We start from the raw sequence: 55,653 nt of genomic DNA, 5'->3' as shown, positions 1-55,653 counted from the left end.
GTTTTCGGCGACATCGGGACCAGTCCCATCTACACCCTGCAGACCGTTTTCGACCCGAACGACCCGCACCCCGTCCCGGTCTCCGCCGACAACGTCTACGGGGTGGTCTCGCTGGTGTTCTGGTCGGTAGTGATCATCGTCCTGGTCACCTACGTCCTGCTGGCCATGCGTGCCGACAACGACGGTGAGGGCGGGATCATGGCGCTGATCACCCTGTTGCGACGGTCCGCCTCCTCCCGCGGGCGGCGGACCACCGCCGTCCTCGCGGCGCTGGGCATCTTCGGCGCGTCGCTCTTCTTCGGCGACAGCATGATCACTCCGGCGATCTCGGTGCTGTCCGCGATGGAGGGGCTCAAGGTCGTCCAACCGTCACTGGCGAGCGTCGTCGTGCCCGGCACCGCGGCCATCATCGTGGTGCTCTTCCTGGTGCAGCGGCGCGGCTCCGGGGCGGTGGGCCGGCTGTTCGGCCCTGTGATGATCGCCTGGTTCACCGTCATCGGCGCCTGCGGCGTGAACGGGATCGTCGACCACCCGCAGATCCTGCGCGCGCTGTCGCCGAGCTACGCCCTGGGTTTCCTGGTCGGCCACTTCGGCACCGCGTTCTTCGCCCTGGCCGCGGTCGTGCTCGCGGTCACCGGGGCCGAGGCGCTCTACGCCGACATGGGTCACTTCGGCCGCCGGTCCATCACGCGTGCCTGGCTCATTCTCGTCTTCCCCGCCTGCGTGCTGAGCTATCTCGGCCAGGGCGCTCTGATCCTCGCCGACCCGCGCAACATCAGCAGCCCGTTCTTCCTGCTCGCCCCGGGCTGGGGCCGACTGCCGCTGGTGATCCTTGCAACCGCGGCCACCGTGATCGCCTCCCAGGCGGTGATCACCGGCGCCTACTCGGTCGCCTCCCAGGCGGCCCAGCTCGGCTATCTGCCCAGGCTCCGCATCGAGCACACCTCAGAGTCCACCGTGGGCCAGATCTACGTTCCCTGGATCAACTGGCTGCTGATGGTCTCCGTGCTCACCCTGGTCTTCGCCTTCCGCAGCTCCGCCGCGCTGGCCTTCGCCTTCGGCATGGCCGTCACCGGAACCATCACCATCACCACCCTGCTGTTCTTCTACATCGCCCGCTCGCGCTGGCACACGCCGGTCTGGCTGGTCGCCGTCGGCGCGACCCTGCTGCTCACGGTGGACCTGCTGTTCGTGGCGGCCAACGTCACCAAGCTGGTCCACGGCGCCTGGCTGCCGCTGCTGATCGGCTTCACCGCGTTCACCGTCATGACGACCTGGCAGCACGGACGCCAGATCGTCACCGCCGAGCGGGAACGGCACGAGGGCCCGCTGCGCGAGTTCGTCGACCAGCTGCACTTCCGGGAGCTCCCGGCGGCCCGGGTGCCCGGCACCGCCGTCTTCCTGAACCGTGGCGCACAGACCACACCGCTGGCCATGCGGGCCAATGTCGAGCACAACCATGTGCGCCACGAGCAGGTGGTGATCCTCTCCATCGAGACCGAGACGGTGCCCCGCGTCCCGGACGAACAGCGGGTCACCGTCGACAACCTCGGCTACGGCGAGGACGGCATCATCCACGTGACGGCCCGCTTCGGCTACATGGAGACCCCGAACGTGGCCGCCGCCCTGGCCCTGCTCGACCCCGCCGACACCGAAGGACAGCTGCAACTCGACCAGGCGTCCTACTTCCTGTCGAAGATCGAGCTCCGCTGCGGGAAGGCCTCGACCATGGCCCTCTGGCGCAAGCGCCTGTTCATCGCGACCTCCTACATCACCGCCGACGCCGCCGAGTACTTCGGTCTCCCCCGCGACCGCACCGTCATCATGGGGTCGCACATCGAGGTCTAGTAGCTGTGCAGGAAAGCTGCAGCCCCAGAGTCTTGACGACTCATCATCACGGAACGAGACCGCCCGCCCCCTCTCCGTCCCGCTCTCCTTCCTCGGGAGCGGAAACTACACCGCGACGATCTACGCCGACGGAACGCCGGGAGCGAGCCCGTACGCAACCCTGGTCGTCGTCCGCTCGCAGACCGTCACCTCGACGACCGCCCTCAGCATGGCGCTGGCCGGCGCGGGCGGCCAAGCGGTCGTCCTCGAGCCGACGAGCTGAAGGGGTCGACCTCACCCGCTCTTGAGGGGGCTTCCGGGACGCAGTCGACCGGCGTCGTCGAGCTGGTCGAGCACCGGGGGCAGGCCGATGGTGAGCATCCTGGTGCGCACCCGGCCCAGAAGCATGGACATGAACAGGCCGCCGATCCCGGTGAAGCCGGTGTGGTCGTAGGTGAAGCGCGTTCCGTCGGCGTACGGCTCGATGCGGTACACGACCTCGGTGGTCTCCCCGCCGCCGTTGTCGGTCCAGGAGTAGCGCAGCAGACGTGGGGCGTCGACTTCCAGCACGACGCAGTCCACGATTCCGTTCCAGCCCGGCTTGGGCTTGGCGATGAGCTGGAATTTCGTGCCCACGGTGAGGTCGAAGCCCTCCGGCCTGCCTCCGGCGCCGGTCGCGGTCCACAGCGGGACCAGCCCCGGGTCTGTCACTGCCTGCCAAACGCGCTCGGGGGGATGCGGGTAGTCGCGGATGATGTGGATGGCGCTCATGATGGCTCCGTCCGTTACTGGACCGTCACTATTTACAGTGCCTAAAAACTTACTGTAGCAGAAAATATAGGGCGGCTGGACTATGCTGGTCGCATGAGTCAGCGCACAGTGGATTGGACGGCGTTGCGCCGCCGCGAGAGCGAGCCCGCCCCCGAGGGCCTGCGGGAGCGCAAGAAGCGGCAGCTGCGCCAGCAACTGTCCGACACGGCCACCGAGATGTTCATGGAACGGGGCTTCGACGCAGTGCGTGTCGCGGAGATCGCCGACGCGTGCGGGGTGTCGGAGAAGACGGTGTTCAACTACTTCCCGACCAAGGAGTCGCTCGTCCTGGACCTGGGCGAGACCACGCTGGACTCGCTGCGCACCACCCTGACCGATGCGGGACTGTCGCCGGTCCAGGCGGTGCTGGAGATCCTGTCCGACGAGTTGGCGGCCATCACGTCCTGGCTGGCCGCGCAGGACGACCTGACCCAGGCCAAGGCGCTTTTTCTGCGGTTCGGCATGCTGACCTGGTCCACCCCGTCCCTGCGGGCCTACCAGCGCGACATGGCCGACCGACAGGTCGCCGTAGCCGCCGAGGTCCTGGCCGGGCGCACCGGGAGGAGCCCGGAGGAGCCAGAAACGCAGATCGCAGCCACCGCGCTGATCGGATTGTGGCCCATCCAGTTCCAGGCGCTACGCCGACACCTGAACCGCACCCGGACCCCTGAGCAACTGCACGACGCGGTCAGCGTCGACGTACAACGCGCAGCCCGGCTCATCGACGCCGGACTGAACACGTTCGCGCCCAGCACGTAGCCGACCCCGACGCCCGGACTCGGACCAACCTACTTGTTGACCGTCAGACGTGTGGTGGGGTCCGGGCACCGGTCCAGCACCCAGGAACAGTTGGGCCGTCCGCTGCCGAACGAGCTCGCCTCGCTCCTGTGGGAGAGCGACGGCATCCACTGAAGCCCGAGTGATGCGCGTGCGCTCCTGAGCTCGCGCGTTGGCGTCAGGAACGAAGGGGGCGCAGGCCGGTGCGGATTTCGCTGACCAGGATCCCGGGCTGTTCCAATGCTGCGAAGTGCCCGCCCTTGTCGGCCTCGCCGTAGTGGATCAGATTGCTGTAGGTGTCTTCTATCCAGCTTCGTGGCAGGCGCGGGATGTCCCTCGGGAAGACGGTCACCGCGACCGGAAGCGTCAGCTTCGGGCCGGCAAGGGTGGCCGATCTGTTCTCCCAGTAGATACGGCCGGACGACGCTGCGCTGTTGGTGAACCAGTACAGGGATATTGCGTCGAGCATGTCGTCCATGCTGAGGGCGTCCTCGGCGAGCCCGTGGTTGTCGGTCTTGGACTGGAATTTCTCGTAGATCCAGGCTGCCTGACCAGCGGGAGAGTCCGCCAGGGCGAATCCGACAGTCTCCGGCTTCGTGCCCTGAAGATGGTTCGACCCACCGAGATCGCCGGTGTAGAGGGCGAGGGTCTCCACGGCGTGGCGCTGTTCGGGTGACAAGGTGTCAGGTATCTGAGCGGGAAAGGCATACTGGGTGTTCAGATGAATTCCGAGCAGCCCCTCAGGTTGCATGGCCCCGAGGGCGGTGGTGACGACGGCACCCCAGTCGCCGCCCTGCGCGGCCCATCGCGTATAGCCGAGACGCTTCATCAGCTCCGCCCACGCGCTTGCGATGCGCGACACAGTCCACCCGGTCTCGGTGGGCTTCTGGGAGAACCCGAACCCGGGCAGCGACGGGACGACGACGTCGAATGAATCGGCGGCGTCCCCTCCGAACGAAACCGGATCCGTCAGCGGGCCGATCAGCTTCAGGAACTCGACGATCGAGCCCGGCCATCCGTGCGTGAGTATCAGCGGCATCGCATGGGGATTCTTGGACCTGACGTGGATGAAGTGGATGTCCAGCCCATCGATCCCGGTCAGGAATTGGGGGAAGCGGTTGAGCTCGGACTCGAAGCGCCGCCAGTCGTAGCCGCGCTCCCAGTAGTCGACCAGAGCTCTGGCGTTCTCCACGCGGACCCCTTGCGACCAGTCGCCCACCGTTTCCGGATCCGGCCATCGAGTTCTGGCCAGTCGCTGCTTCACGTCGTCGATCTCCGCATCCGGGATCGAGACGGTGAACGGGCGGACGAGGGTCGAGGTCGGCGGCGTCGGTGCGGTCATTGCCCTCTCCTGAGCTTCGAAGCACAGCGCAACTCTCCGTTGCACACTGGTGTGCAATCTACTTCACTGCACACCGGTGTGCAACAATGGTGTCGTGCCCACCCAGTCCTCCCGCGTGCGCTCGACGAACGAGACACGCGACCGCATCCTCGACGTCGCCCTCGCTTTGCTGGCAGAGAACCCCGACGCCGGAATGGGCGACATCGCCGCCGCTGCCGGCGTCGTCCGTCGCACGGTCTACGGCCATTTCCCCTCGCGCCTCGACCTGGTTCGGACCCTCACGCAACGGGCCGTCACCGAGATGACAGCCGTGCTCACCGAAGTCAACGCCTCCGACGCAGAAGCGGACGCGAAGTGGGTCGAATTCATCGCCCGCCTCTGGCCGGTGGCGCACCGGTACCGAGTGCTGCTGGCACTGCGCCGTGGCGAGTACGGCGAGACGATCCACGGCCTGCTCGGGCCGGTCGACGAGCTCCTCGCCGACCTCGTGAAACAGGGCCAGGACAGCGACGTGTTCGCACAGCACCTGCCCGCAGGCATTCTGAGCCAGGTCGCCTACGGCATCGTGTTCGCCATCGCGGACAACGACCCGTCGAACGGGACCCTCGGCGCCCGAGCAGCGACGATCACGAGCCTGCTGATGCTGGGAGTTCCCCAGACCCGCGCAATCGCTCTCGTGGGCGACCAGCCCTGACCCGCAGCACTCGAACGGAGCCGCGGATCGTCCTGCTCCGGACACGACACCGTCACCGCACCCCGCCCGAGGCCGTCCGAATGTTGTCCAGCCCTGTCCGGGTATACGAGAACGTCCTACATGGCCTTACCTCCCACGGATCGTCAGCCTGTGGCTGACCAGTACGATCACGACATGATCAAAGGAGTGATGTTCGACTTCTCCGGCACTCTGCTGCGCATCGAGTCGACCGAGGAGTGGCTCGGCGCCGTCCTGACGGCGGCCGGCATCCGTCTGGCCGACGAGGAATTCACCTACCGGGTGCAGCGGCTGACGCAGTACGGAGCACTGCCAGGCGGACCGGCGCCACTGCACGTGCCCACACACCTCGAAGCACTCTGGCGCGAGCGGGACCTGAGCGCCGATCAACACCATGCCGCCTACACCGCCTTGGCCCGGGAGGCCGGCCTGCCGGAGTTGGCGCAGGCGCTTTACGACCGCCACATGACGTCCACCGCCTGGCGGCCCTACCCGGACACCGAACCGACACTGCGTGAACTGCGTCGGCGAGGGCTTCCGGTGGCCGTGGTGAGCAACATCGGATGGGACCTTCGGCCGATCTTCCGCGCGCACGGACTGGACGACCTGGTCGACGCCTACCTGCTCTCCTTCGAGCTGGGCACGCAGAAGCCCGACCCGGCGATCTTCAGGGCCGCCTGCGACCGGCTCGGCCTTGCACCCGCCGATGTGCTCATGGTCGGCGACGACCGCATCGCGGACGGCGGCGCGCAGGCCCTTGGGTGCCCGGTGCACTTCGTCGACCACCTGCCGGTCGATCAGCGCCCGGGCGGACTGGCATCGGCCCTGGGCCTGCTCGGGTCCCTGTAGCCGACGGACTTCGGAGAGATCGACGATCCAGGACCGTGGCATTTTGCCGTTCACCGGACAGCGGTACGGCCTTGGCGTGATCACGTGCGTTGCGAAGCACCCATGATCATCAACCAAGAGCGAGTGTGTGTGTCCGAGGGGGGACTTGAACCCCCACGCCCCGAAGGGCACTAGCACCTCAAGCTAGCGCGTCTGCCATTCCGCCACCCGGACCGGGTGGTCATCGCGCCGTTGCCGTCGCGGTGACGAGGGAAACAATACCAAGAAAACAGGGTGCTTCTGACCGCCGCGCTGCCTGGTCGCGGGCGGGGCCAGGACGAGGCCAAGCCGGGTCCGGGGCGGGCAACGGAGGGGGCGGGCGGTGTCGGGATGTGACGTGAAGCGACCGTGATTCGGTCGGAGCCAATCATGTTGCGGCGACAAAACGACAATTTTCGTGCAGAGCGCGACCCGGTCCGCTCCGACGTTGTCTCATATCGGATGAGTCGATCGGCGCGGCCGGAGGCGCCGACGCGCGGCACAGTGCAGAGGATGGCGGCACAGAGATGCATGTCCGAGGAGACGTCCCTCCCGATCCCGGCATCAGCGGTGCAGGCTCCAGCTCCAGCTCCGGCTCGGCTCCCGAGATCCTCGGGGTCGAGGGTGTCTGGCGGTTCGCCGCACCCGCCGTGGACGCCTCCGTCCCGCAGGCCAGGCACGCGATCCGGGATCTGCTGATGGCGCAGGGGCTCGGGGACGCGCGGCACGACGAGCTGCTGCAGGGGATGCTGCTGATCATCTCCGAGCTGGTCACCAATGCCGTCAAGCACGCCGCGCTGCTCTCCCCGCAGATCGTGGTGGAGGTCGTCATCGGCTCCGGCTGGGTGCGGCTGTCGGTTGAGGACAGCCACCCCTACCGGCCGAAGGCGCTGCAGAACGACTTCGCCCGCACCGGCGGTCGCGGGCTGCTGCTGGTGAAGGCGATCACCATGGAGGCCGGCGGGGTGTGCGACGTGGAGCGCACCGCGGACGGCGGCAAGGTGGTCTGGGCCTCCCTGCCGCTGCCGAGGACGGGGTAGGCCCCCGGCGGTAAACTCCCGGCGCCCTGCTACGCCACCGCCCGCCACCAGTGGTCCAGCTTGGGCGCCCGCGCCGCCTCGACCCGCTCGCCGGGCCTCGGCACCGCCACCCGCACCCCGCGCTCGTCGGCGTCCGCGCAGAGCCGTTCGACCGGCTCCGACCAGGCGTGCAGTCCGAGTACGAAGGTACCCCAGTGCACCGGCACCAGCAGCCCCGACCCGGGGTCACCACTCCCGCGGTTGACGTCCAGGTGGGTGCTCACGCCCTCCTCCGGCGTCATGTGGACCGAGCGCCAGTGGTCGCTGTAGGCGCCGATCTGAACGAGCGACAGGTCGAACGGGCCGTACCGCTCGCCGGTCTCGGCAAAGCCCTCGAAGTAGCCGGTGTCACCGCTGTAGAAGGCGCGCTGCTCGGCGCCGATGAAGGCCCAGGAGCTCCACAGCGTGCCGTCGTTGGCGAAGCCGCGGCCGGAGAAGTGCTGGGCCGAGGTGGAGACAGCCCGCACTCCGCCGAGGTCGACCTCCTCCTCCCAGTCCAGCTCGTCGAAGCGCTCGGGCCCGATGCCCCAGCGCTCCAGGTGCGCGCCCACCCCGAGCGGCACCACGAAGCGCAGTTCGGGCCGGGTCCGGGCGAGCTCGCGGACGCTGCGCATGTCCAGGTGGTCGTAGTGGTCGTGGGAGATCACCACCGCGTCCACCGGGGGCAGGTCGGCCAGCGGGACCGGCGGTTCGTGCATCCGGCGCGGCCCCACCGACTGGGACGGGGAGCAGCCCTCGCTCCACACCGGATCGAGCAGGATGCGCTTGCCTTCGATCTCCAGCAGCGCGGTGGAGTGCCCGAGCCAGGTCACGGCCAGTTGACCGTCCGACTCCCCCTTCGGGATGCCGTCGCGGACCAGCGGGATGGGCAGCGACGGGTGCCTGGCGTCCTTCTCCTCGCCGAACAGCATCTCCCTGGCGATCTGCGGAATGCCGACAGCGCTGGGACCCTGCTGCGCCGGCGACGCCGGCTCGTGCACATTGTGGAAGACGCCGTCCCGGTAGCGTGGCGAGAGGCGTATGCGGTCCCCGCGCGCTCCCTTGGTCGGGTCCCCGCCGAAGGCGGCCGGCATGTCGCGCGCGGCCCAGGCCAGTGCCCCGACCGCGCCGACCGCGACCGCACCGAGCGCGGCGCCCGCTGCTCGCATCCGCCCCATGAAACTGCCACCTCTCCTGAGCACTGAGCACTGCCCACTGAGCACTGAGTGCTGCGGTGCCCTGCGGCACACCGCGTCCTGCGGGCCGACCGAACGTACGGCCCCGCTGCCCGGCAAACGGTCCTGCGGTGGCGATGGTTCCGCTGCCGCGCTACCCCACTGTGCTCAGGAGGTCGTCCAGCACCGCGGCGCCGAAGGCCAGGGCGTCGGCCGGCACCCGCTCGTCGACCCCGTGGAACAGCCCCTGGAAGTCGAAGCCGGGCGGCAGCCGCAGCGGCGAGAAGCCGTACGCCCGCAGGCCCAGCTCCGCGAACTGCTTGGCGTCGGTGCCGCCGGTCATCGAGAAGGGGACGACGTGCGCGCCCGGGTCGTGGGCCAGCAGTGCCGCGCTCATCGCCGCGAACAGCGGAGCGTCGACGGGTGCGGTGAGCGCGCGCGACTGCTGCCGGTAGCTCCACTCGACGTCCGGGCCGGTGAGCTCGTCCAGGGCGGCCTCGAACTCGGCGGCGAGGCCGGGGCCCGGCAGGGTGCGTCCGTCGACCTCTCCCCCGGCGAGGCCGGGGATGACATTGGTCTTGTAGCCGGCCCGCAGCACGGTCGGGTTGGCGCTGTTGCGCAGCGTCCCCGCCACCAGCCGCGCCGCGGCCGGGTCGAGCCGGGCCACGAACGCGTCCACGTCGAAGTCCGGGTCGTCCAGCTGTGGCCCGGTCAGCGGGACGCCGGTCGCCGCGGCCAGCGCGAGCAGCGAGGCCCGCACGGTCGGGGTGATCCGGGCCGGCCAGCTGTGCGAGCCGATCCGGGCCATCGCTGCGGAGAGCCTGGTCACGGCGTTGGCCGGGTTGGGCTTGGAGCCGTGGCCCGCCGTTCCGCGCGCGGTGAGCCGCAGCCAGCCGGTGCCGCGCTCCCCCGCCGCGACCGGGTAGAGCCGTTGCCCGGCCGCCGTGTGCACGGTGTAGCCACCGGATTCGCCGATCGCCTCCGTGCAGCCCTCGAACAGGTCCGGGTGCTGCTTCACCAGCCAGTCCGCCCCCGCCTCGGCGCTGTCCTCCTCGTCGGCGGTGAAGCAGAGCACGATGTCCCGGCGCGGACCGCGCCCCTCGCGCCCCCAGGCGCGGGCGACGGCGAGCATCATCGCGTCCATGCCCTTCATGTCCAGGGCGCCGCGGCCCCACACCACGCCGTCGCGGATCTCGCCGCTGAACGGGGGGACGGTCCAGTCGGCCGCCTCGGCCGGCACGACGTCCAGGTGGCCGTGGACCAGGAGCGCGGGCAGGCCGGGCTCGCTGCCGCGGATCCGGGTGACCACATTGGCCCGGCCCGGCGCGGACTCCAGCACCACCGGTGAGAGCCCGGCCTCGGCGAGCCGTTCGGCCGCGTACTCGGCGGCGGGGCGCTCGCGGCAGTCACCGCCGCCCCGGTTGGTGGTGTCGATGCGGATCAGCTCAGAGGTGAAACGCACCGCCTCCTCGCCGCGTTGGGTCGACGCAGCCGCGCCCGTGGATGTCGATGTCGTCGTCTCCATGCGCAGATCATGCCGCACCCGGTCAGATCCGGTCGCAATCGTTCAGGGCGCGTCGCCCCGATAGGATCAGCCCCCTGATGACTGCCACCCTCGTCGCCAAAGACCTCACCGCCGGGCACGGTGACCGTGTCCTCTTCTCCGACCTCGACCTGGTCGTCGCCCCCGGCGACGTGATCGGCCTGGTCGGCGTGAACGGGGCGGGCAAGTCCACCCTGCTCCGGCTGCTCGCCGGCCTGGACACGGCCGAGTCGGGCTCGCTCCGCCTCAGCCCGCCGACCGCGACCGTCGGCCACCTCCCGCAGGAGCCCGAGCGGCGCCCCGGCGAGTCCGTCCGCGCCTTCCTGGGCCGCCGCACCGGCGTCACCGCCGCCCAGGCCGACCTCGACGCCGCCACCCAGGGCCTGGTGGACGGAACCCCCGGAGCCGACGACGCCTACGCCACCGCGCTGGACCGCTGGCTGGACCTCGGCGGCGCGGACCTGGACGAGCGCGCCGAGGAGGTCGCCGCCGACCTGGGCCTGACCGTCGGCCTCGACCTGGCGATGACCGCCCTCTCCGGCGGCCAGGCCGCCCGGGCCGGACTGGCCTCGCTGCTACTCAGCCGCTACGACGTGTTCCTGCTCGACGAGCCCACCAACGACCTGGACCTGGACGGCCTGGAGCGTCTTGAGTCCTTCGTCTCCGGGCTGCGCGCCGGCACCGTGCTGATCAGCCACGACCGCGAGTTCCTGACCCGTACGGTCACCCGGGTGCTGGAACTCGACCTGGCCCAGCAGCAGGTCAACCACTTCGGCGGCGGCTACGCGGCCTACCTGGAGGAGCGCGAGCGGGCCCGCCGCCATGCCCGCGCCGAGTTCGAGGAGTACGCCGACACTGTCTCCTCGCTGGAGGCGCGTGCCCGTACCCAGCGCGCCTGGATGGAGAAGGGCGTCAAGAACGCCCGCCGCAAGTCCCCCGACAACGACAAGATCGGCAAGGCGTTCCGCACCGAGTCGACCGAGAAGCAGGCGGCCAAGGCCCGGCAGACGCAGCGGCTGATCGAGCGCCTGGACGTGGTCGACGAGCCGCGCAAGGAGTGGGAGCTGCGGATGGAGATCGCCGCGGCCCCGCGCTCGGGCGCGGTGGTGGCCACCCTCCGTCAGGCCCGGGTCCAGCGGGGCGACTTCGCGCTCGGCCCGGTGGACCTGCAGATCGACTGGGCCGACCGGGTCGCCATCACCGGCGCCAACGGCTCCGGCAAGTCCACCCTGCTGGCCGCGCTGCTGGGACGGCTGCCGCTGGACTCCGGCCAGTCCTCGCTCGGTCCCGGGGTGGTGGTCGGGGAGGTCGACCAGGCACGGGGGTTGTTCCTCGGCGAACAGCCGCTGCTGGAGGCATTCGGCGCGGCCGTCCCCGATCTGCCGCCGGCCGAAGTCCGGACCCTGCTGGCCAAGTTCGGGCTGCGCGCCGCACATGTGCTGCGTCCTGCGGCGACCCTCTCCCCCGGCGAGCGCACCCGGGCGGCGCTGGCGCTGCTCCAGGGCCGCGGGGTGAACCTGCTGGTCCTGGACGAGCCGACGAACCATCTGGACCTGGTCGCCATCGAGCAGTTGGAGTCGGCGCTCGCCTCCTACACCGGCACCCTGCTGCTGGTGACGCACGACCGTCGGATGCTGGAGGCGGTCCAGACGACCCGACGGATCGTCGTCGAGGCCGGGCGGGTCAGCGAGAGCTGAGCCGCCCGGCGCCCGGAACCCCGCTAGGACTGACGTTGCGTCAGCCCTGCTTGGGCGGCAGGTACTTGTAGCCGACCCGGCGAACCGTCACGATCCGCTGACGGTAGCCGGCCCCCAACTTGCGCCGCAGCCTCGCGATGTGGACGTCCACGGTACGGCCGTCGCCGATGTGGCCGTAGCCCCAGACGACGGTGACCAGGTGGTCCCGGGTGTGCACCCGGTGCGGGTTGGCGGCGAGATGGGTGAGCAGCTCGAACTCCAGGTAGGTGAGCTCCAGCGGCTCGCCGTCGATGTGGGCGATGCGCCGGTCCGCGTCCAGGTGCAGCCCCTGGGCCGGCACCGGCTGCGGCGACGCCGCCTGCGGCGGCTCGGGCACGGACTCCGGCTCGGGAGCCGGCTTGGGAGCCGGCTCCGGCGCGAGGACGGGCGGCTGCGCCGATCGCAGCTGGGTGACCGGCGCGACCGGGGCGAGCGCGGCGGCCCGGACCGCGGCGGGCACCGACTCGGCCGGGACCAGGACGAGGTAGCCGACCATCGGTGTGTCACCGGCCGCGAGCCCCTCGATCCCGGGCAGGGCGGACAGCGCGGACAGCGCCTGCGGCCAGGGGGTGACCACGGCGCCCTCGGGGAGCCGGAACACGCCCCCGACCGGGGCGGCGGCAGAGGCAACGGCAGGGGCGGGGATCACCGAGGTGACCGTGCGGAGGTGTGGTGCGGCCAGGGGTGAGACGTTCGACATGGCAGGACTCGCTTTCGCGCAAGCAGGAAGGGACAGCGACATGGGCGGTCGTCTGCGCGCGATGGTTCGTCCGCGTACCAGGGGGGTGGGGTCTACAACCCCGGGCAGCAGCCCTGGAGCTCGATGCGGACCTGCGCGCCGGTCGAACGGCGACAGGTCTCGTCGAAGTGGAACGGCTGCCTGGACGGCCAGAACGGTTCGAGGTCGAGGGCATGACGCCTCGTCCCCCCGCTCCGGGCTGCGTCCCCTGCATACGGCTCCATGGGGACCATTCAACCAGACGCCACGGCCGACTGGACAGCACCTCCCGCACAGCTGCGCGGAAGCTCCCGCGCTCTCTTGACTTCCCTTCTTTCTGACGGTCTGTTAGAAACTGCTGCGGACGACCGTGAGGGGCCCTCCGCGACCAGCCGCCGAGGAGCCGCACCGTGACCCAAGCCCAGGTCCCCGACACCGCCTCCCCAGACCCCGAGCCACCCGTCGCTCGCCTTGAAGGCGCCTCCCGCCTGCGCATCTTCGCCGTCATCGGCGTCGTCGTGCTCTTTGCCGAGATAGCCGCGCTGCAGTACACGATGGTCGCCTCGGCCGCCCGGGACATCGCGCCCACCTTCCCAGGGGTGGGGGCCAACATCAGCTGGATGGTGATCATCTTCGGCCTGGTGGGCGGAGCGACCACCCCGATCTTCGGCAAGATGTCCGACCTGTGGGGCAAGCGCCGGATGATGCTGATCTCCGGCGCCTCCTTCGCCGTCGGCACCCTGATCTGCGCCCTCACCTCCTCCTGGGCACTGTTCCTGGTCGGCCGGGCCCTGGAGGCGGTCGCCATCAGCGCGCCCACCGTGGCGTACGGACTGTTCCGCGACATCCTCCCGCGCCGCTACATCCCGGCCTCGATCGGCGTGATCGCCACCGGACTGGGGATGTCCGCGCTGGTCGCGCCGATAGTCGGCGGCTGGATGCTGGAGCACTTCTCCTGGCGCTCGCTGTTCTGGTTCATGCTGATCTTCGTCGCCGTGGTCATCCCGCTGCTGGTGCTGCTGGTCCCGGAGACACCGCTGCGCACCCATCAGCGGCTCGATCTGGGCGGCGCGGTGCTGCTGGCGGTCGGCGTCGGACTGGTGCTGCTGTACCTGTCCAACGGCGCGACCTGGGGCTGGGGCCGTCCGACCGCCTGGGGCTGGCTGGCCGGCGGCGTCGCCCTGCTGCTCGCCTTCGTCGCGGTGGAGAAGCGCAGCGCCCAGCCGATCATGGACCTGAAGCTGCTGTTCTCCCCGAAGGTCAGCATGGTGCTGCTGGCCGCCCTGCTGGGCAGCATGGTCGTCGGCATCCAGGGCTACTCGATCCCCTACATGCTGCAGACCCCCAACAAGGCGCAGCTCACCCAGCACGCCGTCGCCTACGTGGTCGCCGCCTCGAACGGCCAGCTCACCCCGGCCATGGCCCCGCTGGTCCACATCAGCTTCAACGGACTGATGGCCTACGGGCTGGGCGCCACACTCCTCGGATACGGGCTGCACTCGGCGGTCTACTCCGGCGGCACCGGCATGCTGGCCGGCGGCGGCGCGGGCGAGTGGGCTCGCAGGGTCGGGCCACGCTATCCGCTGATCCTGGCCATGGGGACGTTCACCCTCTCCTGCCTGCTCTACGCCTTCTTCTCGCACTCGGCCTGGCAGTACGCCGTGATCGCGGTGGTGTTCGGCCTCGGCTTCGGCTCCTTCTACGCCGCCGCGCCCAACCTGATCGTCGAGGCCGTCCCGGCCCGGCAGCAGGGCATCAGCGCCGGGATGCTGGGCGTGGTCAACAGTCTGGCCACCTCCGTGGGCACGGCCGTCCTGACCGCGTTCCTCGCCGCCAACCCGGCCAAGTTCAAGATCAGCATCCCTGGTGTACCCGCCTCCCGGACCGGCGGGTTTATCACCATGCCTCAGATCTACGCCGACAACGGTTACCGTGACGGCCTGCTCTTCGCGGCGGGCGCCGGAGTGGTCGGCCTGGTGGTGGCCGTCCTCATGCGGCACGGACGCCGTCCCGCCACCGGCGGTGAGGCCAGCGGCTGATCCGGATCCGCCCGACCGACCGTCAGCCGACCTTGATCAGACTGCCCTGCGGGTCTATCCGGTCCGCACTGTCGTCGTCGAACCACAGCCCGCCGGTGGCGAGGTACCGGAACCGGTGCTCCCCCGGCGGGAAGGTCAGCGTGACCGTCCTGGTTCCGTTGCGGCGACGGACCAGCTCGGCCGCGCCGGGCTGCCACCCGTTGAAGTCTCCGACCACACTCACCGTCCCGCCCGGCTCCTCCGAGCCCAACCGGAACGTCACCCTGGTCCGTCCACCGAACAGACGGGTACGTGTCAACAACTCCGCTCACTCCTTTCCTGATGTCGTCCGCACGCCCCGGCAGTCGGACCCCGCCCGAGGCGTCAGACGACAGCATGGCCGAAAGCCCGCCCGGGACGGAAGAGCCGCCTGGGGCCTGGCACATGATTGACAGCTAATCAGATTCCCCCGGGCAAGTCCCGTCGCCGCTCGGGACGACACCGCAATACCCGCCCATGCGACCGTGGCCGACCGGCCCCGATGCGCATTACTCTTCGGTAATGGCCACCGCTGACGCCTTCTACCTTCCCGGCGCGGAGGGACGGTTCACCCCGACCGCGCTGACCCGCGGCCCCTGGAGCCCCGACGCCCAGCACGCGGGCCCGCCCGCCGCCCTGCTGGGACGCGCCTCGGAGCGGTTCGCCGCCGAGCATCGGCCCGGCGCCAGGGTGGTCCGGATGACCTTCGAGATCCTGCGCCCGGTCCCCCTCGCGGAGGTGGCGGTGGCGGTCCGGGCCGCCGAGTCGGGCCGCAGCGTCGGACGGGTCGAGGCCGAGCTCCGCCTCGCCGACGGCCGGGTGGCCATGCGCGCCACCGCGCTGCTGATGCGCGCCGAGGAGGGCTCGGCCCCCGGGGTCGACCAGCCGCTCCCCTGCCCGGGTCCGCAGGAGGCCTCCGAGAGCACCTTCCCGGTCCCCTGGGACGAGGGGTACCACACCGCCGTGGAGTTCCGGTTCGTCGCCGGCGCCTTCACCGAGCGCGGCCCGGCCACCTGCTGGTTCCGTCCCCGCTACCCGCTGGTGGCGGACGAGGACACCTCCGGCCTGTGCCGCACCCTGATCGCCGCCGACTCCGGCAACGGCATCTCCGGCGAGCTCGACATGACCAGGTACCGCTACACCAACGCCGATCTGACGGTGCATCTGCGCCGCCCGCCGGTGGGCGACTGGGTCGGCCTCAGCTCCCGGACCACCGTCGACCCGGCCGGAATCGGGCTGGCGGACACCCTCCTGCTGGACGAGAAGTCCACCATCGGCCGCGCCGCCCAGACCCTCTTCGTGACCCCGGCCCCGACCGCGCCGTCGACCTGAGCGGCCCGAGGCGGTCGGGTCGCGCTACGACTCGACCATGAGGCCGAGCATCATGCCCTCGTCCTCGTGCGGGGCTATGTGGCAGTGGAGCATGTACATATAGGTCGTGTCGTAGTAGTCGGTGAACTCCATGGCGATCTTCACCACCGAGCCGCCGGTGACCTCCACGATGTCCTTCCAGCCCAGGTAGGCGCCGGTGGGGGCGGTCCCGTTGACGGAGATGATCTGGAACGGGACGTCGTGCAGGTGGAAGGAGTGCTCCAGCTGCGTCGTGTTGTTGATCGTCCAGATCTCCTTGGAGCCCACGGTGGTGGTGATCATGTTGGACGTCATCGCGGAGAGGGTGGTGCCGGCGACGCCGTTGATCTCCATGGTGGTGCCGCTGGCCTGGAGATTGATGGTGCGTGCGGTGAACGACGACGTGTCGTAGCGGGTGATGGTGTTGAGCGCGGTCGGGAGGGTGACCGGGGTGTCGGTGGCGCTCGGGGTGATGGTCAGGAAGTCGTAGGTGCCGCTGCCGCCCTTGACCCAGCCGGTGGTGATGACGGCCTGCAGGGTGACGGCGGCGGTCAGCTCCATGTACACCTCGGCGCGTTCACCGGCCACCAGGCGGATCGAGGTGACGTCCTCGGAGGCGTTCAGGTAGCCCTGCTCGGTGGCGATCTGGGTCATCGTGCCGCCGTCGGTGCGGCTGACGGTGATGATGTCGGCCAGCGAGGCGTTGAGGAACCGCACCCGCGTCCGCTTCTTGGTGGCGGTGAAGGTGAGCGTGGTGGCGTCCACGTTGGTGCCGTTGCAGATCACCGGGAACTCCAGGCTGCTGCTGCTGTTGTAGCCGGAGAGGTTGTACTTGATGTCGCCGCTGGAGTCCACGGCGAGGCACTGCAGGATGATCGGGATGTCGTCCACGCCGTAGTCGCTGGGCAGGTCGGCGCTGGCGGTGCTGGAGTCCGACACGATGATCATGCCCGCCAGGCCCTTGGCGATCTGCTCGGCCGTGGTGCCGAGGGCGTGCGGGTGGTACCAGAGGGTCGCCGCCTCCTGGTTGACGGTGAACGCCGGCGACCAGGTGCTGCCGCTGGCGAAGGCGAGTTGGGGGCCGCCGTCGTACTTGGCCGGGACGTGGGCGCCGTGGAAGTGGACGGTGCTCTCCGCGCCGAGGTTGTTGGTGATGTTCAGCTGGACGGATTCCCCGTTGGTCCACTGCATGGTGGGGCCGAGGTACGACCCGTTGAAGCCGTAGGTGCTGCTGCTGGTGCCGGCGAGCACGTCGTGGGTCCCGGTCTCCATGTCCAGCGCGTAGACCGAGACGCCGCTGGTGACGGTGGGCGACAGCAGCGTGGGGATGCTCAGCGCGGCGGTGGCGTTGGTGGAGGTGGTGGTCGCGGCACCGGCGGGATTGCTGTCGTTCAGGGCCATCCCGAAGACGGTGCCGCCCGCGAGGGCGGCTCCTAAGCCGGCGGTGCGGGTGAAGAACGAACGGCGACTGACGGAGTGCTTGGGTGTGTTGGTCATGCCAAGTGATGGTTGGTACCGGACATGTTGACACCATGTCATATACCTGTCTGTGACATAAGTCTAACGAAGTGTCAGGTGTAACCTCCCGTTGCCGGTGAGACTGGGCTACCTATCCCGCTCCGTCTGCCACTTGCGCTCGAACCAGCGCTCGAGCGCCACCTCCAGCAGGGAGTCCTTCCCGTGCCGGTCGTCGAAGTCACCGAACCCGCCGAAGACCGCGCCTCCGCAGAGCCCCAGCAGGAGGAGCCACAGCAGCGCCCCCACCACATAGTCCGACGTGCTCAGTACGTAGGTCAGGGCGTAGTGGACCATGACGGCGGTCGAGTATCCGAAGCCGATCCACGCGAGCGGCCGGAGGCCGAAGTTCCCGAAGAGCTGGCGCAGCGTGCCGTTCCCCAGCAGGAACCAGAGCAGCAGCCCCAGCCCGGTCCAGGCCAGCACGGCGGTGTTTGTCAGGACGCCCTCGGTGGGCGGGTCGAATCCGTCGCCCTGGCCGGCCACGGTGATCCAGACCACCGCGCCCCGCCAGGTGTCCAGGTCAGCGCGCTCCCCGGCCCTGGCCACGTTGTAGACGGAGGCGACGACCTCCCTGGTCTCCGTCGCGCCCGACGCCCGCCGGTACGTCACCTGGTAGTGGGTGTGCTTGCTCGTCCCCGATTCATCGCTGGTCGTCTCCACATAGGAGTGCCGGCCAGTCACCGTGCCCGTCTCCCGGGCGACGCAACCGTGGGCGGCGGAGGCAGGCGTCGGCACGCCTCCGGAGCACAGGTACGCATGGCGGTACGCCATGGTGTCCTGGTAGGGCCCCACCGACCACAGCACCGCGCAGACAATCGCGGCGACGCCGCCCACCAGCGCCCCCACCCGAACGATCACGATCCAACGCATGCGCGCCCTCCCCCTCCGCCCAGGATGCCCATGACGACCCAACGGGAATCATGACCGTCCCCGACTCGGCACCCGCGGCGCACGGGCGGCCCGCGGGTCGTGGAGAATGGACCGGTCCTCCGCCTCCGAGCCAGCAGGGAACCACGGCGCCATGAGCACGCTCACCGTCACCACGGCCAACGTCAACGGCCTGCGTGCCGCCACCGGCAAGGGCTACGTCGAGTGGCTGGCCGCGACCAGGGCCGACGTGATCTGCCTGCAGGAGGTCCGGGCCGAACCCGCGCAGCTCGCCGAGCACGTCCGTGAGCCGGAGGGCTGGCATGTGCTGTGGGCGCCCTCATCGGCCAAGGGCCGGGCCGGTGTCGCGGTGCTCTCCCGTGCCGAGCCGCAGGACCGCCGCATCGGATTCGGCTCCGCCGAGTTCGACGCGACCGGCCGCTACGCCGAGATCGACCTCCCCGGTCTCACCGTCGCCAGCCTCTACCTCCCCTCCGGCGAGGTGGGCACCCCGCGCCAGGAGGAGAAGGAGCGCTTCCAGGTCGAGTTCCTGGACCACCTCCAGTCCCTCCGCGAACGCGCCGCAGCGGCCGGCCGCGAGGTCCTGGTCTGCGGCGACTGGAACATCGCGCACCATGAGGCCGACCTGAAGAACTGGAGGACCAACCGGAAGAACTCCGGTTTCCTCCCCGAGGAGCGCGCCTGGATGACCCGCGTCATCGACGAGGCCGGCTACGTCGACACCGTCCGCCGCCTCCACCCGGACGTCGACGGCCCGTACTCCTGGTGGTCCTACCGCGGCCGCGCCTTCGACAACGACGCGGGCTGGCGGATCGACTACCAGATGGCCACCCCGGGCCTCGCCGAAAAAGCCATGTCGGCGGTGGTCGAGCGGGCTGCCACCCACCCGGAGCGCTGGTCCGACCACGCACCGGTGACCGTCACCTTCGACATCTGACAACGCCTCCCGAGCCGGGCGACTGCGTCCGGACCGCCCGGGGCGGAACGCGGTCGCGGGTCGCGGACGGGAGCAGAACGGCGAAGGTGGCGCCCTTCCCCGGGCGACTGGTGGCGGAGATCGTGCCGCCGTGGTTCTCCACGATGGTGCTGACCAGAGCCAGGCCCAGGCCGAACCGGTGTCCACTCCCCTGCGTCCCGCGCGCCAGCCGCTCGAAGATCCGCCCTCGGTCCGCCGGATCGAAGCCGACACCGTCGTCCGCGACGGTGAGTTCAACGGTGTGGCCGCGGTCGATGACCTCCAGGACCACCTGCACCCGACCGCCCGGCGGGGTGTGGCCCAGCGCGTTGTCCACCAGGCTGGAGACCATCCGGCGCAGCGGTGAGGCGATCCCGTGGACCAGAGCGGGCTCGGTCGGCTTCCTGAGTTCGAGCGTGAGCTGCTGCTGTGCCGCGCGGGCCTGCTCGGCCTCGACGACCTCTGCCGCCAGCACGGACAGGTCCAGGCGCTCGTAGCCGGTCGACAGCGGTGTCAGGCTCGCGGACAGCAGCAGGTCGTCCAGGACCTCGGCCAATTGCGCCGAGCCGGCCACGAGCCGCCGCAGTTCCTCCACCGTATCGGCGCCGAGCTCGCCCTGCCTTCGCCGGAGCAGCAGTTGGGCCCGGGTGTGCATCCGGGTGAGCGGGGTGCGCAGCTCGTGACTGGCGTCGGCGACGAACTCCCGTTGCTTGACCAGAGCCCTGCTCAGCGGGGAGATGGCCCGCTCAGCCAGGATCGCCCCGGTGGCCAGGGCGAGTGCGAGTCCCACCAGTTCGGCGATGAGCAGGACGGTCAGCATCTGGCGTCGGTCCGAGCTCTGGTAGCGCTCGTCGAAGACGGCCTGGCGCACTGCTCCGGCACGCTCCTCGGTGATGACGAGGTAGCGCGTCCCGTTGCGGGCGACGTCGTCGGTCTGGGTCGGCCGGCCCTGTGCCACCCGGCGCAGGGCCGGGACCAGCGGGAACCCGGGCGGGTGCTGCACTGGTTGCTCCAGTTGTCCGGCCCGCTGGACGAACAGCCATACGCAGGGGTACGGGCGGTCCGGGCTGCCGTGCTCCAGCGAGTACTCCAACGCACGTCTGATCTCCGCCTGCTGGCGTTCCTCGAAGAGGCAGTAGCTCAGGCAGCCGAGCATCACGACGACGACCGTGATCACTGCGGCAACCTGGGCGGTGAGCCGGATCCGCACGCCGCGCAGCACCCGTTGGTCGGTGTGCGGGGCCGGGATGTTCACAGCGTGCCGATCTGGTAGCCGTAGCCGTGGACGGTGAGCACGGCCTCGCGGCCCAGCTTGCGGCGCAGGTAGTACACGTAAGTGTCCACCAGCGACTCCGCGCTGGTGTCCGCGAAGACCCTCGCGCGCAGGTGGGCCCTTGTATGGACGCTCCGGGGCCGGAGTGCCAGGGCCAGCAGCAGGTCGAACTCACGCGGCGACAGTTGCACCGCGCTGCCGTCGGCCAGTTCGACCTGATGCAGTTCGATGTCGAGACGGCCGGCGCCGATCGGCAGTTGCTGGGCCTCCTCCAGGAACCGTCGCGTCAGCGCCCTTACCCGCGCCACCAGCTCGTCGACGTGAAAGGGCTTCACCAGGTAGTCGTCGGCGCCGCTGTTTAGGCCGCGTACCCGCTCGTAGTGGTCGCCCAGGGCGGTGAGGATCAGGACTCTCGCGGTCACGGCCTTCCGCCGGAGCCGCATGAGTAACTCCAGGCCGTCGATGCCGGGCAGTCGGCGGTCGACCACCATCACCTGGTAGCTGCGGCTCAGCCCGAGATGGAGTCCCCGCTGTCCGTCGGCGGCCAGGTCCACCGCGTATCCCTCGTCGGCGAACAGTCCGCTGAGCATGGGGCCGAGTTCGCTGTCGTCTTCGACTATCAGCAGTTTCGGCACACTTGGGGTTGAAGTGGACTCGGTCACTGTGCCGATTCTGGCATGGACATGGGGGTCGTGGGAGGGTCGGCTCAGGCACCGGGGACCTCACCTGGTGTTCAAAGGCGCCTCCGCAGCCTGGTGTTCGGCGTCCTCTGGAACCTGGCTCGCCGCGCGCCGGTCCAGCAGGGCCAGTACCGGAGCGGTCATCACCGTGGTGACCAGGGCCACCAGGACCAGGGCGGTGAACAGCCGGCGGTTGACGATTCCGGCCTGGAGTCCGACGTTCAAGGCGATCAGTTGCATCAGCCCACGGGCGTTCATCAACGTTCCGAGTCGGGCCGCCGTCGCCTGGGACTCCCCCCGGATCCGGGCCGCTGCCCAGCACGCCCCGAACTTCCCGACGACCGCGACGACGACGGCGGCCAGGGAGAACAGCAGCAGCGAAGGGTCGCCGAACAGCCCGAAGCGGGTATTGAGTCCCGAGTAGGTGAAGAACATGGGCAGGAAGAGGACTCGGGTGGTGAACCCGACCGTGTGGACCACGCGCTCGGCCTGCGCGGATGCGGGCATGGCCATGCCGATGCTGAACGCTCCGAACACCGAGTACAGGCCGATCTCGTCAGTGAACCAGGCGGCGGCGAAGAGGACCACGACGGTGAGCACCAGCCGGGTCTCGTCGCCGACTGTCGGATGCACCATCACCTGGGCCAGGAACCGTCGCAGAACCAGCAACACCACGGCGGCGAACAGCACGGCGCCCCCGACGGCCTCGATCACCGGCCAGGAGCGTCCGCTGTGCACGCTGAGCACCGCCGCCAGCAGGCACCAGGCGACCAGGTCGTCCATGGCACCGTTCGCCAGGGCCAGTGACCCGTGGCGGCTGCCTGCCAGGCCGCGTTCAGTGATGATGCGGGCCAGCATCGGGAACGCGGTGATCGCCAGTGCCACGCCGACGAACGCCGCCGATACGGCGGAGGAGACGCCGGGGACGAAGATCGCCACCCGCCCGCGGGCGGCGAGGGTGAGGCCGACACCGAGGGCCAGCGGCACCACGATGCCTGCGGCCGAGACCGTGAGCGCCGTGCCGGCGACCCCGCGCGACAGATGCGACTTGAACTCGTGTCCGGCTTGGAACATGAAGGCGACCAGGCCGACCTGCCCGACCACGTAGAGCACCGGCAGCAGTGCCGCCGGGAACAGGGCCGCCTCGGCGCCGGGGGCCAGCAGGCCGAGCAGCGAGGGACCCAGCAGCACCCCCGCGATCATCTCGCCCACCACGGGCGGCTGTCCGGCCCGGGACAGGCCCCGGGGGACAGCGCGGCACACCAGCAGGATGACGACAGCGGCAAGGAAGAACCTGGGCGCGAGTTGGGTCACGGTCACGAGTCGGCCCCCTGTGGCTGCGCGGCGAAGTAGCGTTGGCACAGGCGCTGGCGGCGGGCGTCCCAGACCATGTAACTGCCCAGCAGCAGCTGCACGACACTGCGTCCGAGGCCCTCCCAGCGGTCGCGGACCCTCAGCAGGACCAGCCGGGGGCCGAGCGGGGGCGCGGCGGCGAAGGCGGACTGACGCGGTGTCAGCAGACACGGTCCGCGATTGGGCAGCGATCGGGTGTGGGCGGCGGTCGAGGCCAGGTCGAAGCGGTTCAGCACCTCCCGGGCCGCGACCCGCATGGTCCCGGGGGCGATGCCCCGGGCCGGGCAGGCACGGTTGGCGCTGATCCCGAACGGGATGTGGTTGATCTCCCGGGCCGTGACGCGAAGCCACCGGTCCGGGTCGAACACCTCGCCGTCGGCCAGTCCGGCGTGCTGGTACTCGCTGTAGTTGAACAGCAGTACCGATCCCACCGGGATGACCGCCGCTCCCTCGATCGCGATCTCGGCGGAGGTGATCCGGTGGGCGACCCCGAACAGCGGGTACACCCGCAGCGCCTCGTCGATGACGCGGCCGAGGTAGGCGTCGTCGTCCGCTTCGGACCGCAGCCGCCGCTGGACTTCGGGATGGGTGGCGATCGCCAGCAGCAGGTGCGCCATCGCTTCGGACATCTGCACGACCGCTGTGTTGAAGAACGTCCCCTGGAGGTAGTAGGCCTGTTCCCGGGCGGTGAACGAGGCCGGGAGCGGGCACGGGACCGACCCTGCGGCGACGCGTCGCTCCAAGTAGCGGGTGAGGTCGTCACGGCGGTCCAGATGGCGCAGCCTGGTGCACTTCAACGCGCTGACCACGTCGTCGGCATTGGCCACGATCAGGTCCCTGACCTCGGGCGGGCATGCCTCGGCAAAGACGAGCTCGTAGTAGACCTCGGCCCACAACGGCATCATCAGGTCCCGCAGCCGCACCGCGCGGGTGCCCGTTCGCGCGCCCGGCCGGGTCCAGCCGTCGAACAGGGCGCCGGCCCGGCGGCCGACCAGATCCTCCCAGCCCTTCCGGTCCAGGCCGGTGAGGATCAGCCGGGTGCACCGGGCCACCTCGTCGTAGCGCGGTCCCGGCTCCAGGTGCTCCTGGTGCACTTCGGGCCCGGGCGCGAGCCAGTACCAGAACAGGTCGGACAGCGCCGCCCCGCGGCTGCGCCCGTCCGCCGCGGGGTGTCCGTACACCCGGCGGAACGCCGCGGTGTCGACCAGCGGGCCCGGGACCGGGATGCCCTCGTCACCGTTGACCCAGGCGAAGACCTTCACCCGGAGCGCGACCACGGCCGCCGGCAGCCAGTACGGCAGGGTGACCAGGACGGCCAGGGCAGCGAGCGCCCACCACAGCCCGGTCATCGCAGCCCCGGGAACGCCGGGCGGACCAGGTCGCGCGGCAGGTCGTCCACGCCGGTCGCCCCGCACAGCGCGATCGTGTGGTCCAGTTCGGCACGGAGCAGTTCCAGGACCGCCCGTACCCCGTTCTCCCCGTCGGCGGCCAGACCCCAGACCACCGGCCTGCCGATACCGACCGCCGCGGCGCCCAGGGCCAGCGCCTTGACGATGTCGGTGCCGCGGCGCACGCCGCCGTCCAGCAGCACCGGGACGCGTCCGGCGACGGCGTCCAGGATCTCCGGGAGCAGGTCCACCGTCGCCGGGACCGTGTCCAGTTGGCGTCCGCCGTGGTTGGACAGCAGCAGCCCGTCGACACCGTGCTCCACGGCCAGGCGCGCGTCCTCCGGGTGCAGGACGCCCTTGAGCAGGACCGGTAGGCGGGTACTGTCGCGGAGCCGGTCCAGGTGTTCCCAGGAGAGCTCGGCGGACATGGCGATCTGCCGCACGCTGCCCGGTTCGCCGCCGCGCAGGTTCCGCAGGTTCTCGCAGGCCATGCCGGCAGGCAGGTCGTCGAAGCCGTTGCGCTTGTTCCGCTCGTGCAGGCCGAGGACGGGTGAGTCGACGGTCACCACCAGCGCGGCGCACCCGGCTGCGGTGGCCCGTTCCACCAGTGCCTCGGTGACGTCGGGGTCCGGCTGGAGGTACAGCTGGAACCACAGGGCGGGCGGGCGTTCGGTGGCGACCGTCCGCGCGGCCGCTGCGATGTCCTCCACCGCCACGGTGCTGGCCATGCTCACCGTCATCACCACGCCCGCCGCGGCGGCGGCCCTCGCGGTCGCCAACTCCCCCTCCGGGTGGGCGAGTCGGTGGAAGGCGGTCGGGGAGAGCAGCAGCGGCATGCTCATCGGACAGTCGAACAGGGTGCGGTCGAGTTCCCGCTTGTCCCGGCCGCGCAGAATCCGGGGCAGCAGGTTCAACCGTCCGAACGCCTCGCGGTTGGCCCGCAGGGTGATCTCGTCACGGGCCCCGCCGGCGACATAGTCGTAGTACACCGGATCGAGTGCCTCGCGGGCGGCGTCCTCGTAGTCTGCGGTGGTCAACATCATCCGCGGCCGCATCAGCGCGCCTCCGCCCGGGTCCCGCCGAGCGCGCGGACGGAACGGGCGAAGAAGTCCACCAGCGGACGCACATGGACGTCCGGCCGGTCCCACTCGTTCTCCAGGTTCTCCGCCATGTGGTGGGTGCTCTGCAGGACGCCGGCCCGGTAGTGGCGGACCACCGGGTGCAGGTACGCGGCGTCGTGGGCGACCCCCGGCTGGTTCTGCGCCACCCGGGAGACGGTGATGTCGAAGGGGTCGACCTTGTCGTGGTCCGGCCCGTACTCCAGCGTCACCGTGATCGCGTCACCGGCGCCGTCGGTGGCCCGGAACGCCGAGTCGTGGGCGAAGCCGACCGGCACCTCCTCGTAGTAGCGGGCCGGTCCGTCCGGGCCGACCGTGACGAGATCGGCCAGGACGCCGAACTGCTGCCACAGCGCCGAGGTCCGGTTCACCCGCTCGACCACGGCCGCCGCCAGCGCCTCGGCCGACAGGGTCAGCTCCCGCCGGGGCCAGGGCCGGTCGTGGTGGCGCTGTTCGAGGATCCGGTGCAGTGCCCGGGTGCCGTAGCGGAATCCGTGGATGAAACCGCTGGTGGACTTCTTGAAGTCGCGCTGCTGGGTCAGTGTTCCGGCAAAGTACAGGCCGGGGACGTTCACCGACTCGTACGCGGCGGTCATCTCCGGGAAGCGGTCGTTGATCACGGTGCGCGGCCGGTCCGGCTCGACGAAGACCGAGGCGTCGAAACGGAAGCCTGTGCAGACGATGACCCGGTCGTAGCGCAGTTCCTTGACCACCTCATCGGCACGGGAGAAGGCGAAACGCACCGTGTAGCCGTCGTCGCGCCGATCGATGGCCAGGACCGATCCGTCCAGGACCGCGTTCTGCGACTTCAGCTGATAGGTGTCCAGGAAGTTGTTGTTCACGGCCCGCAGATGTCCGACGAAGTGGCTCTGCCAGGCGAGCCGCAGCGCGTGCGGTCCGGCGACATGGATCACCGCCGCGGTCTCCATCAGGTTGTCGGCGGTCTCCAGCGCCGAATTGCCCTTGCCGATGATCAGCACCCTCTGATCAGTGAAGTCCTTGGGCTCCACCGAGACGGACGCGTAGTGCTCCGCGGTCTCCACCCCTGGTATCGGCGGGACGTGGGGCAGGCTGACACCGCTGGCCACCACGACGCGACGGGCCCGGTACACCCGGCCCGCGTCGTCGGTGACCGCAAAGCCCCCCTCACGGCCCCCGTCACGACGGACCTCGGTGACCCTGGTGCCGTAGCGGACCTGAAGGCCGAACGCCGCGGCGAAGTCGGCCAGATAGCGGACCAGGTCCTCGGCCTCGGGGAAGTAGCGCTCGCTGTAACGGGTGAACCGCAGCGCGGGGTCCGGGGACAGCAGCGAGTTCCAGTCCATCCGGAGGTTGAACTCCGGGTCGGTGCTGCCGGTGTGGACCTTGTTGATCGAGATGAGACGGCGATGCCGCGGATAGGTCGCGAAGAAGCTCCCCGGCGCACTGCCCTGTTCGAGGATCAGGTAGTCGCGTCCCTGCTCCCCGAGCAGTTGGCCCAATTGCAGCCCCGCCGGGCCGGCACCGATCACCAGGCAGTCAAGAGTGCGTTCGACCACATCGGCCTCCGTCGTCACAGCCGTCTCCAACCCGATGGGGTGAATGGTCGTTGCCCGATCTCAGAAGGACCTCAGAGTCCGTGCCCTGACAGGTCGCGTGGTCGAGCGGGCCGAGGCGGCGCGGGCCCGTTTCGGTGCTCCGGATGGCGTCCGCGGTGCAGCGAGGGGAGAGTGGTCCAGGGGACGTGCTACCCGCCCGGGCGCCCGCCTGAGCCAGTCCACCACCGGGAGATGACACATGTCTGAAGTCACTGCTCCGTACGAGCCCGGTACGCCGTGCTGGATCGACCTGATGGCCCCGGACCAGCAGGCCGCGCTCGACTTCTACCGGGACCTGTTCGGCTGGCAGGGCGAGATCGGCTCCGAGGAGTTCGGCGGCTACTCGGTCTGCACGCTCAGGGGCAAGTCGGTCGCCGGCATCATGAAGTCGATGTCCATGGGCGACCAGCCTCCGCCGCCCACCGTCTGGACCACCTACTTCGCCAGCGCGGACGCCGACGCCACCCAGGCCGCGATCACCGCGAACGGCGGCGCCGTGATCGCCCCGGTCATGGACGTGGGCCAGATCGGCCGGATGCTGATCGCCGCGGACCCGCAGGGCGCGGTGTTCGGGGTGTGGCAGCCACTGGAGTTCCCCGGGGCCCAGATCGTCAACGAGCCCGGCGCACTGGTCTGGAACCAGCTCAGCACCACGGACCCCGAGGCCGCGGGGACCTTCTACCAGGCCGCGCTCGGCCTGGAGGCCGGTCCGATGCCGGAGATGCCGGAATTCACCGGGCTCATGGTCAAGGGCCGCGTCATCGGCGGCGTGCAGGGCATGGAGAACCTGCCGCCCGGGGTTCCGCCGCACTGGCTGGTCAACTTCGCCGTGGACGACACCGACAGCACCGTCGACGCACTGGTGCGGGCCGGCGGCTCGGTGATGGCGCCCGCGTTCGACATGGAGAAGGTCGGCCGGATGGCCGTCCTCCAGGACCCGCAGGGCGCCACCTTCGCCGTGGTCGCACTGAGCGCACCCGCGGCCCCCTGACCCCTGCCGCTATCGGGCCCGTTGGCGTCGGGTGGAGGCCGTGAGCCAGAGGTTCGCGGCCTCCACCCGGCAGTGGACCTGGAGTTTCGCGTAGGCGTGCTCCAGGTGCTTGTCCACGGTGCGGGCGGAGACGTCCAGGCAGTGGGCGATCTGCTGGTCCGTCATGCCGCGGGCGAGCAGGTCCAGGACCGCGGACTCACGAGCGGTGACTCCGGCGGGGGTCGGCACGCAGGGGGCGAGCCGGTCCAGCGCGTGGCTCAGCCGGATCCGCAACAGTTCCGAGGCCGCCACGTCGGCCTGGGTGAAGTCGCTGCCGCTGCGGTTCACGACCAGGCAGACGCTGCGCCGACCGGTGCGCGCGTACCCGGCCGGACACGCCATGGCGAGCTGGTACTCGGCTCCGACCGGCCGCAGCACCTCGGCGTAGGTGGCGAGTCCGTGGTATTCGGTGCGCGTCTGCAGGTCCGACCGGCGCAGCGGAACCGCGCTGGCGATGTCGCAGTGACGGAAAAGCGGGTCGGCCGGTGCGTGCCGGAAGAAGGTGCGCACGGCATCGGGGCCGAAGAGGTCGGTCGGTGTGCTGAGCGGCTGACGACCGGCAGCGGTGCGCAGCGACCAGATCAGGCTGTCCCCCGGAACCGCCTGGAGCAGCATCGGGAGGAGCGCTGGGAGCAGCGTCTCCTCGTCGACGGCATCGAGCAGGAGGTCGATCACGGCCAGGATGCGCCGTAGTCCGGCTTCCCCGGACGGAGTCACTCTTGGAGCGTGCTCCGCCCGGGGCGCCTGGTCAAATCGGGGCTGTGGTGTCCACCGGTGTTCTACCGGCTGGCGGCGTACACCCGGTTGACGGGGCTCTCGGCGGCGAGCTTCCAGTGGTGCAGGCCGGCGCCGTCCGCCAGGTCGCGCATGGCGGCCTCGCCGGCGTGGTTGCCCAGCGTCTGCGGTCCGTGCTGGGCCAGCGCGGAGGGCAGGCAGACGGCGACCGAGGCGGAGACCACCGCGCGGCCGATGGGGTTGATGTTCTCCGTCACGTCCGCCGAGACGTTGGGCTCGACGATCATGCAGCTGCCGTCCTCGGCCAGGGCCTGCTGGGCGTGGGCCAGTGCCCGGCCCGGGTCGCCCATGTCGTGCAGGCAGTCGAAGAAGGTGACCAGGTCGTAGCCGTCGCCGGGGAAGTCCTGGGCGGTGGCCACGTCGAAGCTGACCCGGTCGGCCAGTCCCTGCTCCTGGGCGATCTGCCTGGCGGCGTCGATCGAGGGCTGGTGGAAGTCGAAGCCGTGGAAGTGCGACTTGGGGTAGGCCTGCGCCATCAGCATGGTCGAGTAGCCGAATCCGCAGCCGATGTCGGCGACCTCTCCCCCGCGCTCCAGCTTGGCGGTCGTCCCGTTCATCGCGGGCAGCCACTCGGAGACCAGGGCGCCGGTGTAGCCCGGGCGGAAGAACTTGGCGGTGCCCGCGAACAGCGCGGCGCTGTGCTCCTCCCAGCCCACCCCCTCACCGGTGCGGAAGGCCTCCATCAGCGCGTCCTCGCTGCCGTACAGCGCCTGCATCATGGTGAGGAACCCGGCGGCGTAGGTGGGCGCGCTCGGGTCCGCGAGCACGGCGGCGTGCTCGTCCGGCAGCAGGTAGCCGTCCCGGTCGCCGTCGTAGACCACGTACTCGCCCGCGACCTGGGCGGCCAGCCACTCCCTGACGTAGCGCTCGGTGAGCCCGGTCTTCTCCGCGAGCTGAGCGGACGTGAGCGGACCTGCGCCGGCCATGGCCGTGTACAGGCCCAGCCGGTCGCCGAGCGAGGTGCACAGTCCGGCGACCGCTGCCCCGGCGTCCGTCACCACGCGGCCCAGGAACTCCATGACCTTGTCCTCGTCCATGGCTGAGGCCATGGCAACCACCTCCTCGGTGCGGTACCTGCCAGTCCATCAGGCCTGGCGTCGCCCGGCGATACGGGATTCTCCGTATGGCCGCGACGGGTGTGCGGCATGAACGCGCTCTTGTTTCGGCTGCAGGGTGAGGATCGCGGTGACCGCCGAGACCACGCGGGCGTCGACCTCCTCCGGGTTCCCCGACGGGAGCTTGCCGTCCAGGTGCAGGAACGCCAGGCCGTGGACCAGCGACCAGCCCGCTGTGGCCAGGGCCTCGGCGTCGGCTCCCGGGAACGCCTCGTTCACGCAGGCCAGCACGTATGTGCGGAGCTCCGCTGCGGCGACGGTCCGGGCGTCCTCGGTGTCGGAGCAGGGGTCGCCGAACATCAGCCGGAAGAGTACCGGCCGGTCCAGGGCGAACCGGACGTAGCCGACGGCGAGCAGCGCGAATTCCTCCGGGGTGACCGGCAGCGCGTCCGCGGCGCCCAGGAGGCGCTGCTTGAGGTCGGCGAAGCCGGCCGCCGCGAGTTCGGACTCCAGCGCCTCCTTGTCCGCGAAGTGCCGGTACGGCGCGGCCGGTGAGACGCCGGCCCGGCGGGCGACCGCGCGCAGCGACAGGCTGCCGCCGTCCTCCTCCAGCAGGTCCATGGCGGCGCCCAGCAGGGCTGCGCGCAGATCACCGTGGTGGTAGCGGGGCTTCTCCGGAGTCGACACGGTCGGCATTCTCCTCGTACGGCGAAGTAAGCATTGTATACATCGGGAGCGGGTGGACCGGGACTTCGAGGTCGACCAGCGGGGCGTACTGCTGGCCGCCGTAGCTGTCCGAGTCGTGGATGTCGCCCTGGCGCACGGGGCGGGGCAGCGAGACCTTGACGGCCTGGGCGCGGTCGTGATGGACCACCAGGACCTGGTCGGGGTCGGCGCCGTAGAGGTCGGCGAAGAGCTGGGGGGTGAGCAGTCCGGAGGCCCGCAGCGTCCGGTAGCTCTGCTGGTCGCGGCACATGAAGTCGAAGGTCAGGACGAAGGGGCCGGCGTTCTTGGAGCGGATCAGGGAGCACAGGTCGAGCAGGGTGGTCACGGCTTCACCTCGTGGTGGACGGCCCGGAACATCTCGTAGGGAGTGCTGGGCACGACGACGTGGTTCAGGGTGAACCGGTAGACGGGGCCGCGGTCGGTCTCGGGGGGCGAGAAGGGGAAGGCGACGGTGCTGGCCAGCCCCTCGTACTGGGGTATCGGCAGGTGCGAGCTGGAGTGGGCGACGAAGGTCGCCACCGCGTGGGCGAGGGCCTGGGTGGGGGCGGTGATCGTGATCAGGACGCCGAGTTCGTGGGCGGTCCGGTCGCGGGCCGGGTCCAGCGGGCCGAGGACGGCGTGCTGCCCGTAGAGGCGGTAGTCGATGTCGATGTCGTCTGGGTCGACCCCGCCGTCGAAGATGTCGCTGATCTTGGCGCGGAAGTACCCCTGGGCCATGGGCAGCAGCGTGGGGAGCTGTTCGATCACGACGCGGTCGCGGATCCCGCCGACCGCGATGGTCTGGTACCCGACGAGCCGGGAGCCCTCAAGTTTGATCGTGTAGGCGTCGCTGGGGCGGTAGCGGGCTCCGGCGACTCGTACCCGTCGTTCGTCCAGGGCGGTGTAGGTGGCGTCGGTGGTGTCCAGAACGCCGGAGGGTTCGGTGATCAGGTAGGGGTTGGCGTTCTCGTACAGGGTGTGGGCGGCCACCGAGTGCGGGGTCAGCCGGGCGGCGGGGTCCAGGGGTTCGACGTCGAAGCAGTCCTCGCGCAGGTGGACGAAGAGACCGTCGGCGCTGGGCGGGATCGCGCACGCGGCCCCGCACTCGATGGTCTTGGCCGCGTGCCAGGTCAGTCCCGGGTCGGCGCCCATGGCGTGCGGCAGTGCGGCGAACAGGGCGGTGTCGCTGGCGCGGCCGGCCAGGACCACGTCGGCGCCTTCGCGCAGGGCCTGCTGGATGGGTTCGACGCCCATCATGCCGACGACGTGACTGTCGGTCAGAGTGTCGCGGTCGATCGGGGGCGCGGGGTCCAGCGGACGGATGCGGCCCTGCTCGTAGCGCTTGGTGAGGTAGGCGGGGTCCTGGTCGGCGTAGATGAGGGCGAGCCTGAACGACAGACCCTCCTGCGTCGCAATGTCACGGGCGATACCGGCGACCAGGTCGACGCCGGCGTCGCGGCCGCTGGTGCCGCAGGAGCCGATGATCAGTGGCACGCCCAGGGTGTCGCGGGCCTTGAGGAGCAGGCGGAGGTCGCGGGTCACGGCTTCGCGGGAGAGCTTCGGTACACCACTGCCCAGGTGGTAGGGGCCGCTGTCGGTGGAGCCGGCGTCGCAGGCGATGACGTGCGGAAGCATGGCCACTCCGCGTTCCAGGGACTCGCGGCGGAAGCCTGCGCCCAGGGCGCCGGTGGGCGCCAGGATCCTGATCTCCATGGGTGTCTTCCCATTCAGTAAATTTGCTATAGCAAAGTGATGGTGAGTAAAGCTCGCTGTCGGGTGCGGGTGACTCCTAGGCGTCCCAGCCCACGAGGTCGCCTGCGGCGGAGGCCGCGTGGGTGCGGGCGAGCTCTTCGGCGAGATCGGCGTCGCGCTCGCGCAGCGCGTTCAGGATCTGCCGGTGCTGGCCGTAGCGCTGGACCTGGCCGGGGGTGCTGCCCGCGGTGAGCTGGGCGGAAGCGATCCGCAGCCGCTCGGAGCGGCTGAACGCGCGGACCTGCTCCAGGGTGCGCAGCAGTTGTGCATTGGCGGCCGTGGCCTCCACCGCCGTGTGGAAGTCGCGGACCGCGTTGAAGATCCGTTCGACCGCCCCGGGGTCCAGCTCCCGGCCGGCGTCGCGGTCGGCACGCAGGACGTCGGCGGCGGAGTCGGCGGTGTCGAGCAGCTGCGCCATCCGGTCGAGCTGCTCGGTCGTGGCCTTGCGTGCGGCGAACCCGGCGGCGACGCCCTCCAGGGCGGCTTCGATGGCCGCGCTCTCGGTGCGCTCCTCGGGCGAGACGGTGGCCACCCGCAGCGAGCGCAGGCCGGTGCGCTCGACCAGCTGTTCCTGTTCCAGACGGCGCAGGGCCTCACGGACCGGGGTGGCGCTCACGCCCAGGCTCGCAGCGAGGCCGCGCTCGGTGATCTTCTCACCCCAGGGCAGGTCTCCCTTGACGATGGCCGCCCGAAGCGCCCGGTACGCCTGGTCGGCCAGGGACTGTGAACTGAGTTCGGGAAGCGTCATGGCACCATTTGATATCTGCTACAGCACACTGTCAAACAGCGTGCAGGGCGGCGGTTGATGCGGGCTGTTCGGCCGTGGACGCGGTGTCGGCGGGTACCGGGTCGTCGGTCACCGGGCTGGCGGCCCCCTCGGCCAGGCCGACCCGGACCGTCGAGGCGGCCAGGGGTCGGGTGCTGAGGGCCTGGAGGCGCTGTGGACCCGCCTGGAGCGTGTGCAGGTAGTGGTCGCCGAGGAAGGTCGTGTGGACGACCCGAGCGGGCCATCCCGAGTCGGCGGCGCCCGGGTCGGTCAGGACGCCCGGCTCGGTCAGGCCGCCCGGCTCGGTCAGGCCGCCCGGCTCGGTCAGGACGAGGCCTTCGGGACGCACGGCCACGGTCACGGCCCCGGGCGGCGGTGCGGAGTCCGCCCGGAAGGGAACGCCGCCCGGCAGGCCGGGGACGTCCAGGCGGTAGGCGCCGTCGCCGACGGTGCGGGCGGCGCCGGTCAGGAAGGTGCAGCGGCCCAGGAATTCGGCCACGAAGCGGCTGCCGGGGCGGTGGTAGACCTCCTCGGGGGTGCCGGCCCGCACGATGCGGCCCTGGTTCATCACCAGGATCCGGTCGCTCATGGCCAGGGCCTCGGTCTGGTCGTGGGTGACGAAGACGGTGCTGATGCCGAGGTCGCGCTGCAGCTCCCGGAGCCAGTCGCGGGCGCGTTCGCGCAGCTTGGCGTCCAGGTTGGAGAACGGCTCGTCCAGCAGCAGCGCGCTGGGGCCGTGGGCCAGTGCCCTGGCCAGGGCGACGCGCTGCTGCTGCCCGCCGGAGAGCTCATGGGGATGGGCGTCCGACCGGTGTCCGAGCTCCACCAACTCCAGGACCTCGCGCACCCGTTGCCTGATCTCCTGGCGCGGGGTGCGGCGGATCCTGAGCGCGAAGCCGACGTTCTGAGCCACCGTCAGGTGCGGCCACAGTGCATAGGACTGGAAGACCACTCCCAACTCCCGTTGCTCGGCGGGGATGTTGCGGCGCGTCTTCGCGTCGAAGAACGTGCGGTCGCCGTGGGTGATGGTGCCGGCGTCGGGGGTCTGGAAGCCGGCGATCGACATCAGGGTGGTGGTCTTGCCGCAGCCGCTGGGACCCAGCAGGGTGACGAACTGACCGTCGGAGACGGTGAAGCCGACCTCGTCCAGGACGCGGGTGGTCCCGATCGTGCGGGTGAGCCGGTGTACGGAGATCTCAGGCATGGCGAGCCTTCCTGCGCAGGGTCCACCCCAGGCCCGCCGCGAGGGCGAGGGCGACGAGGAGGACTTGGACGAGGGCCATCGCTGCGACCGGTCCCGGCAGTCCCTTGGACCAGGTCTGCAGCATGGTGGTGCCCAGCAGTTCGGTGCCGGGCTTGGTCAGGAACACCACCGGGTCGTAGTCGCTGACCAGGGTCACGAACATCAGCACCAGGGCGCCGAGCAGGGCCGGGCGCAGCAGCGGCAGGGTGATGCGGCGGGTGGCGGTCCACCAGTTCGCGCCGGAGGCGGCGGCGGCCTTGGACAGTTCGGGGCTGATCCGGGCCAGGGCGGGGGCCAGGACGATGTAGGCGAGGGTCATGTTGCGGACGCACAGGGCGAGGAGTTCGCCCCACAGACTGGTGCGGAGCATGGCCCCGGGCCAGTCCACGATCAGGAACAGCCAGAAGAAGCCGACGCCGAAGACGATGCCGGGGGTGGCCCGGGGGTAGACCAGCAGGGCGGGCAGGGTGCGGCGCAGCCGGAAGCCGGAGTGGTGGGCGATGACAGTGGCCAGGGCGACCAGGGCGACGGTGGCGGCGCTGCCGATGACGCCGACCAGGAGGCTGTCGGTGATCGCGCGGTGCAGGGTGGGGTCGTCCCAGAGCTGTTGCCAGTTGGCGGCGGTCCACAGCCGCCAGGGCGCGACCAGGGTGGTCAGGTCGGTGACCGAGGACATCAGCGCGAGCCCGAGGAGCGGCACCACGGAGGTCAGGGCCACGAAGCCGGTCATGGCGGTGGCGGCCGGCCGGCGCCAGCGGCCCAGCTCCAGGGGGCGGGCGGGGGCGGTGGCACGGGTGCCGGCGGCGTAGCGGGCGGAGTGGCGCAGCAGTCGGCCGCGCAGCACCAGCAGGGTGGAGGCGACCAGCAGCAGCAGGATCGCCCCGGCCGAGACGATGGGCGGGTCCGGGACGGCGCTGTTGTTCCAGGTGTCGTAGAGGTAGCTGGCGATGAAGCCGATGTGCGCGGGGCGGCCCAGGAACAGCGGGATGCCGAGTACTTCCAGGCAGAGCGTGAAGATCAGCATGCCGCTGTCGAGGAGGGCGGTGCGCAGCATCGGCACGGTGACGGTGCGCAGCACGCGCACGGTGCCCCCGCCCGAGGCGCGGACCGCGTCCTCCAGGCTGCCGTCGCCGCTGTCCAGTACGGCTTTGCAGGTGAGGTAGGCGATGGGGAGGGTGACCACGGCGCCCAGGACGGACATGCCGGGCAGTGAGGTGAGGTTCCAGGCGGGCAGGTGCAGGTTCTTGGACCACAGCTGGGTGAGGTAGCCGGCCGGTCCGTACAGCGACTCCCAGCCGACGATCAGTCCGAGCGGGGGTATCAGCAGCGGGGCCAGCAGGGCCGGTCCGAGCCAGCGGCGTCCGGGGAGGTCGGTGCGGGCCACCAGGACGGCGAAGGCGGCGCCGAGGAGCAGGGCCAGCGCGGTGGCCGTCAGTGCGAACACGGCGGTGTTCAGGGCGGCCTGACGGAACGCCGGATCGGCGAACAGCTGCCGGTAGGCGTCGACGCTGAACACGCCTCCGGGCAGGTAGTAGGGCTTGGAGCGCAGCGAGGTGATGACCAGCGGGACGAGCGGTGCCAGGGTCAGCACGGCCACTGCGGCCCAGACGAGGTACTGGCCGGGACCGGTGGGCAGGCGGCGGCGCCGGTCGCGCGGGGCGGCCGGGGCGGCGGCGGGAGCGAAGGAGGTCATGGGGCGCTCAGTGACCGAGGGCCTTGTTCCAGCGGTCGGTGATCGCCTTCTGCTGGTCGACCACGTCCTGGGAGACCGGGACGAGGTAGGTGGCGGCGGCCGGGACGTGGGTGGCCAGGTCGGTCAGGTCGGCGGTGCAGCCGGTGGCTGACCTGAAGTTGTTCATCGAGGCCTCCAGGCCCACCGCGCACAGGACCTGCTGGCCGGGGGCGCTGTAGACGTAGTCCAGGAACAGCTGGGCCGAGGCCGGGGAGGCGGCTCCGGCGGTCTGCGTGATCAGACGCGGCACCAGCGGGGTGGCGTCCTTCATGTAGCCGTAGCCGGCCAGGCCCTTGTACTGCGGGATGACGCTCTGGGCGAGGCCGCTGGACAGCCAGCCGACCGAGGCGCCGCCCTGGACCATGTACTGCAGTCCGTCCAGGCCCTCGTCCAGGGTCTTGGTGTGCGGGCCGAGGGTGTCCAGGTCGCCGTACACGGTGTTCGCGCCGAGGAGGTGGACCAGGCCGTAGACGGCCTCGTACCCGAGCGGGTTGTTGGGCGAGTAGCTGACCAGGGGGTACTTGGCCGGGTCGCTCTTCACATGGGCGGCCAGGTCCGCGTAGCCGGTGGGAATCCCGGATCCGGTCAGCAGCTTGGCGTTCCAGGTGACCAGGACCGGGTCGGGTGACAGCACGTACACGCCGTGGCCCTGGTCGGTGTAGGCGGGGAAGTTCTCCAGGCCCTGCGGGGTGACGTTGGCGAGCAGGCCGTTCTGCTCGGCCTGCAGCGCCTGCGGGACGGAGTCGGAGATCAGCAGGTCGGCGGTGCGGGCGCTCTGGGCGTGCTCGGACTGGAACTTGGTGAACACCTGATTGTCCGACAGCTGCGAGTACTGCGGCTTGATCCAGGGATAGGCATTGGTGAAGGCGTCGAGCACCGGCTTGAACGCGGCGCTGGGCGTGTTGCCGTAGATGATCAGCCCCGACTCGGTGTGGGACCTGGTCACCAGGTCGGCGACGGCGGCCGGCGCGGCGGGGGTGGCGGACGCCGCGGCCGGCTGGGACCCGGTGGTGCCGGTGGACGAGCAGGCGGCCAGCACGGAGCCGACCGCGAGGACCGCGATGGCCAGTCGGACCGACGCAGGGGAAGGATGGCGACTCATGACGACCTCATTCGAGATAGTGAATTTGCTATAGCAGATGCGACGAACTGCGGTGATCTCAAGTGACTCACCGGTAGGTGTTTGCTATGGCAAATGAGAGCACCGGGCCTTCCGGGGTGTCAAGGCCTGGGAAACCCCCGCGTCATCTGCCTCCAACCTGCCCGAAATGCCGCCATGGAGCGAGCGGGCACGGTTAAGGAGATCGAAAGGTGGGCCCTCCTACCTTCGGGAGCATCGCCGGTCTGCGCCTGGGACCGGCCCGCTCTCGGAGGTGGATCTCGTGGAACGCTTCGCCGCGTTCGTCCTGCGGCATCGGCTGTGGGTGGCCCTGGCCTGGGTCGCCGTCACGGTGGTCGGCGTGCACGACCGGGACGGGGCCGACGGCGCGCTGAACCCCCCGGCTCCGCACCCGTCCGTGCATGCTTGAGCCATGCGCATCCTCGTGATCGAGGACGACGAGGCTCTCGGCGCGTCCCTGACCTGGGGACTGCAGGCCGAGGGCTACGCCGTCCAGCTCGCCGGCGACGGCACCGAGGGCCTGTGGCAGGCCACCGAGCACGACTTCGACGCGATCATCCTGGACGTCATGCTCCCCGGCCTGGACGGCTTCCAGATCTGTTCCCGGCTGCGCACCGCCGGGAACTGGACCCCGATCCTCATGCTCTCGGCCATGGACGCCGACCTCGACCAGGCCGAAGGGCTCGACCTGGGCGCCGACGACTACCTCACCAAACCCTTCGCCTACCCCGTCCTGCTGGCCCACCTGCGCTCCCTGCTGCGACGCGGGGCACCGCCACGGCCGGCCCTGCTGCAGGCCGGCGACCTGACCCTGGACCCCGCCACCCGCGCCGTGCACCGCGCGGGCACGCCCATCAGCCTGACCCCCGGAGAGACCACGGTCCTGGAGTACCTGCTCCGCGCGGACGGCCGCGCCGTGCCCAAGACCGAACTGCTGGAGCACTGCTGGGACACGGCCTCGCAGGCCGATCCCGCCGTCGTCGAGGTCCGCATCCACCACCTGCGCCGCAAGATCGACGCACCCTTCCAGAGCCGCACCGTGGAGACGGTCCGGGGATCGGGATACCGCATTGACCCGCACCGCCCCTAGCCCCGCCCTGCGCAGCCAATCGCTGCGCCTGCGGCTCACCCTGCTGGCGACCCTCGTCGTCACCGCCACCATCGCCCTGGGCACCGCCGTCCTGGCCATCACCCTGGTCAGTTCGGTCCGGACCAACGTCGACACCACCCTCAACGCCTACGCCGAATCCATCGCCCGCTCCGCCACCGGCGCCACCTGGCCCGCACCGCTGCCGGCCGCCCCCGGCGACCCCGGCATCTGGGCCCAGGTCGTCGACTCCTCCGGCCACGTCCTCGCCGCCACCGCCAACGTCACCGGCCAGCCCGCCCGCTACACCCTCCCCGCCGACACCAGCACGCCCCAGTCCACCGCCCAGAGCTCCCAGGACCGTGGCGAGGAGCGCGTCGTGGCCCAGCGCTACGTCGCCGGAACCACCCCCGTCGTGGTCTACGCGGGCGGCTCCACCCGTGTGCTGTCCATCGTCACCACCGACATCCAGGGCCATCTGCTGTTCGCCCTGCCGCTGGTCCTGCTCGGCGCGCTGGGACTGTCCTGGCTGCTGATCGGCCGTGCCCTTCGCCCGGTGGAGCGCATCCGCGCGGAAGCGGCCGAGATCACCGGCAGCGATCTGCACCGCCGTATCCCGCAGCCCGACGGCAACGACGAGATCGGACGCCTCGCCCGCACGCTGAACACCATGCTCGCCCGTCTGGAGGACTCCGCGACCCGCCAGCGCCGCTTCGTCGCCGACGCCTCCCACGAACTGCGCACCCCGCTCACCGCCGTCCGCACCTCGCTGGAGGTCGGACTCGCCCACCCCGACCATGCCCCCTGGCCCGAGCTCGCCCAGCGCGCCGTCACCGAGACCGCACGGCTCCAACGCCTGGTCGACGCGCTGCTGCTGCTCGCCCGCGCCGACGACCGGACCCTGCTGCGGCACCGCGAGCCGGTCGACCTCCCCGCGCTGGCCCGGACCGTCGCGCACGCGGCGCCCACCCGCGTCCCCGTCACGGTTTTCGCCCTCCAGGACGCCTCGGTCCTCGGCGACCCCGACCAGCTCACCCGGCTGATCCGCAACCTCCTCGACAACGCCGACCGCCACGCGGACACGCACGTCCACCTCACCGTGACCACCGAGGACCCCGACACCGCCGTCGTCCGGGTCACCGACGACGGGCCCGGCATCCCGGTCGGCGACCGGGAACGGGTCTTCGACCGCTTCGTCCGGCTCCAGGCCGCCCGCACCCGCAGGGCCGGGGAGGAAGCCGGCACCGGCCTGGGCCTGTCCATCGCCCGCGACATCGCCGTCGCCCACGGCGGGACGATCACCATCACCGACGGGCCCGACCACACCGGTGCGACCTTCACCGTGCGCCTGCCCGCCGCGCGCGACGACGCGCGGTAGCGCCCTCCGCACACCGCCCCAGCCACTGGCACCTTTCCGGTGCTGCTGACTCAGAACACGTCAGCCGGTCGGCACGACGTCGGGGTTGTCGGCGTTGGTCAGGGTCTGCCAGGCGACGAACAGGGCGTTGGTGCCCTGCGGGCGCATCTGCTCGGTGAGCGTCTGGGTGTTGGTCATGGCGATGCCCTGGCGGTTGTGCAGGGCGTTGAAGCCGACCTCGGTGACCGGCCCGAGTCCCTTGTTCACGCTGCCGCCGCAGAGCCAGCTGGGCACGGCGGCGCCGAGCTGGTACTTCGACTGGAAGCCCAGCGCCTGCTGGAGCCGGGGACCGACCTCCGGGTAGAGGTCCTGACCCTGGATCAGAGTGGTCTCCGCCACGCTGGAGATCGAGGCGATGCCGTAGCCGGTGTGGGTGAAGTCGCGGCAGGTCTCCTGGGTGAGACCGTCGACGAAGGTCGACTGGCCCTGCCAGTAGGAGATGATCTTCGCACTGGTGGTGAGGTTCTGGCTGGGGACGGTCTTGGGCAGGGCGCCGTCCGAGGACAGGTAGATGTAGGCCGGGACCCGGACCAGGAACTTGTTGACGGCCTTGGTGTAGTCGGCGGTGTCGTTGAGGTAGATGGAGATGCCGATGGCTGCCTGCATCATCACCAGCTCCCAGTTACCGTTGCTGTTGGAGCCGTTGATGACCTCGGGCAGGTAGACGTTCTTCAGCATGGTGCCGAACCGCGCCTGGTTGGGCCAGCCGCCGGTGTAGGTGTAGCGGATGATCTCAGCCGCCTGCGGCCACATGGACCCGGCCCAGCCGGTCTGCAGCGGGGCGTTGCTGTTGGTGTGCTCGGTGATGGTGGCCGACCAGGCGTCCATCAGCTTCATCGACTCCTGCGCGTACGCCGCGTTCCCGGTGATGTACCAGGCCAGCGCGTCGGTGTAGGCGGCGATCGCGTCCTGCCGCTCATCGGTGCAGCCGTAGTTGGGGTTGGACACGGGCCCGCACTCGACGTTGGCGCGCGGCGCGGGAACCCGGCTCAGCGAGGCGTAGGAGCTCGCCATCATCTGCGCATAGGCGTCCTTCCAGGGCTCCGCCCCGGCCTGCACCTGGGTCTTGACGTAGGCGAGTTGAGGCAGGCTGACCCCGACCCCGGGGTGAACGAACGAGGTCGGCGCGGGCGCGACGGCCGGCGTCACCGCGGCAGCGTTCAGACCGACGGCGGAGCTGGTGACGGCGGCCAGACTCGACGGAACCGTCAGCACACCGGCCAGCACAGCGATCAGCAGGCCGGTGAGGCCCGCGACCCAAGCCGTCCTGCGCCGCCGGTGCGACGGCGGTATCGAGGACTTGGAGGACGTGGGGGACGAACGCATGGGATGCCTTCCTGTGGGGGCGGAGCCGATCCCTGGTTCAAGGATGTGAATCCATGTCATTGACATGAACCTGTGGGGGTAGGTCAGGAAGATAGGTCTGAACCAATCCAACGTCAAGCCTCGTTCGACCACTCGTCAACTCGCCTCCGGCTGGAGGAATCTACGCGTCCGCGCCTGATCGTCCGCTGCTCCTGCCCCTGCCCGTTGCCCTCACCGGCGGCCACGACAGATCAGTGCACGTGTGGGACCTGGCCACCGGCCGACAGGTCGGGCGGGAGCTGACGTTCCCCACCAGGGGTTCCCGCGTGGCGGTCTCCCCGGACCACAGGCTGGTGGTCGGGTTCGGCCACGATGTGGCGGTGCTGGCCCGGCGCTGATCGGGGCCGCGCTACCGGGGCGTCACCACACAGAACTCGTTGCCGTCGGGATCGGTCATCGCCGCACACCCGGCGTCGCCCTGGCCGGCGTCGATTCGAGTCGCACCGAGGGAGACCAGACGGTCGACCTCGGCCTGCCGGTCGCCGTGGACAGGCAGGGTCAGGTCGAAATGCACACGGTTCCTGCCGGTCTTCGGCCTCAGCGGTGGGCCGCCCCAGGTGATCTTCGGACCGCCGTGCGGCGAGCGGATCGCGGTCTCCTGGTCCTGGTCCCAGACCAGCGGCCACCCCAGCGCCTCGCTCCAGAAGTACCCCACGTCCTGCGAACCGTCGCAGGCCAGCGCCCCGATGAAGCCGCAGTCGGCGAGGAACTTGTTGCCCGGCTCGATGACGCAGAACTCGTTGCCCTCGGGGTCGGCGAGCACCACATGACCGTCCTCCGGACGTTGGCCGACGTCGATGTGGTGTGCGCCGAGTGCCAGCGCCCGGGCCACCGTTTGCTGCTGGTCCTCCAGGGATGTGCTCGTCAGATCGAAGTGCATCCGGTTCCGGTCGGCCTTCCGGTCCTGGGTCGGAACGAAGCGGATGCGGAACCCGGTGTCGTCACTGGGCAGGAGCGTGACGCCGCCGTCCTGGTCGTCGACCGTCTCCCAGCCCAGAAGTCCGGACCAGAAGCTCGCGAGAAGCAGCGGCCGGTTCGCATCGAAGCAGACCGCGAACAGTTGACAGGTCATTCCCTGCTCATCTCCGATCCGCCGACGGACCACCGTCGAACGTGCGCCTTGTCAGCCCGTCGGGCGGGAGCCTAGACGTGACTCGGCGTCACTCGCAGCCGGGTTTTCGACGGCAGCCGGCGGAGCTCATCGCGCGGTCAGCCAGCTGCGGTAGCGGCGCAGCGTGCGCCTGCGCGTCAGGGTGTCGCGCAGGAACGCGAGGAGCGGGTTCACGCCCGGGGAGGTCGGCCGGTCCTGGGCCAGCAGTCGGAGCTGGTGTTTGATGCGTGACATGCCGGCCGCCGAGGCCAGGGCCTTGTTCTTGATCCGGACCGGGGCGAGGCGGACCTCGGCGTCCGCGCCGGCGTGCCAGAGCTTGGGCAGGTCCGGGTTGACTGCCAGCGCCGAGCCCATGCCGACCACGGCGACCCCGGCGGCGAGCGCCTCCTCCGCGACCGGACGGCGGGCGATGCCGCCGGTGAGCATGATCGGCAGCGGGCTGCTGCGGACCAGTTCGGCGGCGAGGTCCAGGAAGTAGGCCTCGCGGGCCTTGGTGCGTCCGTCCGCCGGGCGTCCGGACATCGCCGGACTCTCGTAGCTGCCGCCGGAGAGCTCGACCAGGTCGACGCCCAGCGGTGCCAGCATGTCGATCACCCGCTGTGCGTCGGCGAGCTCGAACCCGCCGCGTTGGAAGTCTGCGGAGTTGAGCTTGACCGCCACCGCGAACTGCGATCCCACCGCGGCGCGGACCCTGCGGACCACTTCGAGGAGCAACCGGGCGCGGTTCTCCAGCGAGCCGCCCCAGCGGTCGGTGCGGACGTTGGACAGCGGCGAGAGGAACTGCGAGAGCAGGTAGCCGTGGGCCGCGTGGATCTCGACGCCGTCGAATCCGGCCTTCTCCGCCAGCCGTGCCGTGTCAGCGAAGCGCGCGACGGTCGCGGCGATCTGCTGCTCGGTCATCGCGACGGGTCGGGCCAGGCGCTTGCTCTGCCTGCCGATGTCCACCCTGATCGCGGAGGGCCCCCACGCCACACCGGGCATCTCGGCGAAGACCTGGCGGCCCGGGTGGTTGATCTGCATCCAGACCGCGGCGCCCCCGGACTTCGCGGCCCGCGCCCACTGGGTGAAGGGTTCCAGCGGGGAGTCCACGTCCAGCACCACACCGGCCGGTCCGGTCAGCGCCTCGGCGTGCACCATCACGTTCCCGGTGATCAGCAGGCCGGTTCCGCCCCGGCTCCAGCGGCGGTAGAGCCGCAGCAGCCGCTCGTCGGGCAGCTGGCCGTCGCCGGCGAGATTCTCCTCCATGGCCGCCTTGGCGATGCGGTTGGGCAGTACGGAGCCGCTGGCCAGCGCCAGCGGGGCGAACAGATCACTCGACATTGCTTCCCGTCCTCATGGGTCCACCGTCCTCCGGATGTGTACGGTGCTTACATCACGGTACGAGAACCATGTGAACAGTGTCAACTTTATCTGGACCATATCTGATGCTTCGAGGATGCGTGAACCGCGCATCGGCGGGGAAAATGGGAGCAACAGGGCCTTTCATGTTCTTCCGGAAGAAGGCGATCAGAATGGCTCATATCGCGAATCGTGGCTCCGACATCGCGGCACACCCCGACGTGGCCGAGATGCGGGCGCGGTACGCCCGTATGGAGAGCCGCCGTGGCGTGGTCGCCATCGACGGCATGGTGCTGCTCGCCGGCCTGTACGCGGCGATCTCCCCGTGGGTCGTGCACTTCGGCCCCACCAACCCCCTCCTGATCAACAATCTCGTCCTCGGCATCGCCCTGGCCGTGATCGGCATGGGCCTCACGCTCGCGCCCGAGCGGATGTTCCGCCTGAGCGGCGTCGTCGCGGCGATCGGCGTCTGGCTGATCATCTCGCCCTGGGTCGTGACTGTCGGGCACCACCCGACGGCAGGGATGATCTGGAACAACGTGGTGATCGGTGGCATCTGCTGTGCCCTCGGACTGGTAGCAGTCGCGATGGTCATGTCCCTCGGTCGTCCCACCGGGAGATAGCCGGCACCGGCGGACCAGTAGCCCGGACCGCACACGTAAGGCCCCGGCGTATGCCGGGGCCTTACGTGGCGTGTGTGCGCTGATGCGTTACTGGGTCCAGGCCTGGAACTCCGAGATCTGGCCGGCCGGCCAGCCGGTGTTGGCGGTGATGCTGACCCGCAGGTACCGCTGCGAGGTGGCCGGGAAGGTGAGGGTGACGGTGTTGTTGCTCGACGGGGTGAACGTGTAGGTCGCAGACGACTTCACGGTGCCGAAGCTGGTCCCGTCGGTCGAGCCGAGCAGGGACAGCGTCTCGTCGCGCGCGCCCCAGCCGGCGGGCAGTTGGAGCACCACCCGGCCCACCGACTGGGACGATCCCAGGTCCACCTGCACCCACTGGGGGAACGCGTTGTTGGCGCTCTCCCAGTACGAACTCTGGTTGCCGTCGGTGACGTTGGACGACGGGTACACGTCCGTGTGCGACGACTCGCTGGTCGGCCTGCCAGCAGCAAGGTTGGTGCTGCCAGCGGCGGTGGCGGCGAACTGCAGACTGTTGAGGTTCCAGCCGCCGTTGTCCTGATTGACGGTCAGCACCTGCTGTCCGGCCGGCAGCACGACCTGGGCGGTGGCGGTGGTCCAGGTCTGCCATCCGCCGGTGGCCGGGAGGTTGACCGCGCCGCTGAGGTTGGCTCCCGAGGCGTCGGACAGGTGCAGGGCGCCGCTGACCGCGCTGGGCGCGGCGACCCTCATGCTGACCGTGTAGGTCCCGGCCGTGGCGACATTGAGGGTGTAGCGGAACCACTGGCCGCCCGAGGTCCAGCCGACGTCGTAGCCGCCGCCGGTGTCCGAGGTGGTCTCCAGGTCGACGCCGTCCGCCCGGTAGCCGTTGCCGCTGCCGTTGACGGAGCTGACGTTGTAGCCGACGCCCTGGCCGCCGGTGTCGTAGTTCTCGGCCTGGACCAGGCCCGGGACGGCGGCGGCCGTGCCACCGTACGGTCCTTCCACGGTGCCGCTGCCTTGCCAACTGTTGCCGCTCGCAGTCGCGGTGAAGCCAGAGGAGTTGTTGGCGAACGGCACCAGGCCCGACCCGAGACCGGTGACGGTGTTGCCGGTGATGGTGGCCGAGCCGGTGGGCGCGGGGTAGAACGGCGGCGCGATGACGATGCCGTTGCGCCAGGGCGCGGTGATCGTGTTGTTCTGCAGCAGCGTGTTGGTGGACGTGGAGAAGCCCACCCCGTCGTACAGGGCGTTGACCACGGTGTTGTTGGTGACGGTGACATGGTCGACGACGCCGACGTTCTGGCCGTCGCCGCCGTTGCCCACCTGCAGCGCCGGCTGGCCCTGACTGTAGCCGTTGCCGCCCGACCGGACGACGGTGTTGCCGTTGACCGTCGCGGTGAGCAGGTCGCTGCCGTTGACGCCGAAGCGCCCGACGCCGAGCCCGATGTAGCGGGCCGTGTCGGCGATGTAGTTGTTCTCGACGTCCTGGTTGCTGCCGCCGTAGATGCCGATGCCCTTGCCACCCCAGGGCGCGATGACGGTGTTGTGCGTCATCGTGATGTGCGACATGGCGGTGTAGTAGGTCTTGTTGCCGCTGGAATCGGTGTTGTAGGCGACCGAGTTGATGGCCATCCCGTCGTCACCGGTGCCGCGGACGAAGTTGTTGGTCGCGGTGATGCTGTTGCCGACGGAGTTGTTCAGCGACACGTTGTTGAGGTTGATGCCATCGGCCCACACCGCGGTGACGCGGCTGTTCTGCACCGTGCCGCCGGTGCCGGAGGCCCAGAAGCCGGACTCGACGTGCTGGCTCCAGATGCTGTCGGCCACCCAGTTGGTCCCGGAGGTGTCCATCGCGCCACCTCCGCCGTCGACCATCGCGCGGCTGGTGGAGTCGGAGTCGAGGTGGAAGTCGTGGACATTGCACGAGGTCAGCTCGAACGTGGCAGCCAGGGGGGTGCTGTTGGGCAGCGGGACGTCACGGTAGATCGTGCTGTACCACATGCCCGCGCCGGCGATGGTGATGCCCTGGGCCTTCAGGCCGGTGGTGCCCTTGAGGTAGAACGTGCCCGCCGGAATCCACAGGATCTTGCTCTGGGACTGGGCCTGGTTGATGCAGTTCTGGATGGCCGCGGTGCTGTCGACGGCGCCGCTGTCGGCGGATCCGTTGGTGGGGTTGTCGTCGGCCACCGCGCCGCAGCTGGTGATGGAGAGGGAGTTGGCCGGCTGGGCCGCCGGTGGCGGCGGGTTCTCCACGTCGACGACGTCGAGGTAGTAGAACGCGGCCGTGTTGGAGGCGTCCTTCTTCAGGGTGATCGTGCTGCCGGGGGCGATCGCCGCGCCGGTGACGAACGTGTGCGACTCGTCGAAGAACTCGCGGGGATCGCCGTCGGCCGGATTCTGGTCGCTGCCGTTGTAGTTGTTGCTGCCGCCCTCGTAGAACCAGCTCTGTTTCGAGTTGAGGTTCAGCGCCTGCCGGAACACGCCGTCGACGTAGAGGTCGAGGGTCGCCGTGCTGCCACCGCCTGACGGTGAGTCAGGGATGCTCTCACGGAGGTTCAGCGCGGTGATCGGCGCGCCGGTGGTGTTGGTCCACTGAACGCCCTGTCCGACGCCGGTGAGCTGCACATAGGCGTGTCCGGACGCCTCCACCGCCGGGCTCGAGTACTGCGTGGTCGGAGCGGCTGTCAGCGACACGGCAGTCGCTCCGCCGATGAGCGTGCCCGCCTCGGCCTCGTAACTGGCGAACGGGACCGTCGCCCCGGCGCCGCTGGTCGCCGCGGCCGGCGCCGCGGCGACCGGGACCAGCAAGGGGCCTGCGAGTAACGCGGTGACGACCAGTCCGATCCAGGCGCGTGGGGCGACGTTGGGCAGGTGTCTCATCGGGTCCCTCCCTGGGATGCAGGGGAATGCAGCGCATCGGAGGGAACGTAACCGGATCGACACTCGCCCGCAAGGCTTTGATTCATCCATGCAAATATTCAACTTCACTGCAGATCACGCCGGGCGCTTCCGCTTATTGCGCAGGAGGTTAGGTATGGCTAACCTAAGCCAGCCTGCTGTTCCCCTGTGACCAAGGATGATCGCCCATGCCCCTTTCCGGTGCTGCACCCCACTCCGTGAGCCTGTCCGCGGCGGCTCCATCGACCCCGCTGGGCCCGTTCGTTGACAGCGCCATCGCCTGGACGGGCTGGGTGACGCTGATGGGTTTCGTGGGCCTGACCGCCCTGGCCGTCCTGGCCGTAGGCCCGCCGACCCGCCGGGTCGGAGCGGAGACGCTGGCCGCGGTCACCGCACGGCTCTCCCGGGCGGCGGTCGTCCTGGGCGCGCTGGCCGTACCGGCGATACTCACCGACCTCGCCCATGGGGCGTCGCCAAGCGGCGGCTACGACTACAGCGCGGCGTGGAACTCCCTGTACGACGGCAGCAACGACGGCCGCCTCTCCGGACTGGAACTGACGCTCATCCTGGTCGGCGCCGCAGCGATCGCCCCGCTCACCGTCCGCAGGGTCGCCGCCGGCCCCTTGCGGACGTGGTTGCTGACGACCGGACTCGGCGCCGGGACGATCGCGCTCGGCACCACCAGGTTCCCGAACCAGACGCCCAAGGACTGGGGCCGCACCAGCTTCGAGACCCTGATGTGGATGCTGCACCTGATCGGCGGCGGCGTCTGGATCGGCGGGCTGGTCGGCCTCGCGCTGCTCACCCTGCCGGGCGCTGTCGCCCCCGCCGACAGGGGCACGTTCTGGGGACCGGCGATCCGCCGGTTCTCCGCGACCGCGATGAGCTGTGTCGCCGCCATCACCCTGTCCGGCCTGTTCCTGTACTGGGAGCACGTCGACGGCCCCACCCAGTTGGTCACCACCATGTACGGACGCGTGCTCGGCGTGAAGATCCTGCTCTTCGGCGCTCTGCTGCTGCTCGGCGTCTTCAACCAGTTCTGGCTGCACCCGCGCGTCGACGCACTGCGCGCCGCAGGCGATCAGCGTCCGCTCCGCACCATCCTGGTACGGCAGTTCCCCGCAGTGATCGGCGCGGAAGTCCTGCTCGCGCTGGCGGTGCTGTTCGTCGCACCGTTCCTGCACGGCTCGGCCCGCAACCAGGCCTTCCAGGCCGACGCGGCCAAGCACTCCACCGTCGCGCTCACCACCCTGCCCAAGCTCGCGCCCAAGGTGGCCGACGCCTCCACCTGGCTGTGGGGCACCACTGAAACCGTCCTCGTCATCGCCGTGATGATCGCCGGCTACCGGCTCTCCGCCCGCCTCGCCCGACGCCGCATCGCCGCAACCCCGGCCATCACTCCCTCGGGCCCCGCCGACCTCGTCGAGGCATGACTCAGCCGCGTGGGGTCGTCAGGCGCCGGCTTCGGCCCTGCTGCCCGGGTCGTTGGGGTGCGACTCCAGCGGCGTGACCACGGCGGTCATCCAGGGGCGCAGCGGGAGGCCGCCGAGTACCTTCTCGTGCAGTTCGGCCTCGTCGGTGGCGCGCCAGATTCCGAGGCTCCGCAGTTCGCCGACGGGACGCCAGAGCCGGAACAGGTGCCCGGTGGCGGCCAGTTCCTTCGCGCGTACGGCTTCGGCGGCGCGGCGCCGGTCGACCTCGGCCTGGTCGGTGCCCTCGGGGACGGTGGTGGTCAGCTCGACCAGGAACTCCTGCATGGCGATCTCCCTCTCTCTGCCGGGGCGCCCTGCTGTGGGAACCCACGGCTCCACTCTGCGCCCACCGCCGGGGTCGCGCCACGACCGGCTTCCTCCCTCCTGGTAGGCCACGCCTCCCACCCGTCGGACTCGATCCAGCGTTCAAGAGTTTTATTTAAGGTTGAGTTGAGAGCGCTTTCAAGTGCAGGTTATTGACGAGGGATGAAGTGACGACAAGAGTGTCCATGACACGCTGACCGGAGTCCCGCTTCCCCCAACCGGTCCACGTGCTGTCTCGACTGACCATCCGTCACGACCGCCTGCGACCCCCACGCCTGGCTGTCCGGTCCCCCAGGAGCATGCCGTGATCTCCCGCCGTAAACTGATCAGCGCCTCGATCGCAGCCGCGGCCGCGCCGGTCCTGCTCACCACCCTGCGACGCACCGCCTCGGCGAGTACGACCCCCACCCTCCCGGTCCAGCTGGCCAACAACACCTCGTCCGCCACGGTCTACGCCTACGTCCTGGGCCTGGACCTCAACCAGGGCAACAGCTGGGCCTTCCTGCAGGCCGACGGGAGCACGCTCTACCACCCGCCGTCCCCCTCCGCGCCGGGAGCGGCGCTCGGCGCCGACTGCGCGATCGCGCTGAACGCCCCCGGCTCTCCGGCCAAGACGATCAACGTTCCCCATCTGGCCAGCGGACGGATCTACTTCTCCATCGGCAGCAAGCTCACCTTCCTGGTCAACCCCGGCCCCGGCATCGCCATGCCGTCGGTGTCCAACCCCACCGACCCCAACATCGCCACGGCCTACAGCTTCTGCGAGTTCACCTACGACACCAACCAGCTGTACGCCAACATCAGCTATGTGGACTTCGCGTCCGTGCCCATCTCGTTCAACCTCCAGACGCCCCAGGGCACTCAGACGGTCAACGGCCTGCCGGCCGGCGGCCTGGAGACGGTGGCGTCCGCCCTGCGCACCCAGGCCGCCACGGACGGCAGCGACTGGGCCAAGCTCATCGTCACCGACTCCAGCGGGGCGGCGCTGCGTGTGCTCAGCCCCAACACCGCGATCACGGCCAACCCCTCGCTCTTCAGCGGCTATCTCGAAAGCTACATCGACCAGGTCTGGACGAAGTACCAGAGCACCGACCTGGTGATCGACACCCAGGCCTCGTGGGGCAGCACCACCGGACGCGTCAGCAACGGCGTGCTGAGCTTCCCCGGGGTCGGCAGCTTCGCCAAGCCCAGCACCGCGGCCGTGTTCAACTGCAGCAGCGCCCCGTTCACCACCGGCAACGACGAGATGGGGAACCTCAGCGCCCGTCTCGCCGCCGCCCTCAACCGCACCACGCTGCTGGCCAACGCCAACCAGCCCGACGGCGAGAACCCCTCCGCCTTCTACGCGCAGCCGCGGACCAACCACTACGCCCGCATCCTGCACCAGACCGCGACCGACCACCTGGGCTACGCCTTCCCCTACGACGACGTGCACCCCGCCGGAGTCGACTTCGAGGGCAGGGTGCAGTCGTCCTCACCGACCTCACTCACCATCAGCGTCGGTGCCGCGCAGGGCGGTTCGACCAGTACGTCGGCCTCGGCCTCGCCGACCGGTGGCACCGGCACCGGCGCCTTCGGCACCATCCAGGCCGAGTCCTTCACCTCGCAGTCCGGTACCGCGACCGAGACCTGCAGCGACACCGGCGGGGGCCAGGACGTCGGCTGGATCGCCAACGGGGACTGGCTGAGCTACGCCGGCATCGACTTCGGCAGCACCGGGGCCACCCAGTTCCAGGCCCGAGTGGCCTCAGGAGCGGCCTCAGGTGTCAGCGGCCTGGTCCAGGTCCGTCTCAACAGCCCCACCGGCACGGTGCTGGGGAGCTTCTCCATCGCCAGCACGGGCGGCTGGCAGACCTGGCAGACCGTCCCCGCCGCGATCACCCGCACCACCGGGGTCCAGACCGTCTACCTCACCTTCGCCAGCGGGCAGCCCGCCGACTTCGTGAACATCAACTGGTTCACGTTCAAGGCCAGTTAGGAATACCGTCAGCCAAGGCGTCGGCGGCGGGAGTCCGAGCCCCCGCCGCCGGCGCGCGTACGCATTACCGGGGGCCGGCTCCGAAATCCCTCCGCAGGTGATTCCCGTCCCGACGGAAGCACTCATCCGCCGCCGTCCCCGATTACCGTCCGCTTACGGAATAGTGGCATTCCCTGTGAGGAATTTCACGACCCGGACACGGTGACGCCGTCGAACCAGGCGGATCCGCCCTGGCTCAGACCCTGGTCGCCGAGCCGCAGTTGGAGGTCGGCCTGGGCCGCGCCGGAGGGCCTGGCCAGCGTGATCGAGACCTGTTGCCAGTCGTGGCTGCCGCCGTTCGAGAACACGGCGTGGTCCGAGCCGATCTGGCGGCCCGCGGAGTCGTAGAACAGGAGGTCGATGCAGACCTTCTGTTGTGACGGTCCCTCAGTCCGGATCCAGGCGGCGTAGGTGTGGGACCCCGGCTGTACGGCCATCCGCGAGGCCAGGCCCGCGAAGACGTACCCGCCGGCGGCGGCCGTGAGCTTGAGCGAGCCGTCCCCGCTGTGCGAGACCGCCGCGTCCTGGGTCATGGTTCCCTTCGTGTAGCCGACCTCCTGCCAGGCGCCCGGTGGCGTGGTCGCGCTGGCGCTCGGAGTCGCACTGCGGCCGAGGCCCGCACCGGCACCGGCACCGGCACCGGCACCCATACTGGGGCTGGGACCGGACGTGCGACTGCGGCCGGGGACGGGCGCCGCGAAGGCGGTTCCGATCGCCGACGGACGGGCGGCCGCGCCGCCCGCGACCGACGACGGGGCCGACCGCGTGCCCCCCTTGGAGTGGACGCCCGTCAGCGTGGCCGCGATCACCCCGGCGACCATCACCAGCAGGATTCCCACCTGCCACAGGCCACGACGGCTTCGCAACCGGGCCCGCCAACCGGACTGTTGTGAGCGTTCACCTGATTCCTCAGCGACCGCGCCGTTCTGGGTCGGCAGATACGCTGCGACCTGCGCGCTCATCGCCCGCACCGCCCCGGTGGCACGTCCGCTGGGGCCGCGTTGGGCGCTTCCGTCGCCCGCGCCGACCCGGCGGCCCGGTCCCCGACGTCGGCTCCAGCCGGCCCGCACCATCTCGGTCAGCCCCGGGGGCGCCTGCCGGTTGTCCTCGACCTGGGCGATCAGCCGCTCGCGGCCGCGTTCGACCCATCCCGCGTCGAAGGCGCGCGACGTCACCTTGCCGAAGGCGGTGAGGAGGTCGGCGGCGGTCCGGCCCTCGCGCGCATCAGGATCGTTGGCCCGGTCCAGGACCGCCCGCAGCAGGTCCGGGACGCCGTCCAGGGCCGCGGTTCCCGCGCTCGTCCTGGCCCTGCGGCCGGTCTGGCCCCCGAGGACGGACGGACCGGCCGGGGCGGACTGACCGGCCTTTCCGGCCGGGAAGACGCACGCCGCGAACAGGATGGCGACCGCGGCGAGGTCCGCCGCGATCGCCGTCTCCCGCTGTTCCGTCGCCGGCCCCGCCTCGGGTGACGAACCGTCAGGGGAGCCGGTCCGCCGCACCAGTCCGACGTCGACCAGCACGCACACGCCGTCGGTGCCGACCAGCACCTGGTTCGGGTGCACGCTGCGGTGCGGCACCCCGCGCCCGTGCAGTGCGCTCAGCGCGGCGAGCACATCGGTGACCACGACCGAGGCGGTCTGCCAGTCGAAGCCGCGGGACCGCTGAGTCAGCAGCGTGGACAGCGGGACACCGTCGATGTGCCGACGGACCACCGCGATGATGCGACCGGTCGCCCCCACGACGTAGCGCTCCGGCGGTGCCACCCGGGGGTCGTCCAGGGCCGCCAACGCCGAGGTCTCGGCCGGGTACGCGCCCTGGAAGCCCGGGTCGGCGGCCAGCCCGACATCGAGGACGCGGAGCGACGACAGCACACCGGACTCGTCGCGCAGCAGCTGTGTGGTGCCCGCATCGCGGTCGGATATCCACGTCCCGTTCCGGGCTTCGGGGCCGGAACGCCTTAACGCGTGTTGATGCGCCATTCCACTGCTCACTTCGCGGCCTCCCACATGAATTGCTGCTCATCATCATGAACAGATTTGCTGCTGTCCAGTGCTCCGCTCTTGCCTGCGAGCCAACCAGGAGCATTCCGAAGGCGCCGGGGTGTCGACACACCTGCCCACAGGTGAGCGATCTGCTCGGGAAATCACCGTCCCGGGGGCGAAGTTTTCCGGAAAACACACTCCGGGCGACGAATTGGGATCCGAATCCGCACCACTGCCTAGACTCCTGCCGTCGGCGCCGGAGCAGACCTCCACGATCACCCGCCGGCCCGGCCCGGTGTCCCGCCCCGGGGTCGAGCCGACCCGCTCAGCGCCAACTCTCTTATCAATTCCTAACGGAGACGCTGTGCCCCGTTCCGGCCGGATGACTCCCTCTATGCTCGGATCGGCCAGGTAGTCACCCATTGACCCTCCCGGCCCAGCTGCCTCAACCGGTCCCCACCGGTACCGGGCGGTTGATTCACTCCCAAGGTCAGCGGATGCCACCGGGCCAGCTTCCCCGGGCCGGTGGCATCCGCAGGACCGGCGAAGGAGGTTGCATGTCCACCGCAACGCACTACAGTCCGGGCCTCACATCGCAGCGTGCCCCGTCAGCCCACCCGGCTCGGGCCGCCTCGATCGTCGGCCACCGCGACCGGGTCCCCGTGCCCCGGAGCAGCGGACCCCAGGGAGAGGCGCCCCGCACGGTGCCGCACGACGCGCCGTGGGTGGCCCTGCCACCGGGCTTCGCCAGGCTGATGCGGGGTGAGAACCCGCGACTGGTGTCCGAGATAGTGGAGCAGATATGCCGTCAACTGCCGGAGTACGCCCAGCTGTTCGAGGAGGACTCCGGGGCGCTGCTGCGCCGGGCCACCGGCCGGGTACTGGACCACTTCGCCGAGCTGATCGCCGGCGACCGCAGTTCGAGCGTCGCCTCGGCCACCATCCACCGCGCGCTGGGACGCGGTGAGTCCCGCGCCGGCCGCAGTCTGGACCTGCTGCAGGCCGCCTACCGCCTGGGCGCCCGCCTGGTCTGGCGCAGGTACGCCATGGTCGCGCGCCACACCGGGGTCTCCCAGGGCACGCTGGCGCTGCTCGCCGAGGTGATCTTCGCCTACACCGACCAGATCGTGATCGCCGCTGCCTCCGGCTACGCACAGGCGCAGACCGACGAGCCCGGCACCCAGCGCTTCCTCCGTCAGAAGCTGCTGCGGTCGCTGCTGGCGGGCGAACCCGCCTACCTGGTGGCCGAGGCCGCACGGGCGGCGCGGTGGAAGCTGCCCGCTGTGCTCTCCGCGGTCGTTCTGCTGCGGCCGGGGGTTCCCGACTCCCCGGCCGAACGCACCGCCCTCGGCAGCGCCGGCGCGGCCCGGCTGCGGCACCGGCCGGACGTCCTGGCGCAGTTGGAAGGCCCGGAGGCCTTCCTCATCGTTCCGGAGCCGCACGCCCCGGGCGCCCGGGAGCAGCTGGCCGAGCTGCTCGGGGACCAGCCCGCGGTGGTCGGCCCCGCGGTGCCCTGGGCCAGCGCCGCCGAATCGCTGCGCTGGGCCCGTACTGTCGCCGAGCGGCTGCCCGGCACGGTCCTGGCCGACACCTCGGGTCCGACCTACTGCGACGAGAACCTGTCGGCGCTGCTGCTCCTCGGCGACCAGGCGCTGGTCGGGCTGGTCAGCGAACGCTGCCTCGCTCCGCTGCGCGGGCTGACCCCCAACCGCCGCCGTCATCTGGAGGCGACCCTGCTGGCGTGGCTGGAGGCCAGCAGCGGCAGCGCTCCCGAGGTGGCGGTCAGCCTGGGACTGCACCCGCAGACGGTGCGTCAGCGGATGCGCCGCCTGGAGAAGCTGTTCGGCGACGCCCTGACGGACCCGCAGTCCCGGTTCGAGATCGACCTGGCTCTCCGGGGACGTCTGCTGCAGGAGCGGGAGGCGGCGCGGACCGCGGGGTTGGCCGTGCCGGCGGACCGGGCCCTGCTCAGCCCGGCGGGGTGAGGCCGCCCGTGGCGAGCAGGTAGGCGTCGGCCTGCTCCGGGGTGAGGACGTCGCCGCCTGCCTGCTCCAGGTGGGCGGCGACGCCCTCGCCCGACCGGGCCCGCCCTGGTCACTTCCGCCCGAAGATCCACCAGCCGCGGCGCTGCTCGGGCTCGCAGGAGCAGCGCTGCGCGGCGGGGACACCGTCCAGCACCTGGTCGACGTGGTTGCCGCAGCCCGCGTAGGTGTACTTGCCGCAGCGGGAGCAGCTGACGCGTCGGCACATGGGGGTCTCCTTCGTTCGGGTTCCTGATACGCGGTCCAGCATACCCCCGGGGGTAATTCGATACCCCTGGGGGTGTCACCGGCACCTCGGAATTCCCGAACCGGACATCTTCCGGTGGTGGCCGCCCCGTCCGGCCGTACGGGAGAGTGGCTGCACCGGCTACCCTGGCCGGGACGGCCCAGACACCGTGTCGGAGGGAGCTCGCATGCTCGAATCCGTAGGACTGGACGACCACACCGAGGAGACCTACCGGCACCTGGTCTCCCGCTCCCCCGCGTCCGCCACCGAGCTGGCCGATCTGCTCGGCACCGGCGAGCGGCGGGTCCGTCGAGCCCTGGACGCCCTGGTCTCGCTGGGCCTGGCCTATCCCGAGGCCGGCGGCACGGGCCGGTTCGTCGCGGTCGACCCCCAGGTGGGCTGACCGGCCCAACCCCGGCCGCCAGTGCGCTTCCGGGCATGCACGGCCCGTTTTGCGGTGATATGACTTTTCTCTAGGCGTCATCACCTCATCTCAGCGGGCCGAGCAGCTGGAGCTGACCGTGTCGAACTACCCCTTGCTCAACGTCTTCTGGACCATGCTGGAGTTCTTCCTCTGGATCCTGTGGTTCTTCCTGCTCTTCAAGATCATCACCGACCTCTTCCGCGATCACAGCCTGAGCGGCTGGGCCAAGGCCGGCTGGATCCTCCTGGTGATCGTGCTGCCCTACCTCGGCGTACTGCTGTACGTGATCATCCGCGGCCGCTCCATGGGCGAGCGCGACCGGGAGCAGGCACGGCAAGCCGACGCCGCGGTCAAGCAGTACATCCGGCAGGCCGCGGCGACACCCGGCGCCGAGAGCGGAACCGGTGCGAACCATGTGGACGAACTCT

Annotated in this window: 51 protein-coding genes and 1 tRNA gene (2 of these 52 running past the window's edge); 21 read left to right on the top strand and 31 right to left on the bottom strand. The window is 70.3% G+C overall.

Going from position 1 to position 55,653, the window contains the following annotated elements; all coding sequences use genetic code 11:
* A protein-coding gene (locus ABH941_RS09655; RefSeq protein WP_370128245.1) for a potassium transporter Kup crosses the window boundary here: on the top strand, positions 1 to 1,848 show its 3' portion. The gene continues 60 nt to the left of window position 1, outside the view; the window shows 1,848 of its 1,908 coding nt (coding positions 61-1,908); its start codon lies beyond the left edge, outside the window; the stop codon is at positions 1,846 to 1,848.
* Positions 1,849 to 1,864: 16 nt separating this feature from the next.
* On the top strand, positions 1,865 to 2,110 hold the full coding sequence (locus ABH941_RS09650) for a glycoside hydrolase family 97 C-terminal domain-containing protein (RefSeq protein ID WP_370128681.1): 246 nt from the start codon (positions 1,865 to 1,867) through the stop codon (positions 2,108 to 2,110).
* Between the two features lie 11 nt (positions 2,111 to 2,121).
* Here the strand turns inward: ABH941_RS09650 and ABH941_RS09645 are convergent, their stop codons facing one another.
* Entirely contained in the window at positions 2,122 to 2,598 is a 477-nt protein-coding gene (locus ABH941_RS09645) for an SRPBCC domain-containing protein (RefSeq protein ID WP_370128244.1), read from the bottom strand.
* A gap of 93 nt (positions 2,599 to 2,691) precedes the next feature.
* On the opposite strand from ABH941_RS09645, the gene ABH941_RS09640 reads away from it, so the two are divergent.
* On the top strand, positions 2,692 to 3,396 hold the full coding sequence (locus tag ABH941_RS09640; protein ID WP_370128243.1) for a TetR/AcrR family transcriptional regulator: 705 nt from the start codon (positions 2,692 to 2,694) through the stop codon (positions 3,394 to 3,396).
* Between the two features lie 196 nt (positions 3,397 to 3,592).
* On the opposite strand, the gene ABH941_RS09635 is transcribed toward ABH941_RS09640, so the two are convergent.
* Positions 3,593 to 4,756, bottom strand: coding sequence for an epoxide hydrolase family protein (locus tag ABH941_RS09635; RefSeq protein WP_370128242.1), 1,164 nt, complete (start codon positions 4,754 to 4,756; stop codon positions 3,593 to 3,595).
* Between the two features lie 94 nt (positions 4,757 to 4,850).
* Here ABH941_RS09635 and ABH941_RS09630 point away from each other — a divergent pair, with 94 nt between their 5' ends.
* Both ABH941_RS09630 and ABH941_RS09625 read left to right on the top strand, forming a co-directional pair.
* The gene (locus tag ABH941_RS09630; protein ID WP_370128241.1) at positions 4,851 to 5,450 is read left to right on the top strand and encodes a TetR/AcrR family transcriptional regulator; all 600 of its coding nucleotides are present in this window, start codon (positions 4,851 to 4,853) and stop codon (positions 5,448 to 5,450) included.
* Positions 5,451 to 5,624: 174 nt separating this feature from the next.
* Positions 5,625 to 6,317, top strand: a complete 693-nt coding sequence (locus tag ABH941_RS09625; protein ID WP_370128240.1) for an HAD family hydrolase — start codon at positions 5,625 to 5,627, stop codon at positions 6,315 to 6,317.
* A gap of 130 nt (positions 6,318 to 6,447) precedes the next feature.
* Here ABH941_RS09625 and ABH941_RS09620 read toward each other — a convergent pair.
* Positions 6,448 to 6,530 (bottom strand) — tRNA-Leu (locus ABH941_RS09620).
* 332 nt (positions 6,531 to 6,862) lie between these two features.
* On the opposite strand from ABH941_RS09620, the gene ABH941_RS09615 reads away from it, so the two are divergent.
* On the top strand, positions 6,863 to 7,375 hold the full coding sequence (locus ABH941_RS09615) for an ATP-binding protein (protein ID WP_370128239.1): 513 nt from the start codon (positions 6,863 to 6,865) through the stop codon (positions 7,373 to 7,375).
* A 29-nt stretch (positions 7,376 to 7,404) separates the two neighbouring features.
* On the opposite strand, the gene ABH941_RS09610 is transcribed toward ABH941_RS09615, so the two are convergent.
* The gene (locus ABH941_RS09610) at positions 7,405 to 8,571 is read right to left on the bottom strand and encodes an MBL fold metallo-hydrolase (protein WP_370128238.1); all 1,167 of its coding nucleotides are present in this window, start codon (positions 8,569 to 8,571) and stop codon (positions 7,405 to 7,407) included.
* A gap of 151 nt (positions 8,572 to 8,722) precedes the next feature.
* A complete protein-coding gene (locus ABH941_RS09605) occupies positions 8,723 to 10,093 on the bottom strand; it encodes a M20/M25/M40 family metallo-hydrolase (protein WP_370128237.1) in 1,371 nt (456 codons plus the stop codon).
* Between the two features lie 77 nt (positions 10,094 to 10,170).
* Between ABH941_RS09605 and ABH941_RS09600 the strand changes: the two genes are divergently transcribed.
* The gene (locus ABH941_RS09600) at positions 10,171 to 11,808 is read left to right on the top strand and encodes an ABC-F family ATP-binding cassette domain-containing protein (protein ID WP_370128236.1); all 1,638 of its coding nucleotides are present in this window, start codon (positions 10,171 to 10,173) and stop codon (positions 11,806 to 11,808) included.
* A gap of 40 nt (positions 11,809 to 11,848) precedes the next feature.
* Here the strand turns inward: ABH941_RS09600 and ABH941_RS09595 are convergent, their stop codons facing one another.
* The gene (locus tag ABH941_RS09595; RefSeq protein ID WP_370128235.1) at positions 11,849 to 12,547 is read right to left on the bottom strand and encodes a winged helix-turn-helix domain-containing protein; all 699 of its coding nucleotides are present in this window, start codon (positions 12,545 to 12,547) and stop codon (positions 11,849 to 11,851) included.
* A gap of 428 nt (positions 12,548 to 12,975) precedes the next feature.
* Here ABH941_RS09595 and ABH941_RS09590 point away from each other — a divergent pair, with 428 nt between their 5' ends.
* Entirely contained in the window at positions 12,976 to 14,604 is a 1,629-nt protein-coding gene (locus ABH941_RS09590; protein WP_370128234.1) for an MFS transporter, read from the top strand.
* A gap of 22 nt (positions 14,605 to 14,626) precedes the next feature.
* On the opposite strand, the gene ABH941_RS09585 is transcribed toward ABH941_RS09590, so the two are convergent.
* Positions 14,627 to 14,902: an isoamylase early set domain-containing protein gene (locus ABH941_RS09585; RefSeq protein WP_370128233.1), complete on the bottom strand. Its 276-nt coding sequence runs from the start codon at positions 14,900 to 14,902 to the stop codon at positions 14,627 to 14,629.
* A 242-nt stretch (positions 14,903 to 15,144) separates the two neighbouring features.
* Between ABH941_RS09585 and ABH941_RS09580 the strand changes: the two genes are divergently transcribed.
* Complete coding sequence (locus ABH941_RS09580) at positions 15,145 to 15,954, top strand: thioesterase family protein (RefSeq protein ID WP_370128232.1); 810 nt, start codon at positions 15,145 to 15,147, stop codon at positions 15,952 to 15,954.
* Between the two features lie 24 nt (positions 15,955 to 15,978).
* Here ABH941_RS09580 and ABH941_RS09575 read toward each other — a convergent pair whose 3' ends face one another.
* Positions 15,979 to 17,469: a multicopper oxidase family protein gene (locus ABH941_RS09575; protein WP_370128231.1), complete on the bottom strand. Its 1,491-nt coding sequence runs from the start codon at positions 17,467 to 17,469 to the stop codon at positions 15,979 to 15,981.
* 108 nt (positions 17,470 to 17,577) lie between these two features.
* Positions 17,578 to 18,360, bottom strand: a complete 783-nt coding sequence (locus tag ABH941_RS09570; protein WP_370128230.1) for a hypothetical protein — start codon at positions 18,358 to 18,360, stop codon at positions 17,578 to 17,580.
* Positions 18,361 to 18,511: 151 nt separating this feature from the next.
* Here ABH941_RS09570 and ABH941_RS09565 point away from each other — a divergent pair, with 151 nt between their 5' ends.
* Positions 18,512 to 19,315: an exodeoxyribonuclease III gene (locus ABH941_RS09565; RefSeq protein ID WP_370128229.1), complete on the top strand. Its 804-nt coding sequence runs from the start codon at positions 18,512 to 18,514 to the stop codon at positions 19,313 to 19,315.
* On the opposite strand, the gene ABH941_RS09560 is transcribed toward ABH941_RS09565, so the two are convergent.
* The 6 genes from ABH941_RS09560 to ABH941_RS09535 are packed head-to-tail and all read right to left on the bottom strand — an operon-like array spanning position 19,299 to position 26,701.
* Positions 19,299 to 20,588, bottom strand: a complete 1,290-nt coding sequence (locus ABH941_RS09560) for a sensor histidine kinase (protein ID WP_370128228.1) — start codon at positions 20,586 to 20,588, stop codon at positions 19,299 to 19,301. The genes ABH941_RS09565 and ABH941_RS09560 overlap by 17 nt on opposite strands.
* A complete protein-coding gene (locus ABH941_RS09555) occupies positions 20,585 to 21,268 on the bottom strand; it encodes a response regulator transcription factor (RefSeq protein ID WP_370128227.1) in 684 nt (227 codons plus the stop codon). The genes ABH941_RS09560 and ABH941_RS09555 overlap by 4 nt, the downstream gene beginning before the upstream one ends.
* 60 nt (positions 21,269 to 21,328) lie before the next feature.
* Complete coding sequence (locus ABH941_RS09550; RefSeq protein WP_370128226.1) at positions 21,329 to 22,606, bottom strand: cation:proton antiporter; 1,278 nt, start codon at positions 22,604 to 22,606, stop codon at positions 21,329 to 21,331.
* Entirely contained in the window at positions 22,603 to 23,988 is a 1,386-nt protein-coding gene (locus tag ABH941_RS09545; RefSeq protein WP_370128225.1) for a cytochrome P450, read from the bottom strand. Before ABH941_RS09545 ends, ABH941_RS09550 begins: the two co-directional genes overlap by 4 nt.
* Positions 23,985 to 25,070 (bottom strand): alpha-hydroxy acid oxidase, encoded by a 1,086-nt coding sequence (locus ABH941_RS09540; protein ID WP_370128224.1) that lies wholly within the window; start codon positions 25,068 to 25,070, stop codon positions 23,985 to 23,987. The genes ABH941_RS09545 and ABH941_RS09540 overlap by 4 nt, the downstream gene beginning before the upstream one ends.
* 11 nt (positions 25,071 to 25,081) lie before the next feature.
* Positions 25,082 to 26,701: an FAD-dependent oxidoreductase gene (locus ABH941_RS09535; protein ID WP_370128223.1), complete on the bottom strand. Its 1,620-nt coding sequence runs from the start codon at positions 26,699 to 26,701 to the stop codon at positions 25,082 to 25,084.
* A 220-nt stretch (positions 26,702 to 26,921) separates the two neighbouring features.
* Between ABH941_RS09535 and ABH941_RS09530 the strand changes: the two genes are divergently transcribed.
* Positions 26,922 to 27,713 carry a VOC family protein gene (locus ABH941_RS09530; RefSeq protein WP_370128222.1) on the top strand — a complete coding sequence of 264 codons (792 nt, stop codon included), beginning with the start codon at positions 26,922 to 26,924 and terminating at the stop codon, positions 27,711 to 27,713.
* 9 nt (positions 27,714 to 27,722) lie between these two features.
* Here the strand turns inward: ABH941_RS09530 and ABH941_RS09525 are convergent, their stop codons facing one another.
* The 9 genes from ABH941_RS09525 to ABH941_RS09485 form a co-directional block, all read right to left on the bottom strand.
* Positions 27,723 to 28,469 (bottom strand): response regulator transcription factor, encoded by a 747-nt coding sequence (locus tag ABH941_RS09525; protein WP_370128221.1) that lies wholly within the window; start codon positions 28,467 to 28,469, stop codon positions 27,723 to 27,725.
* Positions 28,470 to 28,531: 62 nt separating this feature from the next.
* A complete protein-coding gene (locus tag ABH941_RS09520) occupies positions 28,532 to 29,596 on the bottom strand; it encodes a class I SAM-dependent methyltransferase (RefSeq protein ID WP_370128220.1) in 1,065 nt (354 codons plus the stop codon).
* Positions 29,597 to 29,632: 36 nt separating this feature from the next.
* Entirely contained in the window at positions 29,633 to 30,289 is a 657-nt protein-coding gene (locus tag ABH941_RS09515; RefSeq protein ID WP_370128219.1) for a TetR/AcrR family transcriptional regulator, read from the bottom strand.
* The gene (locus ABH941_RS09510) at positions 30,252 to 30,653 is read right to left on the bottom strand and encodes a DUF4387 domain-containing protein (protein ID WP_370128218.1); all 402 of its coding nucleotides are present in this window, start codon (positions 30,651 to 30,653) and stop codon (positions 30,252 to 30,254) included. The genes ABH941_RS09515 and ABH941_RS09510 overlap by 38 nt, the downstream gene beginning before the upstream one ends.
* A complete protein-coding gene (locus ABH941_RS09505) occupies positions 30,650 to 32,020 on the bottom strand; it encodes an acyclic terpene utilization AtuA family protein (protein WP_370128217.1) in 1,371 nt (456 codons plus the stop codon). The genes ABH941_RS09510 and ABH941_RS09505 overlap by 4 nt, the downstream gene beginning before the upstream one ends.
* A 76-nt stretch (positions 32,021 to 32,096) precedes the next feature.
* The gene (locus tag ABH941_RS09500; RefSeq protein ID WP_370128216.1) at positions 32,097 to 32,807 is read right to left on the bottom strand and encodes a GntR family transcriptional regulator; all 711 of its coding nucleotides are present in this window, start codon (positions 32,805 to 32,807) and stop codon (positions 32,097 to 32,099) included.
* 31 nt (positions 32,808 to 32,838) lie between these two features.
* Positions 32,839 to 34,029 carry an ABC transporter ATP-binding protein gene (locus ABH941_RS09495; protein WP_370128215.1) on the bottom strand — a complete coding sequence of 397 codons (1,191 nt, stop codon included), beginning with the start codon at positions 34,027 to 34,029 and terminating at the stop codon, positions 32,839 to 32,841.
* Positions 34,022 to 35,761, bottom strand: coding sequence for an ABC transporter permease (locus ABH941_RS09490; protein WP_370128214.1), 1,740 nt, complete (start codon positions 35,759 to 35,761; stop codon positions 34,022 to 34,024). The genes ABH941_RS09495 and ABH941_RS09490 overlap by 8 nt, the downstream gene beginning before the upstream one ends.
* 7 nt (positions 35,762 to 35,768) lie before the next feature.
* Positions 35,769 to 36,902 carry an ABC transporter substrate-binding protein gene (locus ABH941_RS09485; RefSeq protein ID WP_370128213.1) on the bottom strand — a complete coding sequence of 378 codons (1,134 nt, stop codon included), beginning with the start codon at positions 36,900 to 36,902 and terminating at the stop codon, positions 35,769 to 35,771.
* Between the two features lie 280 nt (positions 36,903 to 37,182).
* Between ABH941_RS09485 and ABH941_RS09480 the strand changes: the two genes are divergently transcribed.
* The 3 genes from ABH941_RS09480 to ABH941_RS09470 are packed head-to-tail and all read left to right on the top strand — an operon-like array spanning position 37,183 to position 39,385.
* Positions 37,183 to 37,329 carry a hypothetical protein gene (locus ABH941_RS09480; protein ID WP_370128212.1) on the top strand — a complete coding sequence of 49 codons (147 nt, stop codon included), beginning with the start codon at positions 37,183 to 37,185 and terminating at the stop codon, positions 37,327 to 37,329.
* A gap of 3 nt (positions 37,330 to 37,332) precedes the next feature.
* Positions 37,333 to 38,010, top strand: a complete 678-nt coding sequence (locus tag ABH941_RS09475) for a response regulator transcription factor (protein ID WP_370128211.1) — start codon at positions 37,333 to 37,335, stop codon at positions 38,008 to 38,010.
* A complete protein-coding gene (locus ABH941_RS09470) occupies positions 37,991 to 39,385 on the top strand; it encodes a sensor histidine kinase (RefSeq protein WP_370128210.1) in 1,395 nt (464 codons plus the stop codon). Before ABH941_RS09475 ends, ABH941_RS09470 begins: the two co-directional genes overlap by 20 nt.
* A 60-nt stretch (positions 39,386 to 39,445) precedes the next feature.
* On the opposite strand, the gene ABH941_RS09465 is transcribed toward ABH941_RS09470, so the two are convergent.
* A complete protein-coding gene (locus ABH941_RS09465; protein ID WP_370128209.1) occupies positions 39,446 to 40,750 on the bottom strand; it encodes an alginate lyase family protein in 1,305 nt (434 codons plus the stop codon).
* 233 nt (positions 40,751 to 40,983) lie between these two features.
* On the opposite strand from ABH941_RS09465, the gene ABH941_RS09460 reads away from it, so the two are divergent.
* Entirely contained in the window at positions 40,984 to 41,127 is a 144-nt protein-coding gene (locus tag ABH941_RS09460) for a hypothetical protein (RefSeq protein WP_370128208.1), read from the top strand.
* 11 nt (positions 41,128 to 41,138) lie between these two features.
* Here ABH941_RS09460 and ABH941_RS09455 read toward each other — a convergent pair whose 3' ends face one another.
* Together ABH941_RS09455 and ABH941_RS09450 are read right to left on the bottom strand one after the other, a co-directional pair.
* The gene (locus tag ABH941_RS09455) at positions 41,139 to 41,861 is read right to left on the bottom strand and encodes a VOC family protein (RefSeq protein ID WP_370128207.1); all 723 of its coding nucleotides are present in this window, start codon (positions 41,859 to 41,861) and stop codon (positions 41,139 to 41,141) included.
* 126 nt (positions 41,862 to 41,987) lie between these two features.
* On the bottom strand, positions 41,988 to 43,220 hold the full coding sequence (locus ABH941_RS09450; protein ID WP_370128206.1) for an NADH:flavin oxidoreductase/NADH oxidase family protein: 1,233 nt from the start codon (positions 43,218 to 43,220) through the stop codon (positions 41,988 to 41,990).
* Between the two features lie 191 nt (positions 43,221 to 43,411).
* Here ABH941_RS09450 and ABH941_RS09445 point away from each other — a divergent pair, with 191 nt between their 5' ends.
* Positions 43,412 to 43,861: an SPW repeat protein gene (locus tag ABH941_RS09445; protein ID WP_370128205.1), complete on the top strand. Its 450-nt coding sequence runs from the start codon at positions 43,412 to 43,414 to the stop codon at positions 43,859 to 43,861.
* Between the two features lie 87 nt (positions 43,862 to 43,948).
* Here ABH941_RS09445 and ABH941_RS09440 read toward each other — a convergent pair whose 3' ends face one another.
* Positions 43,949 to 46,720 carry a discoidin domain-containing protein gene (locus ABH941_RS09440; protein ID WP_370128204.1) on the bottom strand — a complete coding sequence of 924 codons (2,772 nt, stop codon included), beginning with the start codon at positions 46,718 to 46,720 and terminating at the stop codon, positions 43,949 to 43,951.
* A 206-nt stretch (positions 46,721 to 46,926) separates the two neighbouring features.
* Here ABH941_RS09440 and ABH941_RS09435 point away from each other — a divergent pair, with 206 nt between their 5' ends.
* Positions 46,927 to 48,171: a copper resistance D family protein gene (locus tag ABH941_RS09435; RefSeq protein ID WP_370128203.1), complete on the top strand. Its 1,245-nt coding sequence runs from the start codon at positions 46,927 to 46,929 to the stop codon at positions 48,169 to 48,171.
* An 18-nt stretch (positions 48,172 to 48,189) separates the two neighbouring features.
* On the opposite strand, the gene ABH941_RS09430 is transcribed toward ABH941_RS09435, so the two are convergent.
* Positions 48,190 to 48,495, bottom strand: coding sequence for a muconolactone Delta-isomerase family protein (locus tag ABH941_RS09430; RefSeq protein WP_370128202.1), 306 nt, complete (start codon positions 48,493 to 48,495; stop codon positions 48,190 to 48,192).
* A gap of 343 nt (positions 48,496 to 48,838) precedes the next feature.
* On the opposite strand from ABH941_RS09430, the gene ABH941_RS09425 reads away from it, so the two are divergent.
* Positions 48,839 to 50,512, top strand: a complete 1,674-nt coding sequence (locus ABH941_RS09425; protein ID WP_370128201.1) for a beta-1,3-glucanase family protein — start codon at positions 48,839 to 48,841, stop codon at positions 50,510 to 50,512.
* 185 nt (positions 50,513 to 50,697) lie between these two features.
* On the opposite strand, the gene ABH941_RS09420 is transcribed toward ABH941_RS09425, so the two are convergent.
* Positions 50,698 to 52,530, bottom strand: a complete 1,833-nt coding sequence (locus ABH941_RS09420; RefSeq protein WP_370128200.1) for a hypothetical protein — start codon at positions 52,528 to 52,530, stop codon at positions 50,698 to 50,700.
* A gap of 560 nt (positions 52,531 to 53,090) precedes the next feature.
* Between ABH941_RS09420 and ABH941_RS09415 the strand changes: the two genes are divergently transcribed.
* Positions 53,091 to 54,518: a PucR family transcriptional regulator gene (locus tag ABH941_RS09415; protein WP_370128199.1), complete on the top strand. Its 1,428-nt coding sequence runs from the start codon at positions 53,091 to 53,093 to the stop codon at positions 54,516 to 54,518.
* Between the two features lie 109 nt (positions 54,519 to 54,627).
* Here ABH941_RS09415 and ABH941_RS09410 read toward each other — a convergent pair whose 3' ends face one another.
* On the bottom strand, positions 54,628 to 54,783 hold the full coding sequence (locus ABH941_RS09410) for a hypothetical protein (RefSeq protein ID WP_370128198.1): 156 nt from the start codon (positions 54,781 to 54,783) through the stop codon (positions 54,628 to 54,630).
* Between the two features lie 205 nt (positions 54,784 to 54,988).
* Between ABH941_RS09410 and ABH941_RS09405 the strand changes: the two genes are divergently transcribed.
* Together ABH941_RS09405 and ABH941_RS09400 are read left to right on the top strand one after the other, a co-directional pair.
* Positions 54,989 to 55,204 carry a helix-turn-helix domain-containing protein gene (locus ABH941_RS09405; RefSeq protein WP_370128197.1) on the top strand — a complete coding sequence of 72 codons (216 nt, stop codon included), beginning with the start codon at positions 54,989 to 54,991 and terminating at the stop codon, positions 55,202 to 55,204.
* A 118-nt stretch (positions 55,205 to 55,322) separates the two neighbouring features.
* A protein-coding gene (locus tag ABH941_RS09400) for an SHOCT domain-containing protein (protein ID WP_370128196.1) crosses the window boundary here: on the top strand, positions 55,323 to 55,653 show its 5' portion. The gene runs 80 nt beyond the window's last position; 331 of the gene's 411 nt are visible here — the first part of the coding sequence; the start codon lies at positions 55,323 to 55,325; its stop codon lies off the right edge, out of view.

The organism is Streptacidiphilus sp. EB103A (assembly GCF_041261405.1).
In the GTDB taxonomy this organism is placed as follows: Bacteria; Actinomycetota; Actinomycetes; order Streptomycetales; family Streptomycetaceae; genus Streptacidiphilus.
This window is presented reverse-complemented; position numbering and strand designations above follow the sequence as displayed.

What these genes read in the sequence shown, in the direction of transcription:
- ABH941_RS09485 (WP_370128213.1), bottom strand. Translation starts at nt 36,902, where the DNA reads ATGAGTCGCCATCCTTCCCCTGCGTCGGTCCGACTGGCCATCGCGGTC.
- ABH941_RS09545 (WP_370128225.1), bottom strand. Translation starts at nt 23,988, where the DNA reads ATGACCGGGCTGTGGTGGGCGCTCGCTGCCCTGGCCGTCCTGGTCACC.
- ABH941_RS09600 (WP_370128236.1), top strand. Translation starts at nt 10,171, where the DNA reads ATGACTGCCACCCTCGTCGCCAAAGACCTCACCGCCGGGCACGGTGAC.
- ABH941_RS09495 (WP_370128215.1), bottom strand. Translation starts at nt 34,029, where the DNA reads ATGCCTGAGATCTCCGTACACCGGCTCACCCGCACGATCGGGACCACC.
- ABH941_RS09455 (WP_370128207.1), bottom strand. Translation starts at nt 41,861, where the DNA reads ATGACCTGTCAACTGTTCGCGGTCTGCTTCGATGCGAACCGGCCGCTG.
- ABH941_RS09475 (WP_370128211.1), top strand. Translation starts at nt 37,333, where the DNA reads ATGCGCATCCTCGTGATCGAGGACGACGAGGCTCTCGGCGCGTCCCTG.
- ABH941_RS09490 (WP_370128214.1), bottom strand. Translation starts at nt 35,761, where the DNA reads ATGACCTCCTTCGCTCCCGCCGCCGCCCCGGCCGCCCCGCGCGACCGG.
- ABH941_RS09430 (WP_370128202.1), bottom strand. Translation starts at nt 48,495, where the DNA reads ATGCAGGAGTTCCTGGTCGAGCTGACCACCACCGTCCCCGAGGGCACC.
- ABH941_RS09575 (WP_370128231.1), bottom strand. Translation starts at nt 17,469, where the DNA reads ATGACCAACACACCCAAGCACTCCGTCAGTCGCCGTTCGTTCTTCACC.
- ABH941_RS09530 (WP_370128222.1), top strand. Translation starts at nt 26,922, where the DNA reads ATGTCTGAAGTCACTGCTCCGTACGAGCCCGGTACGCCGTGCTGGATC.
- ABH941_RS09405 (WP_370128197.1), top strand. Translation starts at nt 54,989, where the DNA reads ATGCTCGAATCCGTAGGACTGGACGACCACACCGAGGAGACCTACCGG.
- ABH941_RS09440 (WP_370128204.1), bottom strand. Translation starts at nt 46,720, where the DNA reads ATGAGACACCTGCCCAACGTCGCCCCACGCGCCTGGATCGGACTGGTC.
- ABH941_RS09615 (WP_370128239.1), top strand. Translation starts at nt 6,863, where the DNA reads ATGCATGTCCGAGGAGACGTCCCTCCCGATCCCGGCATCAGCGGTGCA.
- ABH941_RS09520 (WP_370128220.1), bottom strand. Translation starts at nt 29,596, where the DNA reads ATGGCCTCAGCCATGGACGAGGACAAGGTCATGGAGTTCCTGGGCCGC.
- ABH941_RS09605 (WP_370128237.1), bottom strand. Translation starts at nt 10,093, where the DNA reads ATGGAGACGACGACATCGACATCCACGGGCGCGGCTGCGTCGACCCAA.
- ABH941_RS09540 (WP_370128224.1), bottom strand. Translation starts at nt 25,070, where the DNA reads ATGATGTTGACCACCGCAGACTACGAGGACGCCGCCCGCGAGGCACTC.
- ABH941_RS09410 (WP_370128198.1), bottom strand. Translation starts at nt 54,783, where the DNA reads ATGTGCCGACGCGTCAGCTGCTCCCGCTGCGGCAAGTACACCTACGCG.
- ABH941_RS09500 (WP_370128216.1), bottom strand. Translation starts at nt 32,807, where the DNA reads ATGACGCTTCCCGAACTCAGTTCACAGTCCCTGGCCGACCAGGCGTAC.
- ABH941_RS09570 (WP_370128230.1), bottom strand. Translation starts at nt 18,360, where the DNA reads ATGCGTTGGATCGTGATCGTTCGGGTGGGGGCGCTGGTGGGCGGCGTC.
- ABH941_RS09610 (WP_370128238.1), bottom strand. Translation starts at nt 8,571, where the DNA reads ATGGGGCGGATGCGAGCAGCGGGCGCCGCGCTCGGTGCGGTCGCGGTC.
- ABH941_RS09595 (WP_370128235.1), bottom strand. Translation starts at nt 12,547, where the DNA reads ATGTCGAACGTCTCACCCCTGGCCGCACCACACCTCCGCACGGTCACC.
- ABH941_RS09505 (WP_370128217.1), bottom strand. Translation starts at nt 32,020, where the DNA reads ATGGAGATCAGGATCCTGGCGCCCACCGGCGCCCTGGGCGCAGGCTTC.
- ABH941_RS09580 (WP_370128232.1), top strand. Translation starts at nt 15,145, where the DNA reads ATGGCCACCGCTGACGCCTTCTACCTTCCCGGCGCGGAGGGACGGTTC.
- ABH941_RS09445 (WP_370128205.1), top strand. Translation starts at nt 43,412, where the DNA reads ATGGCTCATATCGCGAATCGTGGCTCCGACATCGCGGCACACCCCGAC.
- ABH941_RS09465 (WP_370128209.1), bottom strand. Translation starts at nt 40,750, where the DNA reads ATGCGTTCGTCCCCCACGTCCTCCAAGTCCTCGATACCGCCGTCGCAC.
- ABH941_RS09565 (WP_370128229.1), top strand. Translation starts at nt 18,512, where the DNA reads ATGAGCACGCTCACCGTCACCACGGCCAACGTCAACGGCCTGCGTGCC.
- ABH941_RS09645 (WP_370128244.1), bottom strand. Translation starts at nt 2,598, where the DNA reads ATGAGCGCCATCCACATCATCCGCGACTACCCGCATCCCCCCGAGCGC.
- ABH941_RS09635 (WP_370128242.1), bottom strand. Translation starts at nt 4,756, where the DNA reads ATGACCGCACCGACGCCGCCGACCTCGACCCTCGTCCGCCCGTTCACC.
- ABH941_RS09640 (WP_370128243.1), top strand. Translation starts at nt 2,692, where the DNA reads ATGAGTCAGCGCACAGTGGATTGGACGGCGTTGCGCCGCCGCGAGAGC.
- ABH941_RS09420 (WP_370128200.1), bottom strand. Translation starts at nt 52,530, where the DNA reads ATGGCGCATCAACACGCGTTAAGGCGTTCCGGCCCCGAAGCCCGGAAC.
- ABH941_RS09415 (WP_370128199.1), top strand. Translation starts at nt 53,091, where the DNA reads ATGTCCACCGCAACGCACTACAGTCCGGGCCTCACATCGCAGCGTGCC.
- ABH941_RS09435 (WP_370128203.1), top strand. Translation starts at nt 46,927, where the DNA reads ATGCCCCTTTCCGGTGCTGCACCCCACTCCGTGAGCCTGTCCGCGGCG.
- ABH941_RS09450 (WP_370128206.1), bottom strand. Translation starts at nt 43,220, where the DNA reads ATGTCGAGTGATCTGTTCGCCCCGCTGGCGCTGGCCAGCGGCTCCGTA.
- ABH941_RS09625 (WP_370128240.1), top strand. Translation starts at nt 5,625, where the DNA reads ATGATCAAAGGAGTGATGTTCGACTTCTCCGGCACTCTGCTGCGCATC.